The following is a 46242-nucleotide window of genomic DNA, read 5'->3' on the forward strand; positions in this document are numbered from 1 at the left end:
CAAGATGTTAAGCATGCCTTGAGCGTAGGGCGTACTCGCCGAAGGCAGTACGCCGTTATGCCTGCCAGAGTCGAATCATCGTCAAATCCTTGGCTTGGGGTTGTGGATTGACTGCAGCGACCGAAAGCCGCAATGATTTTGGGTATAAATCGCAAAAAAAACGGGGCCAGATTTTATCTGCCCCCGATTTTCGTTATCACAAATGGTTGTATTTCAGCGCATCAACGTCAAAGATCAGAAAAAGCTTTTCTTAAATTCGAGGCCGATGATCCGTGGTTCGTTGACAAAACCGGTCAGGTTGGCGAAATCAACCGCGCCTTTGACGTTATCTTCGTCGGTGATATTGCGACCAAACAGCGCCACTTCGTAGTTACCGTCGTAGTTCTGGTAACCAATCCGCAAGCCGGCTTCCATGTTGCTGCTACTGCGAAATTCCACAGATTCGTACAGGAACAGGTTAGTTTTACCCTGGACTGCAACGTCGGTGTAGAAGTAAATTTCGCCAGTGCTGACCGGAATATCGTAACGGGCGTTCAGCGTCAGGATGGTTTTTGGCGCTTGTGGGAACGGGTTGCCGTCAACATAGGCCAGAGTTTTGCCGCTTGCGACCACAGTGCGATCCAGCGGCGTACACATGCCTGAACCACAAGCACCAACCCGTAAATTGGCATCTTTCAGTTCGGTATTGTTGTAGCTGAAACCGCCACCTAAGGTCAGGTTCGCCAGTGCGCGCCAGTCAGCGTCCACTTCAAAACCGTAGCCGGTGCCTTTGTCAGCATTGACCAGCGTGTTACCGTTATTGGTACCGCCAACTGCCGATAACTGCATGTCATCGATGTTGTAATAGAACACAGCACCGTTTAAGCGCAGGGTGTTGCCAAGTAAATCAGATTTGGCACCCAATTCGATGGAGTTAATAGTTTCTGATTCAGCGGTCGTTGGATCTTCTTCAAACGCTACGTTGCGGCCTTGGATCGACTGAGCGCGGAAACCATTGGCGACCCGGGCAAACAACGAAGTCTGGTCAGTTAAGCGGTAGTTGGTTGCCAATTCCCAGCTCATTTGCCCATCATCGAGGCTGATCGGCGCATAGTTTTGAATTTGCGCTGCACCAATCACCAGCGCGAAGCCGTTGACGTTTTGCTCGCCGACATAAAATGATTTTTCATCGCGGGTATACCGAATACCACCGGTGACATCCCAGCGATCGCTCAGGTTATAGGTGCTTTGTCCAAACACCGCCCAGCTTTTGTTGTCGTGGAACACCGCAGTACGGCCGAAGAAACCGTCGATGCTGGTGACGCCAAAGGAAGAATCAAAGTAAAAGGCGCCGACTTGCCATTCCATCGCTTCTGCCGTATCGCTGGCTAAACGGAATTCCTGGGTCAGTTGTTTTAAATCTTTCAGCTGATCTTCTGTCACCGCATTGCCAACCGCTGATGGGCCCGGACCTGCCTCAGTACCACCGTCGATATCACCACGGCCATTACCGTCGGCTTGTTCATGCGCGGTGATCGAGGTAAAGGTCATGCCGTCCAGCTCAAAATCAAGCTTTAGCGACACACCCGAGTTGTCGTATTTCTGGAAGTTGTCACCAGCATCATAAGCCACGGTGTCGCGGTCATAATTCTGATTTAACTCATTGCTGCCTTTAGTAAAAACGTTACGGCGGAACATCGACGAAGTACCGTCTAGTTTGCGGCCGTGGGCATTCAGCAGCGCATCAAACTTGTCGCCTTCATACAAAAATTGCAGTCGGGCTGCGGTTTCATCAAAACCGCCCATCGCGTCTTTTTCGTTGGTAAAACTGTTGTTGATGTAGTCGTCACGGTGCTGCGACAGCACGGAAATCCGCGCCGATAATTGGTCCGTCAGACCTGAACCGACCGCGCCTTCGACATTGCGACTACCAAAACTACCGACTGAAAACTTGGTGTAAGCATCAAAATCCTGCCGTGGTTTGGCACTGGCAAATTTGACGATACCGGCGGTGGTGTTGCGACCAAACAAGGTGCCTTGTGGGCCGCGGATCACTTCAACCTGCTCGATATCAAACAGCGGGAAGCTTTTCAGGATCACGTTTTCCAATACCACGTCATCCATGATGACCGAAACCGGCTGGGATGCTGCCAGATCAAAATCGGTGTTGCCGAGGCCACGGATATAAAAACGTGGCGCCGCGCGGCCGTTTGACGATTCAGCATATAAACCCGGTACTTTCACCGCGAGTGCCTGAATATCGTCACCACCGGCAAAGATGGCTTCGAATTTTTCGCCCGACAAAGTTGCCACTGAAATCGGCACTTCCTGCGTGCTCTGGACCCGCTTTTGTGCGGTGACCATGATCCGTTCCAGTTGTTGATCGTCCTGTTTGGCTTTGTCACTTTCCTGCGCAAATGCAGCAGGAGAAAGACCAACAGTAGTCGCGATCAGTGCGACTTTGATCTGCAACGCTAGCTTGTTATGTTTGATTGTCATCAATGGGTTACCCTTAGCTTGCTTGAGTCTATGGAGTTGAGCATCTGTGTTCCCCAGCATTTTACCAATGCTGGGGATAGGTTGTGGCGTGCTCTAATTATGCGTTTTTAGTCGAAGCAGTAACGTATATGGTGTAGCAGCAGATCAGAGTGACTGCCACTACCCATCGCATTGGAGTGACCACAATGCATTTTATTACGGCGCGCTAATATAACGATTTTTGCCGACGAATGGTGGTTTTTATTGATTTTAGCTGCGAATTGATGATTTTTTGCTCGTTTTGCAGTGTGTCACTGCTGTAGTTTAGGCTGGAGGTAATTGCCGTGGCCGACAGAAATAAATCGCCGTGCGGCCCTGATGCGACGAATAATAGCTGACCGCCAACCGGCTCTGATGCCAGACCATGCCGGCATAACTGGTGTCACCGGCAGAAGGCAGTTGCAGCACTTCGGTGAGCGTTGTGCTGTCGACATCCAGCCAGGCCAGACTGGTGCGCACCCGCCTATCGTATAACCGTACCGCTGCCAGAATGCGACCATCCGGCAACAACAAACATTGTGGCCCGCCGACCCGGCAATTGAGCGGTTGCCAGGTCCAGTCAAAATAAGGTGGTTTGGCGATGCCAAGCAAGGCGACATCCGGATCGCGGCGTAGCAGGCACACCGCGCGCTCGTCGGGTAAAAACAACAAGGCGCTTTCATTGGGGTAACCCTGATTATTCAGCGTCTGTACCCAGACCGAAAAATTCACGCCATCTTCGCTGCGATAAAGCCGCACTAACCTCGGGCCACCGCCACATTTATAACCAATAGCCCAGGCGAAACCTTGCTGCCAGGTGAGACGCCATAACCAGACATTGGGCTCGCCAACGTCGATAGCCTCCGACCACTGTTCACCATCGGCCGAAAACCAGACATAAGACTGATAGGAATACTGACTGCGGTCATGCAAAGCGCCAGCGCCCAACAGTTGCAGTCGGTCATCGGGCGTGACCACCAGCTTGCCGTCGCGTAAATCGGCGATGCTGCTTTGAATAAGCGCTACGCTTTGCCAGCGTTTGCCATCGATACTTTTTAAGATGCGTAACGCACCGTCCGGTGACACATGGGCGGCAGCTTCGCGAAACACACAATAATAATGCCCCTGAAACAGGCATAAATCGGTAAAAGCATTGTGCGCACCATGGCGCCAAATCCGGGTTGCTGGTGCGCGTTTCAGCTGTGGCCTTTTGGCTAAGGGCCGGAATTTTTTACCTTTACGGATCAGTTGGGTTGCCATAGTTCGAACTTATTACCCTCCGGATCATAAGCCCAACCGAACTTGCCGTAGTCGCCGGATTCACGTTGCTCGTCCACCCGCACCCCGGCAGCTTCCAGTTGCGCCAGCATGGCGTCCAGATCGGCGACCCGGTAATTCACCATCATTTGTTGCTCGGCCCGGCCAAAATAGTTGCTGTCCTCTGCAAAAGTCGACCAGACGGTTTCGTCCTGCTCTTTGGCGTGAAAGCTGCCATAAGGGCTGTCCGGATACAGCGGCACGCCCAGGTGTTGTTGATACCAAAGTGCCAGTTGTTGTGGGTCACGGGCTTTTAAAAACACGCCGCCAATACCTTGTACTTTTTGCATCTGAAACTCCTTGCGCCTTGGTGATCAAGGGCGATGATCCCGAACTATTGCGGGCTACCGGTTGGCAGCCAGCTCAGCAGCTGATCGATAGAACTCATCTGCTGGTGTTGAAGTATTAATCGTTGACCCAGCGTTAACGCATGCTGACTGATCTGCAGTCGCACTGCGGGTGATTTAATCGTCCCCAGCGCCGGTGAGCGGAAAGTACCTATCACTTGCCGGATCAGTTCACAACCGGCATAACCGGTTAGGTCGCGCAGCACATCGGCGACAAATTGCTGTTGATACAGTTCGTTACCAAACAACGGGTCACGGCATTGTTGCCGGCAAATTTGCAAAAACTGCTGCACAAACTGCTGCCAGAACAACTTGATTTGATTGTGCAGGTAATTTTGTTGATCTTTGGCTTTGCTTTGATCAGGTTGCAGCGCCGGTGCCAGACAATAATGAAACATTAAACTGCCGACAAACAAACCGGCATCCAGCCCGAATGGGCCAAAACCAGTAAATTCGGCGTCGATCACTTTGAGCTGATCGGCGGTTGCAAAAATACTGCTGCTGTTTAAATCACCGTGCACCAGAGTCTGCGGTTTGCTGCGAAAATTGGCGGCCAGCGCGGCGACTTTCGCCTGCAGCTGTTCGTCCAGCCAAATATGTTGGGCCAACGGGTACAAACTGGCGTCGATTTGATTACGTTCGTTATTGCTAAAAGGGTCGTTGAATAATAAATCTTCGCTGATTTGCAGCGGCTCCGGGTTCAGGAACTGAATTTGCCGCGATTTTTTGGCCGGTAAATCTAACGAGAAATCGCTGTTGGCAAAACCAGCAGTGACAATAAATTCAGCCAGTTGGGTGCCAAGTTGTTGAAACTGCCGCCCTTCGGTGAGCGCGGTGCTGAGCAAAGTTAAGTGATCCAAATCTTCCAGCAACATCGCCGCCAGATCCACATCGTAATGCAGTACTTCCACCACCAGCAGCGGCGCGGCTTTACCAAAAGTTTGCAGCGCCTGCGCTTCAATCCGGCTGCGGTCCAGCGTTAAGGGCCAGCGATCGCTCAGCCCCCGCGCAAACGGCAGCGCCTGTTTTACGATCAGGCTGGTATTAAACTGGTTTTTCACCCGAAACACCTGATTCATATGATTATCGCCAAAGCTCACCGCAGTGAGTTTGCTGTGTTCACCAAATAACTCACTGTGCTGATTGGCAAATTGAATGGCATCTTCTGCGGTAAAACGACGGTATTGCGGCATCTGGCTGGTTCCCTGAAATCACGCTTTTACCTTATCATGGCATATCAACGCATTGCTGGGTATTTTTCAGCAGCAGATTTACTTGAATTGGGGAACATGATGCACGCCAGTAATTTTCAGTTGGATTTGTATTTAAAGCGGGTTGGTTTTGCTGGCGACGTTGCCGCCGATGCTTTGGCTGCTACTTTGGCTGCTACTTTGGTTGCTAATACTGCGACAGTAAAATCGCTGATGCAGCATCAATTGCGCTCGGTGCCGTTTGAAAATCTGGATGTGCAGGCTGGCAAGATTGTGTCACTGAACCCGGAAGATATAGTCCGCAAAATTATCGGTGACGATGGCAAGGCCAGTCGTGGTGGTTATTGCTACGAGGTGAACGCCTTGTTTGCGATGGCGTTGACGGCGCTTGGCATCGACTATCAGTTTGTGTTTTGCCGGCCGATGTTTTACCCGATGCGCCGCCCTAAAACCCATATGGCGCTGATTGTGAAAGTGCAGGGCGAACAATGGCTCTGTGATTTGGGTTTTGGCAGTTACGGTTTGCGCGCGCCGGTGGCGTTGTCACAAGTGAATCTGCCACAAACCCAGGAGTTTGATTGTTTCCGGCTGATTTCGCCAACCAGTGGCGAATATGTGTTGCAGGCACAGCTGGATGAGCAATGGGTCAGCCAATACGGTTTTGATTTATATCCGGCCGACTGGATTGACTTTATGCCAGCGAATTACCTAAATTCAACCCATCCTGACACCATTTTTGTACAGAAATATCTGGTTATTCAGCAACATGCGACCGGGCGCACCATGCTGGTCGGCAATGAATTAAAAGAATGGCAACAAGGAAAGGTCACGGTGACGCCGGTGGCAACGGATGAGCTTGCGAGCGTATTAAAACAGCAGTTTAAGCTGGAGCTGCCGGGCAAAAATACCTAACAATAATGACGATAACAACAACAACAACAACAACACCGCTGATGCAGCATTTTGAACTTAACTTTTTGTTTGAAGGATTATTCATTTGAAACACCAGACTTCATTGATGACCTGCGCCAGCCTGTTGTTGCTGGCCGGATGTAGCTCCACCCCAAGCAGCGTTACGGCCACAGATCCGGCAACCCGCGCTCAGCAATTGGCGCAACAACTGCTGATTGTGGATACCCATATCGATGTCCCTTATCGCTTAAAAGATAAGTGGGAAGATGTGTCGGTCAGTGCGCCGGGCGGTGAATTTGATTATCCACGCGCCAAAGCTGGCGGACTGAATGCGCCTTTTATGTCGGTGTATATCCCATCGTCGCTGGAGAAAAAAGGCGGTGGTTATCTGCTGGCCAATCAACTGATTGACAGCATGGAAGCCATTGTTGGCCGCGCGCCGGACAAGTTTGCCATGGCGCATCATTCGTCTGATTTAGCGCTGCATTTTAAACAAGGCAAAATTTCGCTGGCACTTGGGATGGAAAACGGTACGCCGATTGAAGGTAAGCTGGAAAATTTGCAGCACTTTTATCAGCGTGGCATTCGGTATGTCACGTTGGCGCACTCTGAAAGTAACCATATCGCCGATTCCAGTTACGATTTACGCCGTCGCTGGCAGGGCTTAAGCCCGTTTGGCGAGCAAGTGGTGGCCGAGATGAACCGGCTGGGAATGATGATCGATATTTCGCATGTGTCGGATCAGGCGTTTTATCAGGTGATTAAACTGACCAAAACACCGGTGATCGCATCGCATTCGTCGCTGCGGGCCTTTGTGCCTGGCTTTGAGCGCAATATGGATGACGCCATGGTGCAGGCGCTGGCGAAAAACGGTGGTGTGATCCAGATTAACTTTGGCTCGTCTTTTGTGGTGTCACAGGCCAATCAGTGGGGATTGCAATTTAAAGCAGCGTTGGCGGCGGCTCCCAAAGGCACCGACGAAAAAAGCTTTCGGGCGGCGTACCTGAAACAATATCCATATCCTTTCGCCAACGTCGACACTGTGCTTGATCACATCGATTACGTCACCAAATTAGTCGGCGTGGATTATGTCGGCATCGGTTCGGACTACGATGGCGTGGGCGATTCGTTGCCAGAGGGCTTAAAAGATGTCTCGACCTACCCGAATCTGATCGCAGGTTTGCTGCGCCGTGGTTATAGCGAAGCGGAGATTGAAAAAATTATGTCCGGCAATTTGCTGCGGGTGTGGCGTGCCGTTGAAGCACACGCGAAGTCCTGAAACAGTCGCGGCAAGGCGGGTGATTTGAGCTAGGCTTGAAAGATGCTCCTCTTGCCGGACGACGACGATGTTTCAGGTGCAATCAAAGAGACCCGTCATCCTTGAAGATGCGGGGTTGTTGTGGATTGGCTTGTTAAGCACAGCGGCGCTGAGGGTGGTCTTGACCGCATGTTTGCTTGGATTATTACTGATCACAGCGGTCGCCGAACCAGTGCGGCTGGTCACCAAACAATGGCCCGGTTACACCAACGCCGATTATAGCGGCGGTTACTTTGAACTGGTGCAACTGGTGTTGCCGCAAGAGCAGTATCAGCTGGCCATTCAGTTCAGTAATTTCAACCGGGCGGTGATTCTGGTGCAGAAACAGCAGGCGGAATTGGTGCTGGCAGTCGCGCGGGTTGATGGTAAACAACTGTTGTTATCAGAATATCCGATTGATGCAGATACCATTGTTGCGGTGTACCGGGACAATTTATTGCCCGCAACTAGCCCCCCGTTATTGACGCTGGCGCAATTACCGAACTACCGGCTAGCCTGGGATCTGGCGTACAACTATGGTCAGGCGATGGGGCTGGACGTGGCCGGTTATGAGGTGACGGACGTTACGCAAGGACTTGATCTGGTTAAAAAAGGCAGGGTGGACGTGTATCTGGCGGAGCAGTCCGATTTGGAATTCGCAGACTCGCTGACCACGCTGCGACAGCTAAAACTGCAGCAAAGCGAAATCCTGCAGCTGCCGGTGTATGTTGGTTTCCCGCGTTCGGCCAAAGGGTTACAGCTAAAACGATTTTGGGATCAGCAATTTAAGTTGTTGTTAAAGCAGGGGAAATTGCACAGTCTGTACGCGAAACATCCGGGCATGGTGCTGGCAACCAAGGTGCCGGACTGCGCGGTATCGGCTTGTTAAATCTGAAAAAAATGATAGGAATTTATGTTACTTGCGATCCATCACGTGGCCATTATCTGTGCTGATTATCAACGTTCAAAACATTTTTACAGCGAATTGCTGGGGCTGAAAATTCTGGCGGAAAATTACCGTGCTGAACGGCAATCCTACAAGTTGGATTTGCAGTTGCCGGATGGCAGTCAACTCGAGTTGTTTTCATTTGTCGGCGCACCACCAAGACCCAGCAAGCCTGAGGCGCAGGGGCTGCGGCATCTGAGTTTTGCGGTGCTTGATGTCGCTAACACAGTCGAATGGCTGCAACAAGCTGGCATCACAGTAGAGCCCATCCGGATTGACCCATACACCGGCGCTGCTTTTACCTTTTTTGCCGATCCGGATGGTTTACCGCTGGAGATTTATCAGGTTGCTGCACGGGTATAATTTGGGCTGTGGCCCACCCCGCATCTTCAAGGATGACTGGTATAGGCGCGGCAGAAACACCTCAACATCGGACGAACCAGCGCCGCTGCATTTTTTATAACCAAATCGTTTAACCTGACCAAAAATGCTACAGCCAAAGCATAATTATCTATGCTAAGGTGCTGCTTTTTGCAGCCAGAGATTTCCAGATGTCCAGCGATTTTAGCTTCCAGCAGGCTTTTGAGCAGCTCAGTTCCGCCCTTGCCAGTGTGGTTTTTTATTCATTTAATCTACAAGGTGTCGCCATTCCAGTCACTGTATTGTGGCTGATGTGCGGCGCTATTGTGTTCACTTTTTATCTTGGTTTTATCAATATTCGTGGTTTTCGCCATGCGATAGCCGTGGTGCGTGGCAAATATGCCAAACCGGAAGACAAAGGCGAAATCAGCCAGTTTCAGGCATTGTCGGCAGCGTTGTCCGGTACCGTCGGCACCGGCAATATCGCGGGTGTCGCAGTGGCGATTTCGCTGGGTGGCCCTGGCGCAACCTTCTGGATGATCGTGGCCGGATTTCTCGGTATGACCACCAAATTTGTTGAATGTACGCTGGCGGTGAAATATCGGGAAATTCAGCCTGATGGCACGGTGTCGGGCGGACCGATGTACTACATCAAAGCGGCGCTGGAAAAATATAACCTGCCGCGTACCGGCAAATTTCTGGCTGGTTTTTTTGCGGTGGCTTGTGTGTTTGGATCTGCCGGTTTTGTCCATGTTAATCAAGGCTTTGTACAGGTAAAAACCGTCACTGGTTTTGACAACGCCTGGTTGTTTGGAATTGTCTATGCGCTGTTGGTTGGCCTGGTGATTGTCGGTGGCATTAAGAGTATCGCCCGGGTCACCAGCAAATTGGTGCCCTTGATGTGCGGCATTTACCTGAGCGCAGCTTTGGTGATTATCGGGCTGCACTGGCAGGATGTTCCGGCGGCGATTTGGACCATTCTCAAAGGCGCTTTTGCGCCGGAAGCAGCTTATGGCGGTGTGATTGGCGTGTTGATCCAGGGCTTTCGCCGCGCCGCTTATTCCAACGAAGCCGGTATTGGTTCATCACCGATTGCACATTCGGCGGCGCGCACCAACGACCCGGTGTCGGAAGGCTTTGTCGGTTTGTTAGAGCCATTTATCGATACCGTGGTGATTTGTACCATTTCGGCTTTAGTCATCGTGATTACCGGTGCGTATTTGCTACCTGGTCTGGATGGCGTGCAGATTTCTTCCGCAGCTTTTGCTTCAGTGTTTGACTGGTTCCCGCTGGTGTTGATGGTCGCATTATTGTTGTTTGGGTATTCAACGGTGGTCAGCTGGGCCTATTACGGCCAGAAGGGCTGGGGTTATTTGTTCGGCGAACATAAAGCCAGTATCGGCCTGTACAAGGTACTCATTTGCTCAGTGGTGGCGATTGGCGCAGTGCCCAATGTGCTGGCGGTATTCGATTTTATCGATTCGATGATTTTCCTGATGGCGGTGCCTAATATTCTGGCGTTGTATTTGTTATTGCCGGAAGTGAAGGCTGATCTGCGGGCTTATTGGTTAAAAATTCAGGCACGCTAAGCGGTTCAAACGCAATAACAAGCCAGTCAGCATTACTGACTGGCTTGTTGTGTTAACGACTCAGATCAGAAAAAGCTGTAATCAACCCGGAAGGTGACACTGCGTTCTGGTGCGTAATCGATGGTCAGGAAGTTACGGGTATTGGTACCGCGTGAACGAGCCCGTTTGTAATCTTCAATTTCCGTATCAAACAAGTTGTTGACGAACACGCTTAATTTGGTTTGATCGTTGAGGTCAATTTTCGCTGATAAATTTACCCGGCGATAGGATTCTGCTGTATCAAAACCATCAATCCTGGCGTTAAAGTGAGATTTATACTCGCCGTAAGCTTCCACGTCCAAACGAACGGAAGTGGCTCTGGTGTACAGTGTAAAAGAATGATCCAGACCTAAATACGCATTGTATTTAGGTACCATCGTCATCCGCTGACCGGCTTTGGCTTGCAGTGAGTCCACATCATTCAGCAATTTTGCGTCGGTATAAGAGGCATTCAGCACCATATCGACACTATCGGTCAGATTCAGTTTGCTTTCCCACTCAATACCTTTGGATCTCGCTTTAGCAGCGTTGCCGGTATAAGTGAAACCACAACTTGGCATATAGATATCAACAATGACATCGTCCCAGTTGATTTGGTATACCGAACTGGAAAACTGAAATTTATTATTGATATTGCCTTTGACGCCAAGCTCATAGTTGTCAACGGTGTCACTGGTGTACCGGTCTTGCCGACCAGAAGCAAATTCATCGTTGCGGCAGGCATTGGCCAGCGGTCCGTTGTTGCCGCCCGGACGATAACCTTCAGCGTACATGGCATACACAGAGAAGGTTTCTTCAGGTAACCAGGACAGACTAAGTTTTTTGCGGTTGCCATCTTCAGCACCACTGGTAACGGCAACGCTTGGTTCGGCGCCAATCCAGATACCGCTTTGAACCTGATTTGAATAGTCTTCCAAATCGTAAAAACGGATACCAGCAGTTATTTCAAAACGACCAATATCCTGGGTTTCAATGCCATAACTCATTTCACCGAAGATTGCGGCTTCTTTATCCCACATGCTGTTAATGACGTTACTGTAGTTTTTACCACTGTCACCGTATAACACCTGGCCTAACTGCCCAACGTTATTCACCCCCAATGCTGCCCAGCTTTCATCCCAAGCCCAGGAATTCCAGTCGGAAAAAATCGCAATACTGGTCGGGTCTTTTTCATGATATTGCCATTGATAATTTGGTAAATGACCACGCCAGTTTTTGTCGTAAAAGCCTCCGACGGTCCATTTCAGCGCGCCATCGCCTGTGCTTTGCAAACGCAGTTCATGGGTAATCCGGGACGATGCATCGTCGTTCAGGATCCAGGTATTGACCATGTCGTCCATATCGAGCCGCGACCAGTTGTCCAAGCCGCTGGATTCAAATTCACGATATGAACCTGAGTAACTTAAGGTCGCCATGTTAAACAGGTTTTCCTGTTCGGCCTGCAGCGTTACCAGATCGGTTGAGGTATCCAAAGTGCCGTCTAAACGGTCCCATACGGTATATTTGTCACCGGATTTGCTGGTTTTATTGCCACCCCGGCATTCAGAACGGTTAGCCGTAGCCGCACAAGGGATGTCCTGATAACCAACACTGTAACCCCAGGGGGAATCAGCATCCGGCGTTGTTTCTGCGGCGGTATAATAACCGGGTTTAGATAAATCGGCAGACACTGTCCCAATGGAATAACGATTGTTACTCCATAAACCAAGATTGACCGACAGATCATCATCCACCTGATACAAAAATTGGCCACGAACATAGTCATTGCGACGCTCGCGTTGCACGCCGGTAAAGGTATTAACGATAGCGCCCGGTATGGTGGCGGAATGCCCGGTCAGGCGCATCGCCATTTTGTTGTCGACCAGCGGAACGTTCAGCACGCCCCAGGCTTGTAAGTTAGTGCCATCAATATTTTTGGTGTGACGGGTTTGTACCGATGTCGCCACTTCCATTTCATCGAGCTGTGGCTTTTTGGTGATGATGCGTGACGTACCACCAATCGCATTCGAACCCCACAAAGTACCTTGTGGGCCGCGTAAAACTTCGACCGCTTCGACGTCATACAGATCGCCAAAGTCATATGGAATATCATCAGTAAAGGCGCTGGTGGTGCCAGGCGCGGAGCTATTGCCGCCGGATAACCCGCGCAGTATTAATTCACCGCGTGGGTTGGCTGCACCGGCTAAGGTGCGGTACAAATCATCTTTATTCAGTAAATTCCGATTAGAAATTTCAACAGCAGACACCGAAGATACGCTCATTGGCACTTCAATCAGCGTTTCTTTGCGCTTACGTGAGGTGACGGTAATTAATTCGAATTCTGAATCTTCTGCTGCGGGTTTTGTGGTTTGGGTGTCTTGTGAGTAGGAATAGTTCGGTAAGAGTAAAGCGGCGACAACCGCCATCGACAGTGGTTTGCGTGTGTACTTGTGTACTTTCATATTTTTAGTTCTCTCTGGAAGTTATTGTTTTTGATGACAACTTGTCCTAGTTGCCTTTGCCATTCCGAAGCGCAAACTGCACTCCAATAACAACCTTAATAGAAAAAAAACTTTAGTAAACTTTGTGGCTAGAAATTAACCAGATAAATCTGACTGACAGCATGCGGGTTATCCCAGGAATGCCCGCAGATGATTTTTCCTTGCCCGCCTCGACAAAGCATACCTCTGCGCTAACACTGTGATGACAACTACAGGAGAATGGTGTGAAGCGACTGCAGAATTTGTTCCGGCAAGCCCACCCGGCCTGGCCCTTCGCGCTGGCACTGCTGGCATTAAACGGGCTGTTATTGACTTTAACCGCAGTGCTGTCCGTTGAGATCCTCACACCGGCATCGCTGCTGGTGAGCGCGCTGTTGTATGGGGCGGTGAATCTGCTGCTGTTCGTGCCGTTATGGCTGGCTATCAGCTGGCAGCGCAAAATAACCACGCTGCAACAAGATTTTGGCCAGTTTGAAAACCAACTCAATCAGCTACTGACCGGTTCGCATTTACCGCTGGCGCAGGACGACAGCCTGACCGACAAGCTGTTGGTATTGCAGCAAAATCAACAGGCTTTAAGCCGGCGGGAGCAGGAAATCCGCCATCTGGTGCGGGTGCAAGGGCTGATTGACCACGATCTGGCGATTGGCAACCGCATCTATTTTGAAAGCAAATTGCAGCATTATCTGGTCGATAGTCACGAAACGCCGTTTGGGGCGTTTTTCCTGATCCAAATTAGTCACCCCAATACTGACACCAATCCGATCACCGCCATTCAGCGGCTGGCCGGTTGCGCTGAATTGCTGACCCAGCTGACCGCTCATCTGCCGCAGGCGGTGTTAGCGCGTTTAGCTGAAAATGATTTAGCGGTGTTGTTGCCTGGGATGGAGCAAAAAGACGCCGAAACCTGCGGTGACCGAATGGCGTCGATTTTGAGTCGTTCCAGCTTTTTTGTCGATTATCCGGATTTTGATGTGCTGCATATCGGTTATGTCATTTATCAGCACGGCCAAAGCGCGTATCAGGTGATGGCGGAAGCCGATATGGCGCTGAAAACCGCGCAGTTACAGGGCCCGAATGCAGCTTATGGTTTTTATCCGACCCATAAACCGAAAATTAAAGGCTCGGTCTGGTGGCGGACTGAACTGACCAACGCCTTAAAAGAGCAGCGGTTTTTACTAAGCTTCCAACCGGTGTTTTCCTGGGAGCAACATGATGTGATCCAGCATGAAGTGCTGGTGCGGTTGCATACCAGCGAAAGTGACAAACTCAATGCAGCCGTGTTTTTGCCGATGGCGGCGAACTGTGGTTTAAGTCAGGCGATTGATCAGTTTGTGCTGCTGAAAACCGCCAAATTGTGTCAGGCCGAAAATATTGGCCAGAGCCGCTGCAGTATCAATTTGTCGGTGGATACGGTGCTGAGTAAAGACTGGCACGCCTGGTTGCTGGAGATGATTAACAGCCAGCAACTTAAAGCCAGCCAGTTTGCCTTTGAATTGGATGAATATCATCTGCTGAAACATTACAAAAAACTCAAGCCGAAATTGATCCAGCTGCAAAAACTGGGGTTTGCGCTGATTGTGGACCATGTGGGCCTGACGATTGAAACTTGTCCTTATCTGGATGAATTGCAGATTGAAGCAATTAAGTTACATCCATCGGTGGTGCGGCAGCTGGATCAGCAGCTGGAACAACAGTTGTTTATCCGGGGGTTGATCGCCAGTCATTTTGCCAAAGGGGTGAAAGTAATAGCGACCGGAGTTGAACATCAGCAGGAATGGCTGGTACTGAAAAAACTGGGCGTCAGCGGCGCGCAGGGCTTTTATTTCAGCCAACCGTTGGCGCGGATTATTCCGCAGGATCAGCCGGTTTGAAGCTGGTCAGTTTGCGTCAGTTAGTGTGTGCCTGTTAGTTGGCTCCCGATAATTTACAGTAGTCAGCATCACGGATAAGCGAGCGGTATCTAAGGCCAGCAAGGCCCTGCAGACCACCGGTATGGAAAAACGCGATGCGCCGATATGGTGCCAGTTCGCCCCGCGCTAGCAGTTGCAACAGGGTATGCAGCGCTTTGCCGGTATACACAGGTTCGGTGTAAATCTGCTGCGTTGCTAGCTCCAGACAAGTGTGTAAGGTTTCAGCGGTAAATTTGCCATAAGCACGATTGGTCAGCTCCGGCTGTAACTGCCAATGCCATTGGCTGGCAGGTTCCGGCAATAAGACGCTGATTTTCTGGCTTAGGCTGGCATCTTTGACGACAGAGATGCCGAGCACCGGGGTGCCGTTGCTACCAACAATTAAGCCTGCGATGGTGCCACCACTGGCGCTGGCGCAGCACAACAAATCAGCGGGTCCGTTTGGCGTGGCGGCCAGCGGCAATTCCGCCACCCCTTGCACCGCAGCGGCAGAAGTGCCGCCTTCGGGGACAATTAAATAATCCGGATACTGTTGTTGCAGTTCGGCCAGCAGCATCGCCGTCGTTTTGGTTCGATAAAGAGCAGGACTGACAAACTGCAACTGCATGCCTAACTTGCGGCATTGTTGCAGCGTTGGGTTCGCCAGATCCGGCTGGTGACTGCGCACCACACCGACAGTCGAAAAGCCAAAATGCTGACCGGCTGCAGCCAAAGCCAGTAAGTGATTAGAGAATGCGCCACCAAAACTCAGAATTCCGCTTTTGTTATGTTGTTGTATTTGCTGGATGTGATACTTTAGTTTTAACCATTTATTGCCAGCGATGGACGGAACCGCGCAGTGGAGCTGGCAGATCCAAACTTCAGGCTGCGGTTGTTGCAGCAGCGCGAGATCAAGGCGTTGCCACTGCAGCTGATAAAACGGATCGGACATAACCAGATAATTCCAATAATAACGACAAGAAGATTATACCTAAAGTCATTGAAGTTTCGGCTTCAGGCATGAAGGTTATATACCCAGAGTCATTGAGGTTGCGTTCAAGGATGAAGGGTATTGGTCTCGGGGCTACAAGATGATCCAGACACTTGCCAAAGTATTTAAGCGCACCACAGGTGGCGATTCCAACAGTGCAGCCATCGCTGCGCTCCATCTGCAAGCCGACAGTTTAAAACTGGTGGTGTTGCACACGCATCCGTATCGGGTTGAAAAAGTAGAAACTCTGCTGTTATCACCGGACAAAAGTCTGGCGCAAGCTGCTAGCCAACTGGCGGGTGAACTTAGCGGTTCAGTGCCGCTGTGCCTGGTGCTGTCCGCCGAACGTTATCAGTTGATCCAACTGGATAAACCGGCGGTGCCGGAAGCTGAAATGTTACAGGCGTTGCCATGGCTAGCCCGCGAGCTGACCTCGGTCGCCGTTGATGATATGTTATTGGATTACCTCGATTTACCAGAACAAGCAGCGCAACAGACCGCCCGCATTAACGTGGTGGTGACGGCGAAAAGTAGTTTGCTGGAGCTATGCCGTGAATTGCAGCGGCGAAAAGTGCAACTGGTGAACATTCAACCGGAAGAATGGTTGCCACGTAATTTACTGCCAATCCAAAATGCTGCCGTGATGCTGATTGTGCATCAGCCGGGGCAAGAACTGATGCTGCAGATTATCCGGCAGGGCGCTTTGTATTTTTCCCGTCGTCTGCGTGGTTTTAATCGCATTGACCAATACGGTATGACCGAATTATCGCAAGGTATGCTGGATAATCTGTTACTCGAAGTACAACGGTCGCTGGATTATTTTGAAGGTCAGCAGCGCCAGGCACCGGTGAAAGAAATTCTGTTTCAGATTGCCACGAATGAATTGCCGGCCATCGTCAAATACTTCGCCGATAACGGTTTTGTGCAAGTGCGCGCGCTGGATTTATCGGCGCTGCTGCCGGGTTTAAATAAAGCAGAACAACAGGATTATTGGCTCACGGTCGCCGGGGCGCTGGAACTGAATCAGCCGGTAGCGGCAGTCACAGGAGCGGCGTTATGAAGCTTCGGGTGAATTTATATCAGGTGGTGTTACAGCCGCGACTGGAAAAAATGCCGTTAAAGCAGGTGGCCTGGCTGGTCGGTGCGGTTTTAGTATTATTGACGGTGGGTGGCCTGTGGAATTACCAGCAACTGTTGCAGCAACGCCAACAAGCTGATTTGGTGGGTAAACAAGTACAAAATAAACTCAAAGAGCTGGAAGTGTACCAAACAAGCCTGTCCGGTCGGCAGCCATCGCTGATGTTGCAACAGCAAGCGCAGCAGCTGCAACAAAGCATCGGTCAAAAACAACAGCTATTGAGTTACCTCAAACAGGAAATCAGTAAAACCCCTCCCCAATATTCGCAGGTGCTCAGTCATCTGGCGGCCATTGATTTACCCGGCATCTGGCTGACCAGTTTTCAGCTTGGCCAGCAGCAACAATTTAGCGGCGTGGTCAAAGACAGCCAGCTATTACCACAATGGTTACAGGCACTTGGCAAAAATGCGTTATTGCAGGGCCAAAGTTTTGATGGGGTGAAACTGCAACCTTTAACACAAGCGCCTTATTTAAGTTTTGACGTTAGCGCGCGGCCTGCTTTGCTGGCTGAAGAAACCTTGTTGCAGGCGCCTGTGATATCACCAACAACAGCACCGGCAACAACACAATCAACACAAGCAACTCCAACAACACCAGCCAGCGGAGGTCAGCCATGAGCCAGTGGCAACAATATTCCGAGCGCTTTTTAAAGCTGCAGCTGCGCGAACGTTACCTGATTGGTTACGGTTCGGCGTTATTGCTGTTGTGGCTAGGCGCGTTATATCTGGTGCAGCCGTTATGGCAGATGCATGTGCAGCTGAAACAGCAAAATCGCAGCAGTTTGCAGCAAATTGTTGGTTTGCAGCAGCAGATCGATGAAGTGCAGCAGGCGTTAAGCGTCAATCCGGATCAACAGGTACAGCAAAATATCGACAGCATGCTGGCGACAGAACAGCAGTTACTGAATCAAATCCGCAGCGTGACCGGTCGTTATATTAGCGGCGAACAAATGGTGCAGTTGCTGCAGGATGTGCTGAACCAGCAACAAAATATCCGCTTGATTGCGCTGGAGAATTTACCAGCGAAAGCGGTGATGTTGCCGGGAGCTGTGAATACCGTAGCCGCTGATGGCAATGCATCCAAGGACAAGCCGCTGCTTTACCGCCACGGCACCACACTGACTTTCGCTGGCCATTACGCTGGCTTACAACAATTGCTGCAACGCTTAGAACAACTGCCCTGGCAATTGCACTGGCGCACGCTGGATTATCAGGTGAAAGAATATCCACAAGCAGAGTTGCAACTGGAACTGGAAACGGTAAGTGAATATGACAGTTATCTTAAAATTTAAGCTGTGGCTGCTGGCTCTGACTGCATTGCTGCTGGCACCGGTGGTGCTGGCGGCTGATCCAACGCAACCTGAAGTGCAGTTACAGCTGTCAACCACCGCGGGAACAACGCAGACCGCAGCACCGGTATTGCCAAAGCTCAGCATGATCCGATCGCAGGGTTCGCGCCAGCAGGCTTTGATCAACGGGCAATGGCTGAAAGCTGGTGAAAAAATCGGGGCTTATCAAGTCCGCAGCATCAGTGCCAGTCAGGTGACCCTGATGCAGGGTGACCGCAGCCTGCTGCTGAATCTTTTTCAAACAACAACCACAACGAAGTAGCGAAAATGATGCTGAAAAAATCTCTTTTATTGATGACCATGTCGCTGCCGTTACTCAGTGCCTGTCAGGCATTGCAGGAGCCCAAAGCCGCCCGCAATACTCAGGCTGAACTTGAAAAAATGCAGCAGGCCGCACCCGCACAACAGCCATTGCAAGTGCCTGCCGCAGTCCAGGATGACTTGTTAAGTCCACTGCCACCGCAGCGCGCAGATTTACTGCAGCCGCGTTTTAACGTGTCGGCGCTCAATGTTGAATTGTCAGAGTTTTTTGCGTCCTTAGTGCTGGATTCGGACTACAGCGTGATGGTGCACCCATCGGTGCAGGGCCAAATTAGTCTGCAACTGAAACAAGTGACCTTGCCGGAAGTGTTGCAGGTCATTCAACAGATGTACGGTTTTGATGTACGGCTGACCGGCAATGTGTACCAGATTTATCCGGCGGGCCTGCGCACTGAAACGATTGCGGTGAATTATCTGCTGATGCAACGGGTCGGGCTGTCGTCGATTGCGGTGAATTCCGGTGGCGTGTCGCAGGACAATCAAAATAGCGGCAACCAGAACAATCGCTCGAACCAGAATGGTCAAAACAATCAAAATAGTAACCAGAGCAACAATCAAAACGGCCAGCAAAACGGTCAGCAAAATCAGCAACAACAGTTTAATGGCAGCACTATTCAAAGCGGCAGCACCACCGATTTCTGGAAAGATTTGGAAAAAGCGGTCACCGGTATTTTAGGTGGCGGCGAGCAACGCGCGGTGGTAGTTTCACCACAAGCTGGGTTAGTGACAGTGCGCGGTATGCCCGATGAAATTGCTGCGGTGCGGGCGTTTTTAACTCAGTCCGAACAACATTTACAGCGCCAGGTAGTGCTGGAAGCCAAGATTATTGAAGTCACTTTAAGCGACGATTACCAGCAAGGCATCAACTGGCAAAACGCGCTGGCCAATATCGGTTCGACCGATTTTCGGATTAACACCGGCGCCGGTAGTTTTGGCAATGAAGTCAGCCAGCAAATTGGCGGCCTGACCACCATTGCTTTTCAGAATGTCGATTTTAGTGGTGTGATCAGCCTGCTGGAAACGCAGGGCGATGCCCAGGTGCTGTCGAGCCCGCGGGTGACGGCGATTAATAATCAAAAAGCGGTGATCAAAGTCGGCCAGGACGAATATTTTGTCACGAATGTTTCGAATAACACCTCGACCTCCGCGAACGGCGTAGAAAACTCGACGCCTTCGGTCACCTTACAGCCGTTTTTCTCTGGGATTGCGCTCGACGTCACGCCGCAAATTGACCAGAACGGTCAGGTTATTTTGCATGTGCATCCGTCGGTCACCGAAACAGCTGAACAAACCAAAACCATTCAACTCAGTGACGATCGCATCGTGCTGCCATTGGCGCAAAGTAATATCCGCGAATCCGACACCATTATCCGTGCCCGCAACGGCGAAATTGTGGTGATTGGTGGTTTGATGCAAACGGTGATTAGCGATAGCGAAAGTGGTATTCCGGGCTTGTCGTCGCTGCCACTGCTCGGCAATTTATTTAAGTCCAAAACCAAAACCGAAAAGAAAAAAGAGCTGGTGATTTTACTTAAACCCACAGTGGTCGAAAGTGGCGTCTGGCAGCAACAAATTCAGCAGTCCGGTGATCTGGTGCGGGACTGGGCGCAGCAACGCTGATGATGTATCTGCAGCACTTTGGCATGCAACAAGCGCCGTTTGGTCTGACGCCAAATACTGCGTTTTATGTTGATTTGCCAACCCATCAACAAGCGATGGAAGTGCTGCAAGTGGCGCTGGCGCAAGGTGAAGGTTTTATCAAGGTGACCGGCGAAGTCGGCACCGGTAAAACGCTGCTGTGCCGCAAGTTATTACAAGAAGCGCCAGCACATTGGGCTTTGGCGTATCTGCCGGACCCAAATCTGTCGCCGTTGGAACTGAAATGGGCGCTGGCGCTGGAACTGGGTTTAAAGCAGTCGGCCAATATCGACGGCCCGCAGCTGGCACAATTATTACAACGGCAACTGATGCTGCTGGCATCGCAGCAAAAACAAGTGGTGCTGCTGATTGATGAAGCGCAGGCGTTACCCGATGACACACTGGAAGCGCTGCGGTTATTAACCAATCTGGAAACAGAGCAGCGTAAATTATTGCAGGTGGTGTTGTTTGGCCAGCCCGAGCTTGACCGGCGTCTGGCCAGTTATCAGTTCCGGCAATTGCGGCAGCGGATTAGTTTTTCCTATCAGTTGGCGGTGCTGAACCGGGCACAAGTGCAGTGTTATCTGCAGGCAAGATTACAAGTGGCTGGCGTCAGCAAACAGCTATTTCAGCCACTGGCGCTGTGGGCGTTGTGGCATTACAGCCGAGGCATTCCAAGGCTTGTGAATATTCTGGCGCATAAAGCCTTGATGCTGGGGTACGGCAAAGGGCTGGCGCGTATTGGCTTGTCGCAGGTGTGGCAGGCGGTGCTGGATACCGAAGATGTAAAACCGGCGCTGCATTGGTGGCCGTGGCTGGCTGCAATGCTGGTGCTGGTGTGGTGGTGGATGCCACCTGGAGTGATATGAGCGTTATTAATCAGATGCTGCGTGACCTCGACAAACAACAACCTGCCGCTGACGGGGCTTTAGCGGCTGGGTCAGTGGCGGCTGCGTCTATGGCAACTGGTTCTGTGATTAGTACCGCGCATGGTGCGGCTGGATCGGGCAAAAATCTGCTGCGGCCACTGCTGTTTTTGTTGTTGGCAGGGTTTATTGGCTGGTTGATTTGGCCTTTAGTGCAGGCGCGGTTGCAGGAGCCGGTGCCAGTTGCTGTTTCGGTGCCACAGACAGAACCAAAAACAGAGCCAAAAACAGAACCAAAAACAGATTTAGTTTTGCCGCCAGTAGTGACGACAGTAACAACCGAAGCAGAGCCAGCAGTGGTTACCGCGCCACAACCGGAGCCAATCACGGCAACCAAAGAAACCGCTGCTCCTGTGATAGCAGAACCTGTCGCAGCAACACCAATCATCGAAACTCAAATCATCGAAACGCCAGTGCCAGAGTCCGACAGCGAAGTTTATCCGGCAACACCAGCGCCCGATTTATCAGCAGCCACTGCGGCCATCAAACAACCCAGCAGCATGCAAGTCGAAAAGGTGCTGCAAGACCCAAAAGTAGTGGCGGCCGAGCAAGCACGGGAACAACAACTACAACAGCTGCAGCAACTTTTACAAGGGGCGCGTCAGGCCAGCCAGCAACAACAATGGCAGCAGACTTTAGATCTACTACAGCAAATTCCGCCGGAGTTTAGCAGCGCTGAGAGCTGGCAATTACAGGCCAATGCCCGGCAGCAACTGGGGGATTTTCCAGGCGCACTCGCCAGCTGGCAGCAATTATTGCTGTTAAAACCGCAACTTGCGCAGGCCTGGCTTGGCAAAGCATTAGCACATGATCAACTGGCGCAATTACCGGAAGCGCGGGCGGCCTATCAGCAGGCTTTTGCGTTACCCGGTTTATCGAATGCCAGTCGGCAATTTATTCAACAGCGATTAGCGCAATAATTAAAGCGGCGAATTGAGAGCATATTGATGGAAAGACCTCGTTTAAAAATGCGATTGGGTGATTTGCTGGTGCATGAAGGCATCATCAGCGAACAGCAGCTCGGTCGCGCGCTGGCGGAACAAAAACAAACGGGTCGCAAACTTGGCGCCAGCCTGATTGATTTGGCATTTTTATCGGAAGAACAATTGCTGCAGTTTTTGGCGCAGCAGCTGAATGTGTCGTTTTTAGATATCACCAAATTACGGATTGACCCGAAAGCCGCGCAGCTATTACCGGAAGTGCACGCCCGTCGGTTGCGTGCTTTGGTGCTGGAAGATCGCGGCCACTCGGTGTTGCTCGGTATGAGCGATCCGGCCGATTTATCCATTCTCGACCAAATCGCGCCGTTGCTGGAACCCAAAGTTATTGAAATTGCGGTGGTGCGCGAAAGTCAGCTGATTGAAGCTTTTAACAATTTGTACCGGCGCACCAAAGAAATTGAGTCGATTGCGCATCAATTACAGGAAGAATACGAAGACACCGATGCCATTGATTTTACAGCGTTAAGTGCAGAAAACGACAAAGACAACACCATAGTCCGGTTATTGCAGTCGTTGTTTGAAGATGCGGTGCAAGTGCGGGCTTCAGATATTCATATCGAACCTGACGAACAAGTGCTACGCATTCGCCAGCGCGTTGATGGTGTATTGCAGGAAAATATCCTGAAAGAAACCGGTATCGCTTCGGCGCTGGTGCTGCGGTTAAAACTGATGGCTGGTTTAGATATCTCCGAAAAACGCTTGCCGCAGGACGGCCGTTTTCAGATCAAAGTCAAAGGCCACACCATTGATGTGCGGATGTCGACCATGCCGGTGCAGCATGGCGAATCGGTGGTGATGCGGTTATTAGACCAATCGGCCGGTTTATTGTCGCTGGACGAAACCGGTATGCCGGACGATTTACTGAAAAAACTGCGACGGATTATTCAAAGCCCACACGGCATGGTATTGGTCACAGGCCCCACCGGTTCGGGCAAGACGACTACGTTGTATGGTGTGTTGTCGGAGCTGAACCAATCCGGAGTGAAAATTATCACGGTGGAAGATCCGGTGGAATACCGCTTACCGCGAATTAATCAGGTACAAATTAACCATAAAATCGGCCTCGATTTCGCCGGTGTACTGCGCACCAGCTTGCGGCAAGATCCGGATATTCTGATGGTCGGTGAAATGCGCGACCAGGAAACCGCCGAAATGGGCCTGCGTGGCGCCTTAACCGGCCATTTAGTGTTGTCGACTTTGCACACCAACGATGCGGTCACCAGCACCTTGCGGTTAATTGATATGGGCGCGGCGCCTTATCTGGTAGCGAGTGCGCTAAGAGCCATTGTTGCGCAGCGGTTAGTGCGGCGGATTTGTCAGCATTGCAAACAGCCGTATCAGCCCGACGAGCTGGAACAAACCTGGTTGGCGCATTTTAAAGCCAAAGGCGAGCTGAAATTCTGGCAAGGTCGTGGTTGTCAGTCCTGTAATTTCAGCGGTTATAAAGGTCGGCTCGGCGTGTTTGAACTGTTGGTGATCAATAAGCCACTGGCCGACGCGTTACGTCGCAACGACAGCGAAGAATTTGCGCAGCTGGCGTATCAGTCGGAAAGTTTCCGTACCCTCGGCAGTATGGCGCTGGATTATGCGCGGCAGGGCATCACCACGCTGGAAGAAGTGATCAAAGTCTCTGAATACGTGGAACTTGATGACATGAAAGCCGACGGAGCCAGCAACTGATGGCCAACTATCGATATGCAGCGCGCGACCAAAACGGTCAGATGCAAAACGGCGTGATTGAAGCGGGTAGTGAAACCACCGCCGCCGATTTACTCAGCCGCCGTTTGCTCATTCCGCTGCAGATTGAGCTTATTCCGGATAAATCAGCGCCCTGGTGGCAGATGAGTCTGAGCCAGCCGAAAGTTGGCCTGATGGAGCTGATTGTATTCGCGCGGCAGATGTATTCGCTGATGCGGGCTGGTATTCCGATTATCCGTGCTATTCGTGGTCTGGCCGACAGTACCGCTTCCAAAGCGTTAAAATTGGTGCTGTCGGATTTAGCCGATCAGCTGGAAAAAGGTCGTAATTTATCGGTGGCGATGGCCAGTCACCCAAAAGTGTTTAACCGGTTAATTGTTAGCATTGTGCATGTCGGCGAGAACACCGGTCGGCTGGATGATGCGTTTTCGCAGCTGTCAGATTATTTCGAACAGGAAATGGAAACCCGCAAACAAATTAAACAGGCCACTCGTTATCCGATGTTTGTGTTGTTAGCGATAGTTGCGGCGATGGTCATTCTGAACCTGTTTGTCATTCCGCAGTTTGCCAATATGTTTGCCCGGTTTAACGCTGAATTGCCGTGGGCGACCCAGGTGCTGCTGGCGACTTCGAACTTTTTTATTAATTACTGGCCGTTTTTATTGCTGAGCCTGTTGGTAGCCACCGTGGCTTTGTATCGATATCTGCACACGCCAAACGGCAGTTATCGCTGGAGCAAGCTGAAATTACGGCTGCCGATTATGGGCGACATTATCAACCGCGCGACGCTGGGCCGGTATGCCCGCAGTTTTTCACTGATGCTGCGCGCCGGGGTGCCGCTGACCTCGGCGTTAAGCCTGGTGGCGGAAGCGGTCGACAACGATTTTATGGCGGAGAAAATCCGCGAGATGCGGCGCAATATCGAGCGCGGCGAGAGTCTGGTGCGGGTGTCCGGCCAGAGCAATTTATTCACACCGCTGGTGATGCAAATGCTGGCGGTGGGTGAAGAAACCGGTCAGGTCGATGATATGTTGCAGGAAGTAGCCCTGTTTTATGAACGGGAAGTGGCGTTTGACTTAAAAAGTCTGACCGCCAAAATTGAACCGATCCTGATTGTGATTGTGGCGGTGATGGTATTGATCCTGGCCTTGGGTATTTTCACCCCAATGTGGGACATGCTGAACGCTTATAAAAAGGGCAGTTAAACAGAACTTGGCAATTGTCAAAAAAGCTGTCATTAATTAGTGATATAACAATTAAACTTTATTCCTGCGGAGCAATACCATGAAATCTATGTCAAAACGGCAACAGGGTTTTACCTTAATCGAATTAGTGATTGTAATTATTATTCTGGGTTTATTAGCAGCGACCGCGTTACCGCGGTTTTTAGGCATCTCTTCTCAGGCTGAAAAAGCTTCAGTTGAAGGGATTGCTGGTGGGTTTGCATCTGCTGTTGGTATTGCCCGTGCACAATGGGAAATTGCTGGGCGTCCAGCAGGTACAGCCAATTTGGCAACTATTACTTATGAAGGTGCACTAACTATCAGAGTTGATGGCCGTACTGGTTTTCCTACTGGTGGTGGTGTTCATGATGGTATGGATGAAAATGATTGTTTGGCAATTCTTGCAGATATCTTTCAACCAGTGCCGACAGCTGCGGTTACGTTGGTTCCAGCAAACTCCTTGTATGTACGTGCAGCAGGAAATGACTGTATCTATCACTCTACAGAAGGGTTAACTACCGCACCGACAACTACTGTAGGAAATAATAGTTTTACTTATGATCCACAATCAGGTTCTGTGATCACGAACCTGAATAAACCATAATTATTGTAGCGGAAATGGAACTTTTTTATGAAGCGTAATCAAGGTTTTACCCTCGTTGAACTGGTCATCGTGATCGTGATTCTGGGCATTTTAGCGGTCACCGCAGCACCGAAGTTTCTAAACTTTGGTACTGATGCCAAGGTCAGTACATTAAATGCTGTAAAGGGCAGTCTCACTTCAGCTGGTGCAATGGTGTACGGTAAAGCAGTATTGGCAAGCAAGCAGGCGTCAGCAACAGCGACTTTAACTAACCCGGCGATTGACATCGTGTATGGTTATCCGGCTGCGACTGTAGTGGCAGTTCAGGCGGCGGTTGATATTGAGACTGCAGAATGGGACATCAGCTTGGAAACCGGTCCGTTAGTCGCGATTCGTGCTAAAAATAAGGCATATGTTGCGGCGGGTGCTGCCGACTTTGCGACCACAGCTTGCCAGGTTACTTATGCTCCAGCAGCCTCGGCGACCGCTAAACCGGTAATTACCGTGTCAATCGGCGGCTGCTAAGCCGCCGTTTTGGCCAGTGAGCCCAGCTATGAACTATCGCGCCGGTTTTACCCTCATAGAATTGGTAGTCGTGATGTTGATAGCGGGTATTTTGGCAGTCACAGTACTGCCAAAATTTTTTAGTGTGGAAGATGAAAATCTACAAGGCCAGCGGGATCAATTGCTGGCCTTAACGCATCAGTTGCAGCTGCAAAGTATGCAGGATACTGCTAATTTAACCACGACCTGTCCCACTTTAGTCATCACCAATACAGCCGCTGGCTTTGCCGAAAACAACGCCTGTAACGCTACGGCCGGTTTTGCTCAAGACGCTGAAAATCCACAACAAATTATCTGGCAAGCCGATGCTGCGATCAGCAGTGATGTCGGACTACCGCTGTTACTGCGTTTTGACAGCTGGGGGCGGCCACAAGGTACTTGTGCCAATGGCTGCGATATACGTCTTAATCAGAACGGCATCCAGCAGCGGATTTGCATCGAGCGCAGCGGATATATCCATTTATGTTAATACCGCAGATAGCAACACCAGTTGCGCCAACAACCATCCTAAAACAAGCAGGCTTTACCTTGCTGGAACTGATTGTCGGCGTGGTGGTGCTTGGCATCGCACTTTTGATGATCAGCAGTATTTTAGGTCCGATGTATGTCCGAAGTTCCGAACCCTGGCATCAGGTGCGGGCGGCTGAACTTGGTCATAGTTTGATGAACGAAATTTTGGCGCGTAGTTTTGATGAAAACTCCAGTCGCGGCACCACTTTATTGCGCTGCAACGAAGCTGGCGCTGACAGCTGCATTGCTGCGATGCCAGCTTGTCCGGCCAATGGTATGAGCAGCGCCACCGAAGAAGCCAGTCGCGATTTATATGACGATGTCGACGATTTCCATTGTTTTCGTGGGGATGGTGCGGCGGTTAGTAATATTTTGAATGAAAATCTGGCCGACAGTTATCGCAATTATCAGGTAGCAGTATTCGTAAGCTACGCTGGTGCTGATGTGGGCTTGCCCAATCAAAGCGCTAAAAGAGTCGATATCAGCGTGATCTTACCTTCAGGCGATAACATTGCCTTTAGCAGTTACAAAGGAAACTGGTGATGCGCAGGCGGTCGCTGCCTTTGCAGCTGAAAAAAAGCCAGCTCGGTGTCACGCTGGTCGAGCTGGTGGTGGTGATCTTGCTGCTGGGGATTCTGGCGACCGGCCTCACCAGCTATCTGCGCATCGGCGCAACCATGGTGGTGGATGCCACCGCAGTCCAACAAACCTTGCAACAAAGCCGCTTTGCGCTGGAACGGGTGGTGCGGGAACTGCGCGGCGCTGTACCGAATAGCGTGCGGGTGCTGAATAGCGCCGACAATAGTATCAGCTGTGTTGAATTTACGCCCTTGGTGCAAAGTGGCGTCTACCGCGATTTACCGCTCTATCCAGATCGGCGCAACTGGATTGGTATCACTACTTTCAACAGCGGTTGGACGGTGCAAACCGGACAACGCCTTAGTGTCTATCCAACCAATTCCGACCATATTTATGATTTAGCGTGGGCGCGCACTGGCGTGGTCGCGGCAAATCAAGCTGCAATGGATGATGGCGATGGCAACGCCAATACCCGCCGGATCAGACTGGACGATATCAGTGGGCAACTGATGACCTATATTACCGAATCGCCACAAAAGCGCTTTTATCTGCTGAATAGTCCGGTGAGTTTTTGTCTGGTAGGTCAGCAACTACGCCGTTATAGCGGCTATGGTTTTAGTGTGGCGCAGCCGCTGCCACCAACGCCACCGGGCAGTTTAGGCGATGTGATTGCCACCGGACTTACCAATCAAAGCGACGAACCGGCTTTTTTACTCAACGCCGCTGTGCTTAACCGTAATGCGGTGCTGCATCTGTTCTGGCGTTTTAGTCCGGCGCGTGATGTTGGCCAGGATTTGTTTTTTAATCATGAGGTTCATATTCCGAATGTGCCTTAAAACCATGCGTGAACCAAAAGCCAGCAACGGTAGCTCCTTAGTGATGGCGCTATTTATTATTGTGTTGATGAGCGTATTGCTGCTGGCACTGGGCCGGCAACTGATTAGCTCCAGCACATCAGTCAGCATTGAAGTGCAGGGCAACCGCGCGTTTAATGCTGCGCAATCGGGTTTACAGCTAGCGCTGACACAGTTGTTTCCGCTCAACACCACAGAGAGCTGTGCCGCAGTTGCCGTGAGTTTTTCCTTTAATCAGCCGGGTTTACAAAGTTGCACGGCCACCCTCAGTTGTTCGCAGGTTACCAATCCGGATGTGCCGACCCGGCCTCTGTACCAGTTAACCAGCACCGGCAGCTGCCAGGCCGGTGATTTTAATAGCAGCCGTGTTGTGGTGATGGAGGCTTATTGATGAAAAAGCTGGCGTTCAAAGCATGGGTCATCCAGTGGCTGACCATACTGTCGTGTTGCTGGATAGGACAGGTATCAGCGCTTGGCGAAACCTGCACTGACATCTGGACCCAAGCCTTAAAATCGACTTCGACGGTGCCAGCGAAAGGCCCTTGTTTTACAACGCATGCAGATTGTTACGTCGTCACGGGCGCCACGAACCTGAACAGTCTACCGGCTAATATGACTCCGGGTGATTATTTCCTAACTGCCGGTCCTAGTATTACAAATAACACCACAGTTTCGACCACGGGTGCCACAGTGCGGATTTTCGTCAACGGCAGTTTGACTATTGAGAATAACGTCGACTTAAACTGGGGCGGTCCGCCACAAAACCTAATGCTAGTGGTCAGCGGTTCGCTCACTATCCGTAACAACGTCAGGATTAGTGGTTTTATATTAGTCGGAGGTGCAGTCGAAATAGGCAATAGCTCGAACAATGCTATTGTCGGCGGTTTGACCTCAAAAGGCCCGGTTTCTGGTGGCAATAATGCCAGTCTGACCTTCGATAGCACTGCGCTGCTCCTGCTTAAAGGCGGCGTGATCTGTAGCGGTGGCTTAACTTGTTTTAACGACGATTTTAGCGCCAGTAGTTTAAGTAGCAGCTGGGCGGTCAGCCGCAGCAACGGTACTTTTACGCCATCTATCGTCAATAACCGGTTACGGATGACCGAAAGTAACGGTAACCAATCAACCGCCGCCAGTTACCAACGGTTGTTTCCCGGTCTTGCCAATCTGGTGATTGTGGAATTTGACCAATTTGCTTATGGCCGCACCAGTGGTGAAGGCGCTGATGGCATGGCAGTGGTACTGTCGGATGCCAGTATTACGCCGCAGCCGGGCGCTTTTGGCGGTCCGTTAGGCTATGGCACGAAACCAGGTCCTCCTGTTATTCCTGGTTTTGCCGGTGGTTGGCTGGGGGTTGGGCTTGACGAATATGGTAATTATTCGGCTGAAGGTGGCGTAGGGACTCCTGGGCGACGCAGGCAAGCGGTGGTATTACGTGGTTCAGGTTCGGGCAGTAGCGGTTATCGTTATCTGGCCGGTACTTGTAGTAATGGCAACACCAGTACGAATGGCAATTGTTTGTCACCGGCTGTCGACAACAATGGCGTTTCCGGGCACCGCTACAAAGTCACCGTCGATTCCAGAGTTAGCGGTCAGGCGATGGTGAAAGTCGAGCGCAACACCGGTGGCGGTTATGAGACGTTGATTAATAGTTTTAATGCGTTGTCAGCAACTGGCCAGGCCGCAGTGCCGACTAACTTTGCCTTGTCGCTGACCGGTTCGACCGGCGGTGCCAACAATATCCACGAACTCGACAGAGTACAAATCTGCGCTTTAAAATCCGAACCGGTTGGAGAGCAGATTGACCATTTTGAATTTACCTATTCCGGCCAGGCGCTAACCTGTAAAGCCGAAACTTTTACCATCAAGGCCTGTAAAAATCCGGCTTGTACTGAGCTGGTGACAGGATCAGTCAGCGCAACTTTAACCCCGGCTTCCGGCTGGACCAGCGGTACTGGCCTCACCGGCGGCAATGTGCTGAATTTCAGTGGTGGCACGGCGACTGCGACCCTTTCAAAAACCACCGCTGGCAGTGTGGTTGTTGGCGTGAGTTCCTCGGTGCCCTCAACCAAACCTCTTAGTAGCACTTTGTGTCAGAAAGGCTCAGCAACACCGACCGCAGCAGATTGTAAGGTGCAATTTGACGAGAGTGGTTTGGTATTTTCGGTGCCAGATAAGCTGGCAGCTAAACCGGTTAGCGGCATCGTGGTGCGGGCCCTCAAAAGTGATGGCAGTCAGTCTTGTGCGCCGACTTTTGTCAGCGTCAACCGCACTGTGAAGTTCTGGTCGGAATATGTGAACCCCACAACATTAACTGCAACGCCAGCACCGGCGCGGGCGGTGACGGTAAGTCATGGTGCCACGACCAACTCAATTGGTAAGGATTTAGCTGGCAGTACGTCTTTCAACCTTAGTTTTAACGCCAGTGGTGAAGCCACCATCGGTCTGAATTATACCGATGCCGGTCAGCTGAATCTGCACGCCCAATATACCGGCAGCGCCGCGACCAATGACGCCGGGCTGGTGATGAATGGTAGAGACTTGTTTGTCAGCGCACCGGCCGGGGTTTGCATCATCACCGATACATATTGCACCACTGACAGTGTAGGTTGCCCGGTGTACAAAAAAGCCGGTGAAGCCTTTACGACCACCCTCAGCGCCCGCGCCTGGCAAAGTGACGGCGATACGAATTTTTGCGATAACACGACAACGACGCCGTCGTTTATCTTAAATGCAATTCCACTGCGGCATAGTCTGGTGGCACCGTCAGGCGGTGTCACGGGCAACTTGACGCCAACCAGTTATAACCATGTTGCACAGGCTGATGCTAACACGCTGGTGGCGACAAAAATCAGTGAAGTGGGCATTTTTAATCTGCAAGCCGGTGGAAATCTGACCTACTTGGGGATGCCGATCAATCTTGGCAGCAGTATGAATAATCCAAAGCTGGGCCGTTTTGTGCCGGACCGGTTTGAATTGGTGGAGGGGAGCATTATCAGTGGTAGTTGCAGCAGTTTTCATTATTTATCCCAACCCGCCACTGTAAACATGACTGTGAATGCTGTGAACGCGGAGGGTATTGTCACGCAAAATTACCGGCAGAATTTTGCGCTGGCAACTTCATCGCTAGTGGCGGAAAACAACAATAGTGGCACTGATTTAACCCCGCGTATTGAGCAGTTTCCGGTTGGTATGGGTTGGAACAATGGCGTGTCGATACGCAGTGCCGCGCCTTTTAAATTGCTACGCGCAGCCACAGCTGACGGACCTTTTGAGCAGGTGTTATTTGGCCTGCAATTAAAGGATAACGATGGGAATCGAAGTGAGCTGGCTGGTAAGGATCAACTGACCACTGCGGCTGGCATCTGCAGTGGTGCGGCTTGTCTTAGCAAAGTGATCCATGCTGAAACGAAATGGCGTTATGGCCGGATGCAGATTGTAAATGCGCTCGGCTCTGAGCAAAGTAATTTGCCGGTGCAGCTCAAAGCCGAATACTTTAATGGCCAGCAATTTGTGCCAAATACCCTGGATAATTGCAGCCCGGTTGCACCAGCACGCTTGCTGGTGAGCGCCGGGACAAATCCGGTGTTGACGGTGAGTGGCAACCCGAAAAACCTTAGCAACGGCAGTAGCGCAGCTTTTGATTTATTGCTGTCGCCGCCAGGTGTCGAAAGGCCCGATCCGCTGATATATCCATTGCAATATCAGCTGAGCGATTATCCATGGCTGCAGTACGATTGGAATCCCGGCGTCGCCCCGTTATTGGAAAACCCAACAGGGGAAGCGGTATTCGGCGGTTTTCGCGGCAATAACCGGCAGATCTTTTGGCGCGAGAATTAATGGTGGTGTTGGTTTCAGGAATTCGGTTTGAGGTGTGCCACATTGTGGCGCACTACCGCTGACGCGGTGAGTGACGCCCTACGGCATTTTTCTTTTAAAACAATATGTTAAAAGATTTTTAAGCGTAGGGCGTACTCGCCGAAGGCAGTACGCCGTGAAAGTCGCTGCAATTATCGACATCGACGCGGATTAAAACGCCCGCGCTGGATTTAAATCGGAACCTAAACCGTCCATCCTGGTCTTACTTTCACTTTCCCTCTCATTCGTAGCCAGACATTGTTGTATCTGGGCTACATCCTGATATGTTTCTTGGTTTAATTTTGTAAAAGTGTAAGATAGAGCTATTTTCTTGGCGCATTGTTTCTTAAAATATGCGCACAATTTTTGTCGTGTTGTGTGTAGACCCAGGCTGGTGGCTTTGAGGTGCACGTGACCGTAGTAGGCGCCCCATAAAGTAGGATTAACTCTGTTCATGTTAAAAAAATTACGCGGTTTATTTTCAAACGATTTATCCATCGATCTGGGTACAGCCAACACACTGATTTATGTTAAAGACCAAGGCATCGTGCTGAATGAACCTTCAGTCGTCGCCATCCGCCAGGAACGTGCTGGTGGTCCAAAAAGCGTTGCCGCTGTAGGCCACGCAGCCAAGCGGATGTTAGGCCGCACCCCTGGCAATATTAAAGCCATTCGTCCAATGAAAGACGGCGTGATCGCCGACTTCTACGTTACCGAAAAAATGCTGCAGCATTTTATCAAACAAGCCCACAGCAATAGTTTCCTGCGTCCAAGCCCAAGAGTATTGGTCTGTGTGCCTTGCGGTTCTACCCAGGTAGAACGCCGCGCCATTCGTGAATCAGCCCAGGGTGCAGGTGCCCGCGAAGTGTACTTAATCGACGAGCCAATGGCCGCAGCTATCGGTGCTGGTTTACCAGTGTCAGAAGCGACCGGTTCCATGGTGGTGGATATCGGCGGTGGTACCACTGAAGTGGCCATCATCTCGTTAAACGGCGTGGTGTATTCGTCTTCGGTGCGGATCGGTGGCGACAAATTTGATGATGCCATCATCAACTACATTCGTCGTAACTACGGCATCCTGATTGGTGAAGCGACTGCTGAGCGGATCAAAACCGAAATCGGTTCTGCTTACCCAAGTGATGAAATCCTCGAAATTGAAGTACGCGGCCGCAACCTGGCGGAAGGTGTGCCTCGTAGTTTCACCATGACCAGCAACGAAATTCTAGAAGCCCTGCAAGAGCCATTAGCCGGTATCGTGTCGGCGGTGATGGTGGCGCTGGAACAATCTCCACCAGAGCTGGCGTCAGATATTTCTGAACGTGGCATGGTGCTGACCGGTGGTGGCGCGTTACTGCGTGATTTAGACCGACTGCTGATGGAAGAAACCGGTATTCCGGTGGTGGTTGCTGATGATCCGCTGACCTGTGTTGCTCGTGGCGGTGGTAAAGCACTGGAAATGATCGACGTGCACGGCGGCGATGTGTTCAGTTACGACTAACTGACACTGAGCGCCTGTTCCCGCCATGAAACCTTTTTTTGATCGTGGCCCCTCACTGCCGTTGCGGTTATTTATCGCACTGTTGTGCAGTGTCGGGCTGATTACCCTCGACCATTACACCGACAGCTCTGTGCAATTGCGCTCTTATCTGACCGCAACTGTTAGTCCGTTATTCTATTTGGCGAATATGCCGCAGGATATGGTGTTTGGCGCGTCCGAGCAGTTTATGTCGCAGCAAAAGCTGATCGAAGAAAACAGCCGCTTAAAAGACACGCTGCTGTTACAAAATGGTCAGTTACAACGGTTGCAGTTTCTGCAGCAGGAAAATGACAAACTGCGTGCTTTACTCGGCACCAGTCCGGTCACCGAAGGTCAGCGGCTGATTGCTGAAGTCCTCGCCGTGTACAGCCATCCGTTTAGTCATCAGATTGTGCTGAATAAAGGCTCCAAAGACGGTGTCACCAACGGCCAGCCGATTATCGATGATTTGGGCGTGTTAGGTCAGGTGGTCAGTGTCGGGCCTTCCAGTAGCCGCGCTTTGTTAATCGCCGATAACACCCATGCCATGTCGGTGCGGGTTGAGCGCACCGGGTTAAGCGCAGTGGCCGAAGGTATTGGTCAGTCTGATGCGTTGCGGCTGATTCATTTACCGCACAGTACCGATGTGGAAGTGGGTGATCGTTTGTTAACCTCAGGCCTCGATGGCGTGTTCCCGGAAGGGTACCCGGTGGCTCGGATCATTAAAGTGCAGCGTGATGCGCGGCAACCGTTTTTACAGGTGCTGGCCGAGCCTTATGCCAAGCTGGATCGCATTCGTTATGCGTTACTGGTGTGGCCGCACCAAGGCACCAGTCAGATTGACCCGAAAATTCTTGAAGAAATGACCCCACCTGAGCAAGGACAGGACTGATGCAAAATTCCTGGCGCTTTTTATATATCCATCTGACGCTGCTGTTAGCGCTGCTACTGAACGTGATGCCATTGCCTGCGGCAGTCAAACTATTCCGGCCTGATTGGCCCTTGCTGGTGCTCTGTTATTGGGTGTTGGCGCTGCCACATCGCACCAATATTGGCACCGCTTTTGTGCTGGGGTTTCTGGTGGATGTGATGGTCGGCACTGTGCTTGGCGTCAATGCGCTGGGCTATTCAGTGATTTGCTTTGTTGTTGCCGCTAACCATCTGAAAATTCGTAACTTTTCTGTATTGCAGCAAAGCCTGCTGGTTGGATTATTACTGGCGTTGTATCACCTGGTGGTGTTCTGGCTCAGCCACTTTCTGACCGGGGTTTATTTCCGCGCTGCTTATTTGTGGCCGGTGCTGACGGGCATGATAGTATGGCCTTACATCTTCTGGTTTTTGCGTCGTACCAGGCGTCAATTTAAAATACAGTGATTGATCATCCGCATATGCAAAAAATAGCTCTGGCTTCTGCCTCTCCCCGCCGTCGTGAATTATTAGCCCAATTGGCTGTCAACTTTGAATTGGTGAAAGCTGAGGTTGATGAAACGCAGCTGCCGGGTGAAATCGCCACCGACTATGTGTTGCGGTTGGCGATTAGCAAGGCGCGGGCTGGTTTTCAGGTGCAAACCCAGACCGCCACTGAGGTTTTACCGGTACTGGGTGCAGACACCATAGTCGTCGTTGACGGTGAAGTGCTCGGCAAACCAACAGATCAAGCAGATTTTCTGCGGATGATGCGCTTATTAAGCGGCCGGCAACATCAGGTGTACACCGCCATTGCGTTGGTGAGTGGCGATCTGGTCAATGGCGAACTGGTCACTGGCGAAAGAGTACTGTCCGACACGGTGAAAACCGAGGTTTGGTTTAGCGCGCTGACCGAAGCGCAGATGCTGGATTACTGGCGCAGCGGCGAACCGGCCGACAAAGCCGGTGGTTATGGCATTCAGGGGCTGGCCAGTCGATTTATTCCGAAAATTGCCGGCAGTTATTTTGCAGTGGTCGGTTTACCACTATATGAAACAGATCAGTTACTGCAACAGCTGTAAGGATTGTTATGAGTGCCGAATTACTGCTGAACGTCACCCCAAGCGAAACCCGGGTCGCGCTGATTGAAAATGGTGTCTTGCAGGAAGTCCATATTGAGCGCCAGGCCAAACATGGGTTGGTCGGCAATATCTACATCGGCAAGATCAGCCGGGTATTGCCAGGGATGCAAGCCGCTTTTGTCGACATTGGTCTGGATAAAGCGGCTTTTTTACATGCGTCCGACATCGTCCAGCGGGATGCCAACGACATCGAAGTGAAAGTCAGTGCGGTGAAAGACATCCGCTTGCTGGTGCACGAAGGCCAGTTTTTATTGGTACAGGTGGTGAAAGACCCGCTCGGTACCAAAGGCGCCAGACTGACCACCGATATCACCCTGCCGTCACGTTATTTAGTTTTTATGCCGGGTTCGCCACATGTCGGCGTGTCGCAGCGCATTGAAAGCGCAGAAGAGCGCCAGCGCTTAAAAGATATCGTCAGCCGTTGCCTGGATGATGAAAATGGCGGATTTATCATCCGCACCGCCGCTGATGGCGCTTGTGAAATCGAGCTGGAACAAGACGCGCGTTTTTTGAAAAAGCTCTGGACCAAAATTCAAAAACGCCGGCAAAAACATCGCAAAGAAGCAATGTTGTATGAAGATTTAACCCTGGCCTTTCGTATTCTGCGCGATTTTGTCGGCAGCGATTTAGAGCGTGTACGCATCGATTCCAAACTGACCTATCAGGCGCTGCACGCTTTTACCGAAGAATTTGTACCGGAAATGACTGCCAAGCTGGAATATTATCCGGGCGAACGGCCGGTATTTGATTTGTTTGATGTGGAAAACGAAATTCAGCGGGCGCTGGATCGTAAAGTACCGCTCAAAAGCGGCGGCTATCTGATCATCGATCAGACCGAAGCCATGACCACCATCGACGTTAACACCGGCGCTTTTGTCGGTCATCGCAATCTCGAAGAAACCATTTTTAATACCAACACCGAAGCCACCCAAGCCATTGCCCGGCAGCTTCGACTGCGTAATTTAGGCGGTATTATCATTATCGATTTTATCGACATGCAAAGCAGCGAACATCAAAAACGGGTGTTACACAGCCTGGAAGTGGCGCTGGCGCGGGATAAAACCAAAACCAATATTCATGGCTTTTCGGCGCTGGGTTTAGTCGAAATGACCCGTAAACGCACCCGCGAAAGTCTGGAGCATGTACTCTGTACCGAATGTGTGGTGTGTGCTGGCCGCGGCACTTTAAAAACCGTTGAAACCGTCTGTTTTGAAATTCTGCGCGAAATTGTCAGGGTCAACCGGGCTTATGCCGCGGATAAGTTTACCGTGTACGCTTCGCCTGCCGTCAAGGATGCGTTAATCAACGACGAATACCATAGTATGGCGGAGCTGGAAGTGTTTATCGGCAAGCAAATCAGTGTGGTGATTGAGCCGCAATACACGCAGGAACAATTTGATGTGGTGATGATGTAGTGCAAAAGCTGAAGCGGGCCTGGTACTTCTGCCTGCACAAAACCTGGCTGCTGCTGGCGGTCAGTATTGTGATCCTCGCAACTGTGGTGACTTTGCTGCGGTTCGGCTTGCCTTATGCACAAGGTTATAAATCCAATATCGAACATCTCATCGCTGAGAACTACGGCGCTAAAGTGCAGATTGGCCAACTGAGTGCCGGCTGGCAAAGCACCGGTCCGGCGTTATTGCTGCAGCAGGTGGAAGTCAAAAACGAGCAAGGCGAAGCGCTGCTGCAAGTGGCCGAAACCCGGGTGCGGATTGACTTCTGGGGTAGCCTGCGAAGTTTACAACTCAAAGCCGAACACTTTGAACTCAGTGGCCTGAAATATCAGCTCGATAGCCGGCAACTGCTGCAAAGCAACGACACTGCCAATCAAGATGCCGAACCTTTGCTCTCGGCCGTTGAGCAACTGCTGTTTCAACAACTGAAAAACTTCACCCTGGTCGACAGTGAACTGACGCTGCAAAGCCAATACACCCCCGATATTGTGATCCGAATTTCCAAACTGGCCTGGCGCAATGAAGGCTCGCGCCATCAGGGTTCCGGTGAAGTGGCGATTGCCGGCATTACCACCAATACCAGTGCCTTTATCATTGATTTACATGGCGATTCATTAGCAAAAAGCAAAGGCCAGTTGTATTTATCCAGTCAGGAATTGGATGTATTGCCCTGGTTTGAAACGCTGGTACCGCAAAGTAAAAAGCTGGAACGTGCTGACATTAACTTTCAAGCCTGGGGCGATATTGCCAACGGTACCTTGCAACAAATTCAAATCGCACTGGCGCAAAACCGCTTGGTCTGGCAACAAGGGGGTAAAACCCGGCAACTGACACTGGGGCAAGGTCAATTGTTATGGCGGCCGAATGACGCCGGTTGGGCGCTGAATTCGTCGGCACTGACCCTGAGTAGTGGCGGCCAGAGTTTCAACGATTTGCAATTGCAGTTATCCAGTCAACAAGGGGTGTACAGCGGCGCGCTACAACAATTCCAGCTGGCAGCGATGGTGCCGTTAGCGCAATTACTGGCTGAAGATTCGCAAGCGCTGCAATCCATTTTGGCATTTAAAGCCGATGCCAGGTTGACGCAAATGGCACTGCGCTTGTCTGAGCAAGATTGGTACCTCAGCGGCGATTTTATTGATTTATCCTCGGTGCCGGTCGGTGATGTGCCGGGGCTACAAAATCTGACCGGCCGCTTTAGCGCCAGCCGCGACTATATCCGGCTGGATTTGCTCGGCCAGGACGGTGCGCTGCGCTGGGGCGACGCGTTCAGCCGTGATACCGCATATCAAACCTTATCCGGCCAACTCGAAGTGGTGCAGCAGGACGGCCAATGGCGTCTGCAAATTCCGCGGCTGGCACTGCGTCATCCGGCGCTGCAATTAGACGCAGAGCTGGTACTGAATTTTGGTGACAAGCCTGGCATGACCTTACTCGGCGAATTGCGCCAGGTACCGGTCACCGACGCGCAGCATTATTTCCCAACCCGCCATATGCCAAAATCGGTGATTGATTATCTGACGCCAGCGTTACTCAGCGGTACGGTGCCGTCGGCGCGGGTGTTGTGGCAAGGCCAGTTTGCTGATTTCCCCTATCGCGCTGGTCAAGGCAAGTTTCAGGCGTTGGCGCTGGTTGATGATGCCGGTTTTAGCTTTGACCCGAACTGGCCTAGCATTAGTGGCATGAAAGCGGAATTGTTGTTTGAAAACGCCGGTATGTTAATTCAAAGCCAGGCTGGGACGCTGTTTGACGTGCCGTTGCAGGATGGCGTCACGGCATCGATCCCGGATTTATTTCAAGCCGACGATTTATGGATTGATATCAAAACTCAAACCCGCGCTGAGTTAGTCACCGGCTTAATGCTGGCATCGCCGCTCAGCGATTCAGTGGGCGCGACGCTGGATTATCTTGGTGTTGATGGGCTCGTGGATGCTAAAGTGCAGCTGCAAATCAGCCTGAAAGATAAGCCGCAAGCTGTTGAAGTTGCAGCTGTTGAGGTCGCTGATAGCGAAGTTGCTGACGGCGAAGCGGAAGCTAAGGCCAAAAAAGATCCGGTGATTGCCCGTGGCGACGTCGACTTTTTTGCCAATAACCTCAATATTAAAGCGCCAGCAGTTGCGGTAGAGCAGTTGGAAGGGCGGCTTAGTTTTATCAACGATAAAATCAACGCCGAGCAATTAAAGCTAGTGAGTTATGGCGTGCCGCTTTTGGCGACACTGAAAGGTGAACAACAGCCAGGCCACTATCAGGTGGAATTGCAGGCCAAAGGTGAACATGGCACTGATCAATTACTTGGGCTCATTAGTGAAGACTGGCGCGAATTAGGGCAGGGTAATGCTAACTTTGACTGGCAGCTTTCTATCCAATTACCAGACAACGGTTTTAACTATCAGTCGACCGTGCTGATTGATTTAGCCGCCGCCGAGCTGAAGTTACCGGCCCCTTATGGTAAAACTGCTGCTGATGGCGCCACCGTGTTACTCGAAGCAAAGGGCGATCAACAAGGTTCTGATTTGCAGTTAAAATACGGTGACCAACTGCGTTTTCTGGCCCGGTTAAATCAGGAAACCGGCCTGATTAGTCAGGCGCTACTGAGTTTAGGCCAGCCAAGTGCGCAGCTTGCCGATGGTTTTCAGATTGAACTCGATTTACCCCAAGCCGACTTTGTGCCCTGGTTGAGCCTGGTACAAAGCCAGATGACGGCACCTGGCCCGGCAGAAAATGCGGTATTCCCGCCGCTGCAGCAGATCCGGGCCAAAGTTGCTGCGCTGCATTTGTTCGACGATGTATCCTTGCATGATGCCACTTTAACTCTGCAGCCCCAGACCGATCACTGGTCAATGCGCCTTGACGCCGTCGAAGCGGCCGGTGATCTGCAGCTGTTTCATGATTTAGCGCAGCAGGGTATCAAAGCGCAATTAGAACGGCTGCAGCTGGTGTTTGCCGATCAACAAGCGGAAGAGCTGGCGGCGGCAGAGCTAAAAGCGCAGTTATTGCTGGATCCGGACAATACCGAAAAACCCGATTACGCCAAACTGGAAGCCGAAGCTTTTGCTGCTTTGCAGCCGATGCCCTGGCTCGGTGATTTGCCGCCGTTAAATGTCAGCTGTGCCAAGTGCACCATCGGTCATTTTCAACTGGGGAAAGTGCAGCTTCGCAGCACAAGTGATGGCGCCAGCTGGCAGCTGACCGAATTTAGCAGTGTCTACCAAGGGCATCGTTGGAACGTCAGTGGCCAGTGGCAGGCTGATGACGCTTTAGGCCAGACCACACTGACCGGCACTTTGACCAGCCCGGCATTTGGCCAGTTGCTGAGTGAATACGATGTCAGCAGCAGTTTAAGTGGTGGCAAAGCCACGATTAAATTCAAAGATTTACAGTGGCAAGGCGCACCGTTTCAATTCAACTGGCAGACGTTAAACGGCAATGTGAATTGGTTATTGGGCGATGGATCCTTGTCAGAGGTCAGTGATGGCGGCGCGCGGATATTTTCGTTGTTAAGCTTGGATTCGCTGATCAGAAAGTTGCGACTGGATTTTCGCGATGTGTTTTCGAAAGGCTTTTTCTTTAGCAAAATGACCGGTGATATGCAGCTGACCGATGGTGTTTCCCAAACCCGCAACGCCCAGGTGCTTGGCGCGGCCGGTGATATCGAGATGCAAGGCATTGCCGATTTAAAAGCCAAACAACTTGATTACCAGATGAATTTCAGCCCCAAAGTCACCTCCAGTATTCCGGTGATTTTGGCCTGGATGGTCAATCCGGTTTCTGGTGTCGCCGCTTATGCGCTGGATGAAATGTTCCAGTCAGCGGAGGTGATTTCGAAAATCAACTTTACCGTGACCGGCGATTTAGATAACCCGGTGGTGACTGAAGTGAAACGCGACAGTAAAAAGGTGCCGTTGCCCAAAGCACCTTTGCCAGAAGCACAAATGCCAGCGGGTGTAGTGCCTTTAGTTCCGCCAACAGTCGACCCAGCCGCGCCGGATAAACCTATTCCACTGCGCCAGGATGAATTGCCGGTGGATCGGATTTACCCTGAGGCTAAGCCGATAGATGATACGGAAAAGCCGGTAGACCCAAAGGCGAAGCCGATTGAAGAAGTTGCGAAGCCGATTGAAGAAGCAGCAAAGCCAATTGATCACGCAGCATTTTCAGTCGTGAATAGCAGGAGCCAGCCATGATCCAGCAACAACCCTGGCGTTTGATCGCCCTGCAACTGAACAGCCAGCCGGACGTCGCGACTAATCTCGCTGCCATTGCGCAGTTGCTGGGGCAATTGCCGGATAATAGTGATCAACGCCCGCAGCTGGTGGTGTTACCGGAAGGCGCTTTATGTTTTGCCGGTGGCGAAGATGCGAATTTGCAGCTACAGGAACCACTAGGTTTGCAGGATGAAACCGCACAGCCGGTGCAGTTTCAGCTCAGTGCTTTAGCCAAAAAGTTTGGTATTTATCTGCTGGTGGGGACTTTTCCGACGACCACTTCCGATCCAAAACGCTTTGCTGCCAGTAGTTTATTGTTCTCGCCACAAGGCGAATTAATTGCCGATTATCAGAAAATCCATTTATTTGATGCGCTGATTAGCGACGGCACTGGTCAGTATCTGGAATCGGCGAGAACCATGCCGGGTAAAAAAATCACGCTCGCTGAGCTTGGTGCTGACCAAGAACTGAAGTTGGGCATGGCTGTGTGTTACGACATGCGCTTTCCTGGTTTATTTCAGGCCTTGGCCAGGCGTGGTATGAACGTGCTGGCGTTGCCTTCGGCCTTTACCACAGTGACGGGCGACGCGCATTGGCATACACTGCTGCGAGCACGTGCCATTGAAACCCAGAGTTTTGTGATAGCGCCGGCGCAAACCGGTCGTCACCAGAATGGCCGTGAAACATATGGCCATAGTTTAATTATTGACCCCTGGGGCCGGATTTTAGCCGATGCCGGTACCGCGCCAGGGTTGATTTACGCCGACATCGATCTGATGCAGGCCAGCGAATTACGCGAGCGGATGCCGCTTTTGCACCATAACCGTTTTTTAAGTGAGTTTTTATGACCAGCACGCTGAATAACCCCACCCCAAATGCTTTAACGATGAAAACTGTTGAGCAAAACCTGATCAGCGCCAGCGATTTAACTTCCGCTGATTTAAACCAGACTTTGAGTTATTTATTCCAGCATCAGCTTGATTACGCTGATTTATATTTCCAGTCCAGCGTGCATGAGTCCTGGGTATTGGAAGATGGCTTGGTGAAAGAAGGCTCTTTTAATATCGAACGTGGTGTGGGCGTGCGGGCGATCAGCGGTGAAAAAACCGGTTTTGCTTATGCCGATGATATTTCGGCCGCTGCGTTGCAACAAGCCGCCAGTGCGGCGCGTGGGATTGCCGCTGCCGGTCAGCAAGGTCAGGTGCAAGCCTTTAAAAAAACCGGCAATAGCCAGATTTACCTGCCATGCGAGCCGCTGCAAAGCTTGGATAACACCGACAAAGTAGCGTTATTGCATCAGATGGAAGCCTTTATCCGCAGCCTCGATGCCAAAGCCGAGCAGGTGATGGTGAGCTTGTCCGGTGTCTATGAAGAAGTGTTGGTCGCGGCTAGCGATGGTACTTTTGCTTCAGATATACGGCCGTTAGTGCGGCTGAACTGTTCGGCACTTTTAAATGATAACGGCCGCCGCGAACGTGGGAGCGCTGGTGGTGGTGGTCGTACCGATTACAGCTTTTTCTCTGAATTGGTCAATGGCGAACCACGCTGGATGGGTTATGCCCGTGAAGCAGTGCGTCAGGCGCAAGTAAATTTAATCGCGGTCGACGCACCAGCAGGCATGATGCCGGTGGTGTTAGGCTCGGGCTGGCCCGGCGTGTTGTTGCACGAAGCGGTTGGTCATGGTCTGGAAGGTGATTTTAACCGCAAAGGCGCTTCGACATTCTCGGGGCGGATTGGCGAGCAAGTGGCATCGAAATATTGCACCATTGTCGATGACGGTACGCTGATGCATCGCCGTGGCTCGTTAAATATCGACGATGAAGGCACGGTCAGTCAGCACAACGTATTGATCGAAAAAGGTATTCTCAAAGGTTACATTCAGGACAAGCACAACGCGATGTTGATGAATGTAGCGCCGACCGGCAACGGCCGTCGCGAATCTTTCGCCCATTTACCGATGCCGCGGATGACCAACACTTATATGCTGGCTGGCGATTACGCGCCGGAAGAAATTATCGCTTCGGTGAAAAAAGGCATTTATGCGCCGAACTTTGGTGGTGGCCAGGTCGATATCACCAGCGGCAAGTTTGTGTTCTCGGCCTCAGAAGCGTATCTGATTGAAGATGGCAAAATCACCACGCCGATCAAAGGCGCAACACTTATCGGCAACGGCCCAGAAGCGATGCAACAAGTATCGATGGTCGGCAACGACTTAGCGCTGGATACCGGTGTTGGCGTCTGCGGCAAACAAGGCCAAAGCCTGCCGGTCGGCGTTGGCCAGCCCACGTTAAAGCTCGATGGCATGACGGTAGGTGGTACGGCTTAATCTCAATTGTTAATTAGGGGGGCAGGGTCAATTGTTAACAATTGACTCCGACCCACAATTAACATCCAACCCGCTAAACCCCCGCACCACGGCATCTGCCGCCAAGTTTTGCCTAAACCAGCTAATTCGCACATAATAGCCCGACTATAAAAACGCTGAGACTTTATGCATCTCGCTGCCAGCCACCCTTAGGCTGAACCTACCACGAGAACTGAACTGACTTATGTTACAAAATCTGCTGAACAAACGCCGGTTAGCGGCCTTACCCCGAACTGTGATTGAAGCGCCTGCGGTGCAGGTGTTGTGTCACGCGACGGAATATAAAGAGCGGCTGTTAAGTCTGATTGCCACAGCCCGGCAACGCATCATCATCACGGCGCTGTATTTACAGGCGGACGAAGCCGGTGAACAAATTCTGCGGGCGCTTTATGTGGCCAAACAGCAAAATCCAGCGCTGCAAGTGATTGTTTATGTAGATTTTCATCGCGCCCGTCGTGGCCTGATTGGCCAGGCTGGCGGTCGCACCAATGCCGATTTTTACCGCGCTATCGCCGCGGAATATCCGGAACAAATTCAAATTTTTGGCGTGCCGGTGAAAAAGCGCGAGCTGTTTGGCGTGCTGCATTTAAAAGGTTTTGTGTTTGACGATACGCTGTTTTATAGCGGTGCTTCGCTGAACAATATCTATCTGGCCGAACAACAACGCTATCGCGCCGACCGTTATCTGCAAATTGACAATAAAGCGCTGGCCGATGCCTTTGCTGCCGGTCATCAACAAGTGTTGGGGGACGTGGAAGTGGTGCAAAGTCTGCTGGCCGATGAGCAGCAGATAGCGCAGGCGTATAAAGCTACTCACCGCAGCTGGCTGAAACAAGCCAGACTGAGTCGTTATCCGTTGGCGCATCAGGGGCAGGGCGGCGCGTTGACCGCTTCGTTACTGATGGGCATGGGACGGCTGAATAATCAGTTGAATCAAAGTATTCTGGCGCTGCTCGCCATGGCAGAACGGGATGTGTTGATTTACACGCCGTATTTTAATCCACCACCGATTTTGGCCAAGGCGCTGCGTAAATGTTTAAAGCGCGGCGTGAAAGTGACGATTGTGGTCGGAGATAAAACCGCCAACGATTTTTATATCCCGCCTGGGCAGAAATTTAGCCGCATCGGTGGGTTACCGTATTTATACGAAACGATTTTGCGTAAATTTGTGAAATCAAATCAAAACTTTATCGACGACGGATTGCTGAATATCCGGCTGTGGCGTCATGCCGACAACAGCTATCACCTGAAAGGTTTGTCGGTCGATGGCCGCCGCCATTTATTTACCGGCCACAATTTTAACCCACGGGCTTTTGCGCTGGATTTTGAAAATGGCATTCTGGTTGATGATGAGCTGGGCCAATTGCAAGCGCAGTTGCAGGTCGAGCAAACCCAAATTTTTGCCAACACCAAAAAAGTTGACCATTTTACCGAAATTGAGATGGTGCGGGATTATCCGGAGCAAGTCAGAAAATTGCTGGGGAAAATCAAAGGGGTTGGTGTGGCTTTGGTGGTGAAACGGCTGATTTAGTCAGTTGTTTGTTGCTAGTGGTTGGAAGTCGGGAGCAGGGAGTCAGCAATGCGGTTAGCTTTATATCAGGTCGATGCGTTTACCAACCAACGATTTCGCGGCAATGCGGCTGCAGTGGTGCCGTTAGCAAGCTGGCTGGACGATGCGCTAATGCTGCAAATTGCCCAGGAAAATAACCTATCCGAAACTGCATTCTTGCTGGAACTGGCGCCAGGCCACTATCACATCCGTTGGTTTTCACCGCTGACCGAAATCGATTTTTGTGGCCATGCTACGCTGGCTTCGGCCTATGTGATTTTTATGCTGCAGCCGGAACTGCCGGAAATTCGTTTTAGTACCGGTGCTGTCGGCGATCTTACTGTCAGCAGAACCGGCGATTGGCTGCAAATGAGTTTCCCCAAACGGCTGGCTTTACCAGTTTCCGAAGTTCCGCCCGCTTTATTGCAAGGGCTTGGTGCCGCGCCGCTGCAAGTGTTACGTAGTGATCAGGCCTGGTTTGCCATTTATGCTGATGCCGCCACAGTCGTTGCGTTAACGCCGGATATGCAGCAGTTAAAACAGCTCGGGCCCTGGGATGTGGTCGTCACCGCGCCGGGTGCGGGTTTTGTTCCTGCTGGGCAAGATGTCGAACATCAGGCGAGCCAATACGATTTTATCGGCCGCTACTTTTGGCCTGCCAACGGCGGCGACGAAGATCCGGTCACCGGCTCCATCCATGCCGGTTTAGCGCCGTATTGGGCGGGGCACTTAGGTAAAAACCAGTTATTGGCTTATCAGGCATCCACACGCGGTGGTGTGCTTCGGTTGGAAATCAGCGGTGAGCGGGTGTTGGTATCTGGGCAAGTGGTGTTGTATCTCAAGGGCGAAATTGAGGTTGGTTAGTGTTATACCGATGGCGCCATGCGGCGTACTACCGCTGTCGCGGTGAGTAACACCATGCGGCGTACTACCGCTATCGCTGTGAGTAGCACCATACGGCGTACTACCGCTAACGCGGTGAGTAGCGCC

Annotated in this window: 38 protein-coding genes; 32 read left to right on the forward strand and 6 right to left on the reverse strand. The window is 51.3% G+C overall.

What is annotated here, in order from left to right:
* Window positions 1–234: 234 nt before the first annotated feature.
* From EOE67_RS18390 to mtnK, 4 genes are all read right to left on the reverse strand, one after another.
* Window positions 235–2478 (reverse strand): TonB-dependent receptor, encoded by a 2244-nt coding sequence (locus EOE67_RS18390; protein ID WP_127700793.1) that lies wholly within the window; start codon window positions 2476–2478, stop codon window positions 235–237.
* Window positions 2479–2781: 303 nt separating this feature from the next.
* Entirely contained in the window at window positions 2782–3756 is a 975-nt protein-coding gene (locus tag EOE67_RS18395) for an exo-alpha-sialidase (RefSeq protein ID WP_240652876.1), read from the reverse strand.
* A complete protein-coding gene (locus EOE67_RS18400) occupies window positions 3741–4103 on the reverse strand; it encodes a VOC family protein (protein ID WP_127700794.1) in 363 nt (120 codons plus the stop codon). Before EOE67_RS18400 ends, EOE67_RS18395 begins: the two co-directional genes overlap by 16 nt.
* Before the next feature lie 44 nt (window positions 4104–4147).
* Window positions 4148–5353: an S-methyl-5-thioribose kinase gene (gene mtnK / locus EOE67_RS18405; protein ID WP_127700795.1), complete on the reverse strand. Its 1206-nt coding sequence runs from the start codon at window positions 5351–5353 to the stop codon at window positions 4148–4150.
* A 36-nt stretch (window positions 5354–5389) separates the two neighbouring features.
* Here mtnK and EOE67_RS18410 point away from each other — a divergent pair, with 36 nt between their 5' ends.
* From EOE67_RS18410 to EOE67_RS18430, 5 genes are all read left to right on the forward strand, one after another.
* Window positions 5390–6283 carry an arylamine N-acetyltransferase family protein gene (locus EOE67_RS18410; RefSeq protein WP_240652877.1) on the forward strand — a complete coding sequence of 298 codons (894 nt, stop codon included), beginning with the start codon at window positions 5390–5392 and terminating at the stop codon, window positions 6281–6283.
* Between the two features lie 85 nt (window positions 6284–6368).
* On the forward strand, window positions 6369–7562 hold the full coding sequence (locus EOE67_RS18415; RefSeq protein WP_240652878.1) for a dipeptidase: 1194 nt from the start codon (window positions 6369–6371) through the stop codon (window positions 7560–7562).
* Window positions 7563–7629: 67 nt separating this feature from the next.
* Window positions 7630–8469, forward strand: a complete 840-nt coding sequence (locus tag EOE67_RS18420) for a hypothetical protein (protein WP_127700796.1) — start codon at window positions 7630–7632, stop codon at window positions 8467–8469.
* 24 nt (window positions 8470–8493) lie between these two features.
* Window positions 8494–8889 (forward strand): SMU1112c/YaeR family gloxylase I-like metalloprotein, encoded by a 396-nt coding sequence (gene gloA2 / locus EOE67_RS18425; RefSeq protein ID WP_127700797.1) that lies wholly within the window; start codon window positions 8494–8496, stop codon window positions 8887–8889.
* Window positions 8890–9077: 188 nt separating this feature from the next.
* Entirely contained in the window at window positions 9078–10475 is a 1398-nt protein-coding gene (locus EOE67_RS18430) for an alanine/glycine:cation symporter family protein (protein ID WP_127700798.1), read from the forward strand.
* Window positions 10476–10540: 65 nt separating this feature from the next.
* On the opposite strand, the gene EOE67_RS18435 is transcribed toward EOE67_RS18430, so the two are convergent.
* Window positions 10541–12955, reverse strand: a complete 2415-nt coding sequence (locus tag EOE67_RS18435) for a TonB-dependent receptor (RefSeq protein ID WP_127700799.1) — start codon at window positions 12953–12955, stop codon at window positions 10541–10543.
* 263 nt (window positions 12956–13218) lie between these two features.
* Between EOE67_RS18435 and EOE67_RS18440 the strand changes: the two genes are divergently transcribed.
* Entirely contained in the window at window positions 13219–14868 is a 1650-nt protein-coding gene (locus tag EOE67_RS18440) for an EAL domain-containing protein (RefSeq protein WP_127700800.1), read from the forward strand.
* A gap of 34 nt (window positions 14869–14902) precedes the next feature.
* Here the strand turns inward: EOE67_RS18440 and EOE67_RS18445 are convergent, their stop codons facing one another.
* Window positions 14903–15838 carry a 1-aminocyclopropane-1-carboxylate deaminase/D-cysteine desulfhydrase gene (locus EOE67_RS18445; RefSeq protein ID WP_127700801.1) on the reverse strand — a complete coding sequence of 312 codons (936 nt, stop codon included), beginning with the start codon at window positions 15836–15838 and terminating at the stop codon, window positions 14903–14905.
* Between the two features lie 139 nt (window positions 15839–15977).
* Between EOE67_RS18445 and EOE67_RS18450 the strand changes: the two genes are divergently transcribed.
* The 26 genes from EOE67_RS18450 (at window position 15978) to EOE67_RS18575 (ending at window position 46116) form a co-directional block, all read left to right on the forward strand.
* The gene (locus EOE67_RS18450; RefSeq protein ID WP_127700802.1) at window positions 15978–16937 is read left to right on the forward strand and encodes a hypothetical protein; all 960 of its coding nucleotides are present in this window, start codon (window positions 15978–15980) and stop codon (window positions 16935–16937) included.
* A complete protein-coding gene (locus EOE67_RS18455; RefSeq protein WP_127700803.1) occupies window positions 16934–17632 on the forward strand; it encodes a hypothetical protein in 699 nt (232 codons plus the stop codon). The genes EOE67_RS18450 and EOE67_RS18455 overlap by 4 nt, the downstream gene beginning before the upstream one ends.
* The gene (locus EOE67_RS18460) at window positions 17629–18306 is read left to right on the forward strand and encodes a hypothetical protein (RefSeq protein ID WP_127700804.1); all 678 of its coding nucleotides are present in this window, start codon (window positions 17629–17631) and stop codon (window positions 18304–18306) included. The genes EOE67_RS18455 and EOE67_RS18460 overlap by 4 nt, the downstream gene beginning before the upstream one ends.
* Window positions 18284–18625 carry a hypothetical protein gene (locus EOE67_RS18465; RefSeq protein ID WP_127700805.1) on the forward strand — a complete coding sequence of 114 codons (342 nt, stop codon included), beginning with the start codon at window positions 18284–18286 and terminating at the stop codon, window positions 18623–18625. The genes EOE67_RS18460 and EOE67_RS18465 overlap by 23 nt, the downstream gene beginning before the upstream one ends.
* A gap of 5 nt (window positions 18626–18630) precedes the next feature.
* Entirely contained in the window at window positions 18631–20304 is a 1674-nt protein-coding gene (gene mshL / locus EOE67_RS18470; protein WP_127700806.1) for a pilus (MSHA type) biogenesis protein MshL, read from the forward strand.
* Window positions 20304–21191, forward strand: a complete 888-nt coding sequence (locus EOE67_RS18475; protein WP_276317455.1) for an ExeA family protein — start codon at window positions 20304–20306, stop codon at window positions 21189–21191. The genes mshL and EOE67_RS18475 overlap by 1 nt, the downstream gene beginning before the upstream one ends.
* The gene (locus EOE67_RS18480; protein WP_127700807.1) at window positions 21188–22168 is read left to right on the forward strand and encodes a ribonuclease E domain-containing protein; all 981 of its coding nucleotides are present in this window, start codon (window positions 21188–21190) and stop codon (window positions 22166–22168) included. The genes EOE67_RS18475 and EOE67_RS18480 overlap by 4 nt, the downstream gene beginning before the upstream one ends.
* 27 nt (window positions 22169–22195) lie before the next feature.
* Window positions 22196–23929, forward strand: coding sequence for a GspE/PulE family protein (locus tag EOE67_RS18485; protein ID WP_127700809.1), 1734 nt, complete (start codon window positions 22196–22198; stop codon window positions 23927–23929).
* Window positions 23929–25152, forward strand: a complete 1224-nt coding sequence (locus EOE67_RS18490; protein WP_127700811.1) for a type II secretion system F family protein — start codon at window positions 23929–23931, stop codon at window positions 25150–25152. The genes EOE67_RS18485 and EOE67_RS18490 overlap by 1 nt, the downstream gene beginning before the upstream one ends.
* A 79-nt stretch (window positions 25153–25231) precedes the next feature.
* Window positions 25232–25774: a prepilin-type N-terminal cleavage/methylation domain-containing protein gene (locus EOE67_RS21025; protein ID WP_276317456.1), complete on the forward strand. Its 543-nt coding sequence runs from the start codon at window positions 25232–25234 to the stop codon at window positions 25772–25774.
* Window positions 25775–25801: 27 nt separating this feature from the next.
* Window positions 25802–26278, forward strand: coding sequence for a pilus assembly FimT family protein (locus tag EOE67_RS21030; RefSeq protein ID WP_127700813.1), 477 nt, complete (start codon window positions 25802–25804; stop codon window positions 26276–26278).
* 28 nt (window positions 26279–26306) lie between these two features.
* A complete protein-coding gene (locus EOE67_RS21035) occupies window positions 26307–26786 on the forward strand; it encodes a type II secretion system protein (RefSeq protein WP_127700815.1) in 480 nt (159 codons plus the stop codon).
* Window positions 26780–27370: a type IV pilus modification PilV family protein gene (locus EOE67_RS18510; RefSeq protein WP_127700817.1), complete on the forward strand. Its 591-nt coding sequence runs from the start codon at window positions 26780–26782 to the stop codon at window positions 27368–27370. The genes EOE67_RS21035 and EOE67_RS18510 overlap by 7 nt, the downstream gene beginning before the upstream one ends.
* Window positions 27370–28242, forward strand: a complete 873-nt coding sequence (locus tag EOE67_RS18515; protein WP_127700819.1) for a prepilin-type N-terminal cleavage/methylation domain-containing protein — start codon at window positions 27370–27372, stop codon at window positions 28240–28242. Before EOE67_RS18510 ends, EOE67_RS18515 begins: the two co-directional genes overlap by 1 nt.
* Window positions 28243–28246: 4 nt before the next feature.
* Window positions 28247–28651: a type II secretory pathway component gene (locus EOE67_RS18520; RefSeq protein WP_127700821.1), complete on the forward strand. Its 405-nt coding sequence runs from the start codon at window positions 28247–28249 to the stop codon at window positions 28649–28651.
* Complete coding sequence (locus tag EOE67_RS18525) at window positions 28651–32097, forward strand: DUF6701 domain-containing protein (RefSeq protein WP_127700823.1); 3447 nt, start codon at window positions 28651–28653, stop codon at window positions 32095–32097. Before EOE67_RS18520 ends, EOE67_RS18525 begins: the two co-directional genes overlap by 1 nt.
* Window positions 32098–32569: 472 nt before the next feature.
* Window positions 32570–33613, forward strand: coding sequence for a rod shape-determining protein (locus tag EOE67_RS18530; protein WP_068062256.1), 1044 nt, complete (start codon window positions 32570–32572; stop codon window positions 33611–33613).
* A 25-nt stretch (window positions 33614–33638) separates the two neighbouring features.
* Window positions 33639–34523, forward strand: coding sequence for a rod shape-determining protein MreC (gene mreC, locus EOE67_RS18535; RefSeq protein WP_127700825.1), 885 nt, complete (start codon window positions 33639–33641; stop codon window positions 34521–34523).
* Window positions 34523–35005 carry a rod shape-determining protein MreD gene (mreD, locus tag EOE67_RS18540; RefSeq protein WP_127700827.1) on the forward strand — a complete coding sequence of 161 codons (483 nt, stop codon included), beginning with the start codon at window positions 34523–34525 and terminating at the stop codon, window positions 35003–35005. The genes mreC and mreD overlap by 1 nt, the downstream gene beginning before the upstream one ends.
* Window positions 35006–35019: 14 nt before the next feature.
* On the forward strand, window positions 35020–35619 hold the full coding sequence (locus tag EOE67_RS18545) for a Maf family protein (RefSeq protein WP_127700829.1): 600 nt from the start codon (window positions 35020–35022) through the stop codon (window positions 35617–35619).
* 8 nt (window positions 35620–35627) lie between these two features.
* Window positions 35628–37094 carry a ribonuclease G gene (gene rng / locus EOE67_RS18550; protein ID WP_127700831.1) on the forward strand — a complete coding sequence of 489 codons (1467 nt, stop codon included), beginning with the start codon at window positions 35628–35630 and terminating at the stop codon, window positions 37092–37094.
* Entirely contained in the window at window positions 37094–41317 is a 4224-nt protein-coding gene (locus tag EOE67_RS18555; RefSeq protein WP_127700833.1) for a YhdP family protein, read from the forward strand. The genes rng and EOE67_RS18555 overlap by 1 nt, the downstream gene beginning before the upstream one ends.
* Window positions 41314–42186: a carbon-nitrogen hydrolase family protein gene (locus tag EOE67_RS18560; RefSeq protein WP_127700835.1), complete on the forward strand. Its 873-nt coding sequence runs from the start codon at window positions 41314–41316 to the stop codon at window positions 42184–42186. The genes EOE67_RS18555 and EOE67_RS18560 overlap by 4 nt, the downstream gene beginning before the upstream one ends.
* Window positions 42187–42224: 38 nt before the next feature.
* Complete coding sequence (gene tldD, locus EOE67_RS18565) at window positions 42225–43664, forward strand: metalloprotease TldD (RefSeq protein WP_127700851.1); 1440 nt, start codon at window positions 42225–42227, stop codon at window positions 43662–43664.
* A gap of 223 nt (window positions 43665–43887) precedes the next feature.
* On the forward strand, window positions 43888–45234 hold the full coding sequence (gene pssA / locus EOE67_RS18570) for a CDP-diacylglycerol--serine O-phosphatidyltransferase (RefSeq protein WP_127700837.1): 1347 nt from the start codon (window positions 43888–43890) through the stop codon (window positions 45232–45234).
* A 48-nt stretch (window positions 45235–45282) separates the two neighbouring features.
* Window positions 45283–46116 (forward strand): PhzF family phenazine biosynthesis protein, encoded by an 834-nt coding sequence (locus EOE67_RS18575; protein ID WP_127700839.1) that lies wholly within the window; start codon window positions 45283–45285, stop codon window positions 46114–46116.
* Window positions 46117–46242 lie beyond the last annotated feature (126 nt).

It is taken from the genome of Rheinheimera riviphila (assembly GCF_004005945.1).
In the GTDB taxonomy this organism is placed as follows: Bacteria; Pseudomonadota; Gammaproteobacteria; order Enterobacterales; family Alteromonadaceae; genus Pararheinheimera; species Pararheinheimera riviphila.

Coding starts and splice junctions, on each gene's coding strand:
- EOE67_RS18390 (WP_127700793.1), bottom strand. CDS start 2,478: ATGACAATCAAACATAACAAGCTAGCGTTGCAGATCAAAGTCGCACTG.
- EOE67_RS18395 (WP_240652876.1), bottom strand. CDS start 3,756: ATGGCAACCCAACTGATCCGTAAAGGTAAAAAATTCCGGCCCTTAGCC.
- EOE67_RS18400 (WP_127700794.1), bottom strand. CDS start 4,103: ATGCAAAAAGTACAAGGTATTGGCGGCGTGTTTTTAAAAGCCCGTGAC.
- mtnK (WP_127700795.1), bottom strand. CDS start 5,353: ATGCCGCAATACCGTCGTTTTACCGCAGAAGATGCCATTCAATTTGCC.
- EOE67_RS18410 (WP_240652877.1), top strand. CDS start 5,390: ATGGCATATCAACGCATTGCTGGGTATTTTTCAGCAGCAGATTTACTT.
- EOE67_RS18420 (WP_127700796.1), top strand. CDS start 7,630: ATGTTTCAGGTGCAATCAAAGAGACCCGTCATCCTTGAAGATGCGGGG.
- gloA2 (WP_127700797.1), top strand. CDS start 8,494: ATGTTACTTGCGATCCATCACGTGGCCATTATCTGTGCTGATTATCAA.
- EOE67_RS18430 (WP_127700798.1), top strand. CDS start 9,078: ATGTCCAGCGATTTTAGCTTCCAGCAGGCTTTTGAGCAGCTCAGTTCC.
- EOE67_RS18435 (WP_127700799.1), bottom strand. CDS start 12,955: ATGAAAGTACACAAGTACACACGCAAACCACTGTCGATGGCGGTTGTC.
- EOE67_RS18445 (WP_127700801.1), bottom strand. CDS start 15,838: ATGTCCGATCCGTTTTATCAGCTGCAGTGGCAACGCCTTGATCTCGCG.
- EOE67_RS18450 (WP_127700802.1), top strand. CDS start 15,978: ATGATCCAGACACTTGCCAAAGTATTTAAGCGCACCACAGGTGGCGAT.
- EOE67_RS18455 (WP_127700803.1), top strand. CDS start 16,934: ATGAAGCTTCGGGTGAATTTATATCAGGTGGTGTTACAGCCGCGACTG.
- EOE67_RS18460 (WP_127700804.1), top strand. CDS start 17,629: ATGAGCCAGTGGCAACAATATTCCGAGCGCTTTTTAAAGCTGCAGCTG.
- EOE67_RS18465 (WP_127700805.1), top strand. CDS start 18,284: ATGACAGTTATCTTAAAATTTAAGCTGTGGCTGCTGGCTCTGACTGCA.
- mshL (WP_127700806.1), top strand. CDS start 18,631: ATGATGCTGAAAAAATCTCTTTTATTGATGACCATGTCGCTGCCGTTA.
- EOE67_RS18475 (WP_276317455.1), top strand. CDS start 20,304: ATGATGTATCTGCAGCACTTTGGCATGCAACAAGCGCCGTTTGGTCTG.
- EOE67_RS18480 (WP_127700807.1), top strand. CDS start 21,188: ATGAGCGTTATTAATCAGATGCTGCGTGACCTCGACAAACAACAACCT.
- EOE67_RS18485 (WP_127700809.1), top strand. CDS start 22,196: ATGGAAAGACCTCGTTTAAAAATGCGATTGGGTGATTTGCTGGTGCAT.
- EOE67_RS18490 (WP_127700811.1), top strand. CDS start 23,929: ATGGCCAACTATCGATATGCAGCGCGCGACCAAAACGGTCAGATGCAA.
- EOE67_RS21025 (WP_276317456.1), top strand. CDS start 25,232: ATGAAATCTATGTCAAAACGGCAACAGGGTTTTACCTTAATCGAATTA.
- EOE67_RS21030 (WP_127700813.1), top strand. CDS start 25,802: ATGAAGCGTAATCAAGGTTTTACCCTCGTTGAACTGGTCATCGTGATC.
- EOE67_RS21035 (WP_127700815.1), top strand. CDS start 26,307: ATGAACTATCGCGCCGGTTTTACCCTCATAGAATTGGTAGTCGTGATG.
- EOE67_RS18510 (WP_127700817.1), top strand. CDS start 26,780: ATGTTAATACCGCAGATAGCAACACCAGTTGCGCCAACAACCATCCTA.
- EOE67_RS18515 (WP_127700819.1), top strand. CDS start 27,370: ATGCGCAGGCGGTCGCTGCCTTTGCAGCTGAAAAAAAGCCAGCTCGGT.
- EOE67_RS18520 (WP_127700821.1), top strand. CDS start 28,247: ATGCGTGAACCAAAAGCCAGCAACGGTAGCTCCTTAGTGATGGCGCTA.
- EOE67_RS18525 (WP_127700823.1), top strand. CDS start 28,651: ATGAAAAAGCTGGCGTTCAAAGCATGGGTCATCCAGTGGCTGACCATA.
- EOE67_RS18530 (WP_068062256.1), top strand. CDS start 32,570: ATGTTAAAAAAATTACGCGGTTTATTTTCAAACGATTTATCCATCGAT.
- mreC (WP_127700825.1), top strand. CDS start 33,639: ATGAAACCTTTTTTTGATCGTGGCCCCTCACTGCCGTTGCGGTTATTT.
- mreD (WP_127700827.1), top strand. CDS start 34,523: ATGCAAAATTCCTGGCGCTTTTTATATATCCATCTGACGCTGCTGTTA.
- EOE67_RS18545 (WP_127700829.1), top strand. CDS start 35,020: ATGCAAAAAATAGCTCTGGCTTCTGCCTCTCCCCGCCGTCGTGAATTA.
- rng (WP_127700831.1), top strand. CDS start 35,628: ATGAGTGCCGAATTACTGCTGAACGTCACCCCAAGCGAAACCCGGGTC.
- EOE67_RS18560 (WP_127700835.1), top strand. CDS start 41,314: ATGATCCAGCAACAACCCTGGCGTTTGATCGCCCTGCAACTGAACAGC.
- tldD (WP_127700851.1), top strand. CDS start 42,225: ATGAAAACTGTTGAGCAAAACCTGATCAGCGCCAGCGATTTAACTTCC.
- pssA (WP_127700837.1), top strand. CDS start 43,888: ATGTTACAAAATCTGCTGAACAAACGCCGGTTAGCGGCCTTACCCCGA.
- EOE67_RS18575 (WP_127700839.1), top strand. CDS start 45,283: ATGCGGTTAGCTTTATATCAGGTCGATGCGTTTACCAACCAACGATTT.